This window comes from Bordetella genomosp. 4 (genome assembly GCF_002261185.1).
GTDB lineage: Bacteria > Pseudomonadota > Gammaproteobacteria > Burkholderiales > Burkholderiaceae_B > Bordetella_A.
Window position 1 is genome coordinate 1 of sequence record NZ_NEVQ01000017.1, and the last position, 57,671, is coordinate 57,671.

Here is a 57,671-nt window from a genome sequence, read left to right on the forward strand (position 1 = left end):
AGGTACTTCACTTCAAATGTGTGCGCTTGATTTTGTTTAGCTTCCGAGCACCCCGACGAATCGGAGCCACTCGTGCTGCGCTACCAAGCGCCCACACTTATCGGTTGTTTCGTTGTTAAAGAGCAGGTCCTGCATCGCGTCGCTTTCGCTTCGCGTCTGCCACTGTGTCAGCAGCAGAGAAACGAGATTATGAAGGCTTTTTTTCACGCTGTCAAATCGATTTATTCGCCGATCTGAACTCTTCATCACCTCACAGCTGCCAGGTCGCCCCGGCTGCTGCCTCGGTCACTCGGGATATCAGGGTTTACCCTAACCTCACCAACTGCCGAGCCCGAAATATTAACACACTTTTTAAATTCGGTGCAACTAGATCACAAATAATCATCGTCGCGGGAATTTACTGCGTTACCACTTCGGCCCCACCGCCTGAATCCGTCTCGTCTGAAACTGCGTTTCGTCTGAATTCGTGTTCAAGCAGCGAAGGAGCGAGACTATACACGAATTTTTGAGGCGTTGGCAAATCAGCCGATAAATCTCAGAATAATTTGGGGACACGGCTGATGCAGACAGATTTCGACGCCGTTTGTCCCTGTACAGCCTCGAGCACATTGCCATATCAGCCCATCTATTCACTATGGAGCGATATAAAGATCGGCTGCCCTCTGTCACCGTTTACTATTCAAGTTAAATCCACGATAACGCAACCTGAGCTTATGAGCGAAGACATCCTGATCAATATCACCCCCTTTGAAACACGGGTTGCCCTGGTGGAACAGGGCGCAGTACAGGAATTGCACGTAGAACGCAGTATTCAGCGCGGACAGGTGGGAAATATTTATCTGGGCCGCGTGGTGCGGGTCCTGCCCGGGATGCAGAGCGCTTTTATAGAGATCGGCCTGGAGCGCGCCGCTTTTATTCATATTGCGGATCTGCGGGAAAACCGCAGCGAACGCAGCCAAGGCCTGACTCCGACACCCATCGAAAAGCTGTTATTCGAGGGTCAGACCCTAATGGTGCAGGTGATCAAAGACCCGCTGGGCACCAAAGGCGCTCGCCTTTCGACACAAATCAGTATCGCCGGTCGTATGCTGGTGTACTTGCCGCATGACCCGCATATTGGCATCTCGCAAAAGATTGACTCGGAGGCGGAGCGGATTCAACTGCGCGAACGCCTGCAGGCGCTCATTCCCGCAGACGAAAAAGGCGGTTTTATCGTGCGTACGCAAGCCGAAGGCGCCACGGACGACGAACTGAGTGCGGATCTGGAGTACCTGCGCAAGCTCTGGGCGAGCGTACAGGCCGCGGCTCGCAGCAACCCCGCCCCCGCCCTGCTGCATCATGATCTGACGCTCGAGCAACGAGTGCTGCGCGACATGGTTGGTGTCAATACCGGAGTCATCCAGGTGGATTCGCGCACGACGACCACCGCGCTGATCGAATGGGCGCGTCTCTATACGCCATCGGTGGCAGACCGTATTCAGCATTACAGCGGCGAGCGGCCGCTATTTGATACGGCCAATGTCGATGCGGAGATCGCACGGGCGCTATCTCGCCGGGTGGACCTGAAATCGGGCGGCTACCTGATCATTGACCAGACCGAGGCGCTGACCACCGTAGACGTCAATACAGGTGGTTTTGTCGGCGGCCGCAATTTCGATGACACGATTTTCAAGACCAATCTGGAGGCTGCCCAGGCTATTGCCCGCCAATTGCGGCTGCGTAATCTGGGGGGCATTGTCATCCTCGATTTCATCGATATGGAGGATCTGGAGCACCGGGAAACCGTGTTGGCCGAACTGAAAAAAGCGCTGGCGCGTGATCGCACCCGGATGACGGTCAACGGATTTACCCAATTGGGGCTGGTGGAGATGACGCGCAAACGCACGCGAGACTCGTTGGCGCATCAGTTGTGCGAGCCCTGCCCCATGTGCGAATCGCGGGGGAATGTGCGCACGGCCCGCACGGTCTGCTATGAAATCCTGCGTGAGATCTTGCGGGAAGCGCGTCAGTTCAACCCGCGCGAGTTCCGTATTCTGGCCTCGCAGAATGTCGTGGATCTGTTCCTGGAAGAAGAAAGCCAACATCTGGCGATGCTGGGAGATTTCGTCGGCAAGCCGGTCTCGCTGGAAGTCGAGACCGCTTATTCTCAAGAGCAATACGACATCATCCTGGTATGAGGCGCATCGGTTTTCAGAGAAGCAGGCCCAAGCAATCTCGCAACATCGGGCAAAAATAATATCCGCAAAGGTCAGGTAGCGCGAAGCAATCCCCAAACATGGCTGAGCCCCCAGTCCTTCGGCGCCCCTTTATCCAATATGTATTTGGCGCAAAGGGGCGCGGAACCTGTGACAAAGCGATGGCTATGCCTGGCGTCGGATCTCTTCTGGCGCCGGGGAGATTTCTTCCAACCAGTTTGCCCGATCCAGCAGGGCCTGCTGCAGCGCTTGGACTGGCGCTCCCTGACGCACGATGCGGATACCGGGGATTTTTTGACGCCCGACTGGCGGCTCGAAATTTGCGCGCAGCGATACCGTGGCCGCATTCTGGAACATGGACCGGTTGCCCGTATCCACGTAGGATTCGGCGGGTACGCCTTCTGCCAGAAGGATGTCGAAAGACTCCAGTTCGAGGTGGAAGTACTGGAATTTGGCCATATCGAGCTGCTGAACGATCGTCTTGCCGTTTACCAGGGCAAATGCCGGTACAAGCATGCCGTCGAAGAACAGATGATGCCAAGGCGATACCATTAAATCCCGATGCGGCACGTTGTCGGCCAGTGAGTCCCGCTTGAACAGAATCGGGAACGCTTTGGCAGCGTGCGATGCAGGAATGGACCTGCGATACAACGTGCGATACCCGACCCACTTCACCGTCGCCACGCCTCCGCTGGCGGTCGTGACTTTGTCGCCAGCGCGCAGGGTCTCGATTTTGACCTCGCCGCCCGGGGTGGCAATATGGGTGCCTTTCAGATAGCAGGCGTAGCTGACTGTGCCGCCATCGAAACGCAGCATGGAGGGATCCGAGATGCCTTCCATGTCAAAGTTGGCGATCACATTGCCCTCGGCATCGCGAAACACCAATTGGCTGCCATCCAGGACCGATGACGCCGCGCCTACGACTTGAATAATGTCCTGGGAACCGAAGTTGGTGATTAGCAGGTTGTTATTGAGGACGTCGCTCGGGGTGTAGATGAAACTGGTGCCCGGTGCGGTCATGTCCACGTTCACACTGCCGATCGAGGTACTGTCGCCCGAACTCGGCTCGACGTACTCCAGCGTTGTGTCCGTGCCCATCGTGAAGTCTAGCGATTCAACAATGGGGTAGAACACCACCTCCCCGGTCGACAACAACGTGGAGTCCAGTGCTGTAAACCGGGCATGCGTACCCTCACCTAATGTGAAATCAGGGCTGATCACCAGATTAGCCTGGTTTGCCGCCACGGTGAAATCCATGACGTCAGTAGAGCCCGCTTGGTTTGAAAAGAACACATAGCTGGCTTTTTCATAACTGCCGACGACCAGTCTATCGGAACCCGTGACCGCACCTTGGTCAACGTCTAACAAACGGATGTCATTGGGAAAACGCAAGATATCGGCCATCGAATAGGCTCCTGGATAAGCTGAGACCGGTTTATGGTTTTCTCAGAGCGCACCTGCTTTTCTAGGGAATTGTTATCGCTGTGAATTGGATCGCTTTCCCACCCCGCCCTGGGAGCGCAAAGCATATCGGCAAAATTAAAATTTTGTAATGTTAATTGTTGACTTTGTGTATCACAGAGACACAAATACAGATATAAAACGACTTGCCTCCCCATGAGCGCAAGAGATTTCGAGGCTCACGTTGGCCTCGAACCAGCGTATATCCCAGTTACGTTTCGAGCGAATCGCGCGATTTACGCTCTCGCCGGCGTTGATGAGCGGCCAAGCGCCTGCCCACGGCGACGACGACAAATGCGCCCGCCACCTCTGCGGCAAGCTTGGCAGCGGTGGTGGGCTGCCCCAGACGCTGCACAAAGTAGCTGTCTGTGATCAACATGCCGCCTGCAATCCAGCCTAGCAACCCCGCCCCGAACGCGACCAGCAAGGGGAAACGGTCTATCAGCTTGAGCAACAGGGTGCTGCCCCAGATGATGATGGGCACGCTGACAAGCAGGCCGAAAATCACATAAAAGATCTGATGGTCGGCATGGGTGTTTTCGGCCGCGCCCGCGATGGCGATGACATTGTCCAGGCTCATCGCGAAATCCGCGACGATGATGGTTTTGACCGCCGTGAGCACAGACGCCGTGCTTTGGATGTTGTCGTGGCCGCCGGATTGAGGAACCATCAATTTGATACCGATCCAGAGTAGCAACAGAGCGCCGAAGACTTTCAGAAACGGAACGCTCAGTAGCGCCAAGGCAAAAGTGATCAGGACCACACGCAGCATCACAGCGCCGGCGCTGCCCCAGAGGACACCCTGCATACGCTTGCCCGGCGGCAAGCCGCGGCATGCCAAGGCAATCACGACCGCGTTATCTCCCCCCAACAGGAGGTCGATCAGGATGATTTGAAATACCGCCCCCCAATGAAGGGTCTGCAAAAACTCTAGCATCGGCGTACCCGGATCTATATGAGATGCCAGACGCATCGACGAGCCAGGAGCCCGTCTGCGCTGAAGGCAAAACAAATGGCGCTGTCATGGCAGATTCCCACCGTTACAGCGGAATCAGATCAGTTTACCTTCAGCCAATTGTCAGCACACTTTAAGTTTGTTGTCATGCGTGCGCAGACAGCGGCTGCGGGAGGTGCCCGCAATTCACGCGATATAAAAGTTGAAGTCTTAAGCGGCCTGAGCCAAGACGGCGCGCGGTGAGCCGGAGATTGAGGGCTCACCGCACTAAGACACTAGTCAGTCTTCGCGGAATTGCATGTTGTAGAGCGAGGCATAGAGGCCCTGGGCGGCCAATAGCTCGGCATGCGCGCCCTGCTCGACGATTTTGCCGCTATCCAGAACGATGATGCGGTCGGCGTTTTGCACCGTAGACAGACGGTGTGCAATCACCAGCGTGCTGCGGCCGCGCATGAGGCGCTCGAGCGACGCCTGAACTTGACGCTCGGACTCGTTGTCCAGGGCAGAAGTCGCCTCGTCCAGAATCAGGATAGGGGCATTTTTAATCAGCGCACGGGCAATCGCCAGGCGTTGGCGTTGTCCACCCGACAGGCGCGCGGCGTTTTCGCCCACGGGGCTATGCATGCCCTGCGGCAGGCTGTCGACAAATTCGAGCAGGTTGGCGGCGGCCAAGGCATCGCGTATCTGTTCGTCGCTCGCCTGTCCTAATGCACCATAGCCCACGTTGGCCGCGATGGTGTCGTCAAACAGCACGACGTCCTGGCTGACCAAGGACAAATGGGAACGCAGACTGCGCAAGGTGAGTTCGTTGATCGGGACATCGTCGATCAGGATGTCGCCCGACCCTGGCAGGACGAAGCGCGGCAGCATATTGGCCAATGTGGTCTTGCCGCTACCTGAACGTCCGACCAGGGCTACGGTCTGCCCGGGTTCGATTTGAAAGGAAACGTTGTGCAAGGTGTCGCGCTCGGCATCCGGAAAGCGATGCGTGACCTGACGGAACTCGATACGCCCGCGCACCGGCTCGGGCAAGGTGCGTTTGCCGGTATCGACTTCGGGCTCCTGATCGATCAGGGTAAAGACGCTTTCTGCGGCCACCAGCATTTTCTGCATTTTGCCCGCGAGGTTGGTCAGGCGTTTAATGGGGTCGAAAATCTGGGCCAGCGCAGCCATAAAAGAAGCAAAGCTACCGACGGTCAGATTGCCATGATTGGCCTGGCTGAGCGCTACGGCAATGATGGCAGCGACAGAGATCGAAATGCAGACCTGGGTCAGCGGCGTCATGGCAGCATCGGCTGTGGCAGTCCGCATGGCGAAACGGCGCAGGCGCGCATTCACGAAAGCAAAACGGCCACGCTCGGCCTCATAGCCGTCGAACAGCTTGATGACGCGCTGGCCGTTGATGCCCTCGCTGGCGACGCGGGTCAACTCGGCATTCATATTGACCGTTTCGCGATTGATGCGACGCAGGCGCCGGATGAAGGCGCGCGCAATCAGTACAGACACGGGCAACATGACCAGAATGATCAGCGTCAGCATCCAGGACATGTAGAGCAGCACGCAGATCAGCGCAATCACGACGAGCGTTTCGCGCACCAGGACGGTGATCACATCGGTGGCGTAGCCAGTGACATTGCCGGCATCGATGGTAAAGCGGTTCAGCAACCGGCCGGTATCGCCCCGCTTGAAGTCCGCGTCGGGCAAGCCGAGCAGGCGCTCGAACATGTCGCGGCGCATGCCGAGCAGGACATTATTAGCCACCCAGGCCAATAAATAATCGCTGAAAAAGTTACATACTCCTCGCAAGAAGATCAGACCCACCACGGCGAGGGGAATCGCCCACACGTAATACGGCTTGGTGCCGGCGAAGCCTTCATCGAGCAAGGGCTTCATGATGATGGCCAGCGTTGGCTGTGTAGCGGCGGCTCCAGCCATGAGCAGGATGGCCAGCAGCAGGCCCTTCCAGTAGGAGCCGACGCGGCTATAGACACGTTTCCAGAGTTCAGCCTTGACCGGATGAGATCCGGCGGGTGCGTGACGTGAGTCAGAATTCAAGAGGTGGCTCGCTTTAATACAATTGTGCTCGGGATTGTACCGTTCGACCGCTCCAAGGAACCGAAGTTGCCCACACCAGAGATTTCTTGCCTGTATGTCCGTCTGCCCAACTGGGTTGGCGATGTTTGTATGAGCCTGCCTAGCCTGGCGCTGCTGAGCGCAACGGGCTTGCCGGTTGTCGTCTGCGCACGCCCCTGGGCGCGCGATTTGTTGGACGGCGTGGCCAAACATGATTTCATCCCGATGAAGGGCCGCCTGAAGGAGGACTATCGGGCCGTGCGCGAACATCGGCGTAGTTGCGGCGCAGCGGCGAAGCGAGTGCGGGGCGTCACCTTGCCCGACTCTCTCTCGAGTGCCGCGACGTTTCGGCTGGCCGGAATCCCCAGTGCCGGCTATCGGGACGATGGCCGCAGCCTGCTGTTGCGCTGGCCGATTGCCAAGCCGGACCCGAACCTGCATGCCGTGCAATCCTGGTATTACCTGACACGCAGCGCATTGACGCGTTGGGGACTGCCGGCAGGTACGGAACAGCCCGGCCCGACATTGAATCTACCCATCACCGCGGCACAGCAAGAGGCGGCAGATGCGCTGTTGCGTGAAGCCGGTCTGACGGCACAGCGTTTTGTGTTGATCGCCCCCACGGCCACGGGCCTGCACAAAGGCAAAGTCAAAGTCTGGCCACATTTTGATACGTTAACGCGTGCGTTACAGGCACATGGCCATACCGTGGTAATGTGCCCTCCTCCTGCCGAGGTTGAGCAAGCGCAGCGCAATGCACCGACGGCGCGTCTGCTGCCTGCCACTCCCCTGGGAGCGTTTGCCGCGCTGACGACGCGCGCTTCATTGGTGATATGCAATGATTCCGGGGTGTCGCACATCGCCGCGGCGGCTGACGCATCGCAACTGACGCTATTTGGCGTCACTAGTCCAGGACGTACGGGCCCCTGGTCGCCTCGTGCGGTCTGTCTTGGATCGGACGGGAACTGGCCTGCTGCCGACGACGTCGAACGAGCAGTCGGCGACCTGCTGCAACCTGCTTGACCGGATTTTTTACATGACTTTTACGAATTACCTGGCCAACCTCATCATTCCGCAAAACCTCTGCGTGACTTTTGTCGTTCTGGGTTTGGTATTGGGCCTGTTTCGCTTGCGCAAGACGGGCGCTGCCCTCGCTGCTGCAGGGATCATCTGGCTGACCGCCTGGTCGCTGCCTGCGACGTCGATATGGCTGGGCGGCTCGCTTGAGGCACGTTACCCGCACCTGCCCGCAGCGGAGTTGCCCGTCGCCGACGCCATTGTGGTGTTGGGCGGCAACACGGCGAATGGGCGGGCCAACTGGTTTTTACCCTACGATAAGGACACCGCGATCGTGCGGGTGGATACCGCTACCAATCTGTACAAGGCCGGGCGCGCGCCCAAGGTGGTCTTGTCAGGCGGGGCGCTGGAAGGCGATGTCAGCGAAGCTCGCGGCATGGCCTATACGATGAAGCAACAAGGCGTCCCAGAAAGCGCGCTGGTGCTGGAGAACGCCAGCCGCACGACCTATGAAAATGCCACGCAGACCGAGGAAGAGCTGAAAGAGCATGGATTCAAGCGCATCCTGCTGGTGACTTCCGCGCTGCATATGCCGCGCGCGATGGCCGCCTTTTCCAAGCAAGGCGTATCTGCCATCCCGGCCTCGACGCCGCCACAGATTTTCTTGCCTCCCGATGGGTCGGTGACGCCTTGGTTACCGCATATGCGAACGCTGGATGCCAGCCGCAGCATTATCAAGGAGTATGCCGGCCTGCTCGTGTATTGGTTGCGGGGATGGGTGTAAACGTGGGAGCCTCCATGGAATGCCGTGCTGGATGCGGCGCATGCTGCACGGCGCCGTCGATTTCCAGCCCAATTCCTGGCATGCCGCACGGCAAGCCGGCGGGTGTGCCCTGTATCCAACTGGATGACATGATGCGTTGCCGGATTTTTGGTCAGCCTGAGCGGCCAGCCTGCTGCTCGGGTCTGCAGCCCTCATTGGAAATGTGCGGCCGCGATCGCGATGAGGCGCTTCAATGGTTGGCGCGCCTCGAGCTCGAAACCTCGCCACTGAAGCATCCCTTGTAATGGCTCTCTGATCGGTCGATGACCGGCATGCCGAGCGGGTGGAAACCTGCCACGATGAGGCCCTCTGAGGGATAGATACCATCAACAGGTTTCTGGCGTCAGCTCAAGCCGACACAGTATTTCGATAAACGTCCAAGGTCGCTCGAGCAAAATCGTCGAGACCGAAAAAGTCGACGGCACTACGCCGCGCTGCGGCGCCCATGATGGATACCCGGCTGGGGTCTTGCAACATCGAGGTCAAAGTCCTAGCAATGGCGGGAACATCGCGCACGGGCACGATCCAGCCATCTTCGCCGTCTCGCACATTTTCCGGCAGGCCGCCCGCATTGCTCACCAATGCAGGCAAGCCCAGCGACATCACTTCTCGACAGGCATACGACAAGGCTTCGCGATAGGAAAGCACGAAGCCGACATGGCAACAGGCCAGCGCGTCGCGGACGTCGTCCAGCAAGCCGGGAAAAAAGACCTGGTCCTGCATGCCTGCCGCGCGCACGCGCGCACGCTTGTCGTCATTGGGCAGATCGCCTGCCACGAGAATGAAAATGCGTTCGCGCAGATCCGTGGGCAGGCTGCCTGCGGCGTCGACCAGATCGAGCCAACCCTTTGCATAATCGGTACCGCCGGCGCTGCCAAGCAGCAAACGGCCACGCCAGGAAGGACCGAAATAGTGATCGCGCAGCGCTTCTACCGAAGAAGATTCGGTCTCTGGAGACTGCGTGACATCAATAGGCGCAAAATAATCGGTATCGATGCCATGCCGGATCGTAGTGATCGGCACACGCCGGTATGGCGAGGCCATCACCATGTTTCGCACAAAGTCGCTGACGGCAATGACATGATCGGTCGCCATGGCGGCCCGCATGCGATGCCCCAAGGAATCCAGCGGATGATCGTTATGCTTGGTGAACACAACGCGCGGACGATGGCGCATCCCGATCAATGCGAGCATGACCTGCTTATGGTCTGCCGAACCGTTGACATGGACGATGTCGTAGCGCTCCTGCGCAATCAGACGCCTCAATGCTGCGCGCTCGCCAAACCAGGATGACAGCCGCGTCGTGAAACGCATGCCAACGGTGCGAACACCGGGAATGGCGCCCGCATAGCGAAACAGCCGGCTCGTCTCCGGCGCAGCAACGGTGATCTGATGATCACCCGCCAGCGCCTTTGCCAGACTGGTGATGTAGGTCGTATGGCCGCCCCCGTTACGCGGGTGGAAATTGGTGTAAAGGATCTTCACTTCAGAGGATTATTTACGCTGATCAGACAGAAAGCTGAGCTTGGCGTAGCGAAAAAAACTGCCTGCCGCTGCCGTCACGGCCAGCACCAAGCCGTGGCGTCCGTCCAGAAACCCCCGACGAATCAAATAAATACGCACAAAAGTCCAAAAACCATGCCCCATTGCGCTGAACACCGTCGCCCGTTTGCCACGGGCGTACATCATTGCGGCGGCATCTGAAGAATAGCGGTTGATCTTGTTGATCAGCGCATCGAGATTGGGATAGGGATAATGCTCGAAATGCCCCTTCAGTTGCAACACGGGGCCTTGCGGCACGACACGCTCGTGTACGGCAGCGTCGGTAAAGCGCCCAGTGCCGCGCTTGAATAAGCGCAGCACATAGTCGGGCCACCAGCCGCTGTGGCGAATGAAACGGCCGCAGAATTCCGACAATCGGGGGATCTCATAGGCGTCGGCCTTCGGCACCGCGAGTACCGCCTGGATCTCGCGGGCCAATTCCGGTGTGACACGCTCGTCGGCATCAATGGATAGGACCCAATCACCGGTGGCCAGATCGAGCGCACGGTTTTTCTGTGGCCCGAATCCTGGCCAATCGGACGTGACTTCGACATGTGCGCCAAAATCGCGCGCGAGCTCGACGGTATTGTCCGTGCTGCCGGAATCCACCACGATGAACTCGTCGGCAAAGGCAACCGACTCCAGGCAGCCCACGATGTGCTTGGCCTCGTTTTTGGTGATGATGATGACCGAGAGCTTCATTTGCGATTCCTCAGCCGTCTTTTCCACGCTTTCCATGCATGATAACGAGGCCCGATGATGGGATGACGGGACATCCAGATGCGGCGGTTCAGCCAGGATCCGCCGAGGTTGCGGACCGCAAACCGATAGATGTGTTCGGGATTGGCGCCTGGCAAGTTCTGGCCTAAGGCGTCTGTGGTGTACAGATGTTTGAAGCCTGCCTCGCGGGCCATCTGTACGTAATCGTCGTCAAAGTAGCCCTGCGGCCAGCACAGGTGATCGCTGACGCCGCCCAGCTCGTGAATCAAGGCGGAACGGGAATCCTTTAACTCTTGGGCAACGTGTTTGCGTTTGGCATCAACATCGGGGCCGCATTCTTTGTCCCAACGCGTATGGGTATGCGTATGGGAATGCACCTCGAAGGTCCCTGCCGCCAACATCGCGCGCACCTCGCTCCAGCGCAGCATCACCTCGTCGGTGCGGCCCTCGGCGACCAGGCGCTTGCTTTCATGATGATCGGGCGAATGGGGCACGGGCAGGCCCTGCCCCGCGTATGGCCGCACGTCTCCCTGGCCGAGCCAGCCTGTGATCAGAAACAGGATGGCCTTCATGCTATAGCGTTGCAGAACCGGATGCGCGTATGTCCAGTTGTTCAGATAACCGTCGTCAAAGGTGATGAGAACGGATTTTTCCGGAACGGTACCGCCAGCCAGATAATCGGCGAACTGTTGGGCGCTCAGCGAGGTATAGCCTGCGCGGGCCAAGCCTGCGATCTGCTGTTCGAACACCTCGGGCGTCACGGCAATCATGCCGCCTGCCGGGTGAACGTGGTGATACATCAGGACGGGAATATTGGGCGCGTTAGACATGCGGAGTCACTCTCGAGCACATTACGCCAGAGCGGCGCGACGGTGGGCCTGGGCCGCACGACCGTTGGCGCGGTTCGCGGCCGCGAGATCATTGGCGGCAGAGTTCACGATCGGCGCTCCGCCAACCATTTACGATAGATCGCCTCGGTGTTCTCCGCCAAACGCGCGGGGGAGAATACGCCCTCTTCCCACACCATGCGACGGCCAGCCTCGCCCATCTGGCGGCGCAGTTCGGGGTTGTCGATCAAACGCTCCAACGCGCTTTGCAACGCGGCGTGATCATGCACGGGGACCAAGATGCCTGTCACGCCGTCGCGCATCATTTCGGACACGCCGCCGACGTCCGTGCCGATGACCGGCAGACCGGCGGCTTCGGCCTCGACGTATACCGTGCCGGACGCCTCTTGTTCGGTGGCCAGCGCAAACAAATCAAAGCCCGCCAGCAGGTTGGGCACATCGCGCCGCGTCCCCATCAGGTGGATGCGGTCCTGCAGGCCCAGTTCCTGAATGTAGCGCTGCGTGTTTTCGAACGTCGGCGAACCGGAGCCCACAAATACCATGTGCAGCTTAGGCCGCGTCGCCATCAAGGGGCGCATGGCATCGATCAGGCTTTTATGGCCTTTGGCCGCGCGCATCACGGCGACACAACCCACCACGATATCGTCCTCGGCCAGACCCAACTCGCCACGCAACGTCGAGTGTTCGACAGGCGGCGGCAGAACCACGGGGGAGTACAGCGTAGCGGTATGTTCGGCGGGCACACCCCGGCTGATCAAATAGCGGCGCACATACTCGCTGACCGTGGTGACGCGATGCGGCAGCCACGTGTAGGACAGCATGGATCCGACTTTGCTGGCCAAATGGCGCGTGCGCACGATCAGCGGCGTACCGGCCAGACGCCCCGCCGTGCCGGCGATCAGGGTATCAATACGGCTGTGCGTATTGACCACATCGTAATTTCCCTCCAGGAGAATGCGCCGCACGGCGACTACGCCCTTGAGGTATTTGACCAGGCCGCCCATGGGAACGGTATGCACGGTAAACCCCGCGTCGCGCAGACGCGGCACTAACTGGGCTTGCGGCTGGCAGACGGCCTCGATGTGATGGCCGCGCGCGCGCATGGCATGCATTTCCTTGAAAATGCGATGTTCCTGCCCGCCGAATGCGACGGCCGCCTCGGAGTGGAGTATGCGTAGCGGTTGCATCAGTAGGTCACCTCTACCCCGTCAGGATTCGCCCAGGCAGTCAGGTTGTCAAGCAAGGTATCGGCCATGCGCACACGCCATTCCTCGCCCAGCCGTACCGTGCACAAGAAGTTGTCACGCTCGTAAATAATATCAACGGGCACGCCAGGAACTCCATTCTCGGGCTCGGCCCGGAATGGATTGAGCATCTGGTAGAGGCGTTTGGCATCGGCCTGGCCGTTGAGCTTGACGCGCAGCGATTTCGCGCGCGCCTCGCGGGCCAGCTGCAAATCGTAAAGCTGCTCCGCCACGATGCGCATACCGCCGGAATAGTCGTCATTGCTGACTTTGCCCTGGACGATGATCAACTGGTCTTCGCGCAAGCGGGAACGGTGTTTTTCGTACAGCTCGTTGAAGACTGAAATTTCCAATTGGGCGGTGCCGTCATCCAGAACCGCAAATACCATTTTGCCGCGTCGGGTCATCATCGTGCGCACGCCCGCCAGCACGCCGCACATCCACTGCAAATCTCGCTGTGGTTCGATACGTGCCAGTTGCGTGGGCACGATGCGGCGGACCTCGTCGCGCCAATGATCGAACAAATGGCCGCTGAAGTAATAACCCAGCGCCGATTTTTCCTCGGTCAGCTTGGTGTGCAGGTTCCACGGGGCGACCTTGCTGAGCTCGCCGGCAACCACGTCGCCGCTGTCGTCTCCAAACAAGGAGGCTTGATTCGCGCTGCGAGCGGCCTGTTCGGCGGCTTCCATCGCGGTGCCAACCGAGGCCAGCATCGCCGCCCGGTTAGGCTCGATGGTGTCAAACGCACCGGCACGAATCAGCGCCTCGATCGTACGCCGATTGACGGCATGCTTGTTGACGCGCCGGCAGAAGTCGAACAGATTTGCAAAGGGGCCATCTGCCTCGCGTGCACGCAGGATTTCCTCGACAGCGCCCTGCCCCGTTCCTTTGACTGCTCCCAGGCCATAGCGCATGGTGCGCGGCGGTTTACCCTGTTTGGTGTGCTCGTCTTGTACAGGCTCGAACCGGTATCCCGACGCGTTGACGTCGGGCGGCAGCACCAACACGCCGTTTTCCTGAGCATCGCGGCAGAAGATCTGCACTTTGTCCGTGTCGTCCATATCCGACGACATCGTGGCGGCCAGAAACTCGGTCGGGTGATAGGCCTTGAGCCAGGCGGTCTGATAGGAGATCAGCGCATAGGCCGCCGAGTGCGATTTGTTGAAACCGTAGCCGGCGAATTTTTCCATCAAGTCGAACAGCTTGACGGCCAGATCCGGATCGTGGCCCTTTTCCTTGGCGCCTTTTTCGAACAACTCGCGGTGCTTGGCCATTTCCTCGGGCTTTTTCTTGCCCATGGCGCGGCGCAGCAAATCAGCGCCGCCCAGCGAATAGCCGCCGATGATCTGCGAGATCAGCATCACCTGCTCTTGGTAGACGATGACCCCGTAGGTGCTTTTCAGCGTGTTTTCCAGATCGGGATGGAAATAATCGACTGCCGCACGGCCGTGTTTACGGTTGACGAAGTCATCCACCATGCCGGATTCCAGCGGACCCGGACGGTAGAGCGCCAACATAGCGATGATGTCTTCGAAGTTGCTGGGCCGGAGCTTTTTCAGCAGTTCTTTCATCCCGCGCGATTCCAGCTGGAACACAGCCGTGGTATTGGCATCGCAGAGGATTTTGTAGGCAGCCGGGTCATCGAGCTCGAGCGACATGATGTCGAAGTCGCGCTTGGATTCATTGAACTGGCGCACATAGCGCACGGCCCAGTCCAGAATCGTCAAGTTTCGCAGCCCCAGAAAGTCGAACTTCACCAGGCCCGCAGCCTCGACGTCGTCTTTATCGAACTGCGACACCGCGCTGTTTTCCTGACCCGGCTGGCAATACAGGGGGCAGAAATCGGTAAGTTTGCCCGGCGCGATCAGCACCCCGCCCGCGTGCATGCCGATGTTGCGGGTCAAGCCCTCCAGGGGCTGGGCCAGGTCGACCAGCGCGCGGACTTCTTCTTCTTGTTCGTAGCGTTCCTTGAATGCCGGCTCCTCTTTCAAGGTCCGGTCGAGCGACCATGGATCGGCCGGATTGAACGGAATCAGCTTGGACAGGCCATCGCAGAAGAGATAAGGCATGTCCAGCACCCGCCCCGCATCGCGGACCACGGCTTTTGCGCCCAGCGTACCGAACGTCGCAATCTGGCTCACGGCCTCGCGGCCGTATTTCATCTTGACGTAGTCGATGACGCGTTCGCGATTGTCCTGGCAAAAGTCGATATCGAAGTCGGGCATGGACACCCGCTCGGGATTCAGGAACCGCTCGAACAGCAAGTCGTAGCGGATCGGATCCAGATCGGTAATGCCCAGCGCGTACGCCACCAGTGAACCCGCCCCCGAACCCCGGCCCGGGCCGACCGGCACGCCGTTGTTTTTACCCCAGTTGATAAAGTCCTGAACGATCAGGAAGTAACCTGGAAAGCCCATCTGAATGATGGTTTTGCATTCCCAGCGCAGGCGCTCGTAGTACTGCTCGCGCTTGGCGTCGCGAACAGCCTGGTCGGGGAACAGGAATTCCAGGCGCTTTTCCAAGCCAGCCTCGGAGAGCTGTACCAGATAGTCATCCAGAGACACGCCCTCTGGCGTGGGAAAAATAGGTAGCCGCGGCTTGCCCAGTACCAGCGTCAGATTGCATCGCTTGGCGATTTCGACGGTGTTGGCCAGCGCCGAAGGCACATCGGCAAAGCGCCGCGCCATTTCTTCGGAGCTGAGCAGGTACTGCTCTTTTGTAAAACGGCGCACGCGGCGCGGATCGGCCAGGATCTCGCCCTGAGAGATACATACACGGGCCTCGTGAGCCTGAAATTCGCTTTCGTGCAGAAACTGCACGGGATGCGTGGCCACGACCGGCAGTCCGGCCTCGGCGGCCAGGCGCATGGCAGCCTGGGTATAGGCTTCGTCGCCATCGGCACCGCTGCGCTGCAGCTCGATGTAAAAAGCCCCGGGGAATAATTGCCCCCATTGCCTCGCCAGCGACAGCGCCGTGACGGCATTGCCCGCATCCAAGGCATGCCCGATATCGCCGCCCCGCCCCCCAGAGAGCACGATCAGCCCCTCTCGGCCCGCCAACCATTCACGGCGGATTTCGGCACGGCCTCTACCCTGGTTAGTCAAAAAAGACTGCGTCAGTAGCTCGCACAGGTTCAGATAGCCTTTGTGGTTGCGTACGAGCAACAGCAAGCGGAAAGGCTTGTCGGGATCATCGTCGTTGGTCAGCCAGACATCGCAGCCCGCAATGGGTTTCACGCCCTTTCCACGCGCGCCTTTATAAAATTTGATCAGCCCGAAAATATTCGACAGATCCGTGAGGGCCACTGCGGGCTGGCCCAGTTGAGCGACCCGTTTGATCAGGTCAGGCACGCGCACAATACCATCCACCACCGAGAACTCGGAATGGACGCGCAAATGGACAAAGGCAGGCTTGGAGATAACGGCTTCAGACATGGTCGGAATTGTACCTAGTCGGCCGTCTGGGCGGGCACGCCAGCCCCCACTCCGTCATATTTTGCCAAGCTATGAGAAAATAGGTCGTCTTTTTATCAAATGGCTCTCGACGAGCTATGCGTTATGAAGTGGCTGATTCCTGTTATCTGGCTGGCCGCCATCCTCTTTGCACATTTTCGAGGCCGTGTGCGTCTGCGCCTTTCTCGCCAGCTGTTGGACCAATCCGCGCTGCTGGCGCCAGTCAATGCGTTCATGGTGCTGTGCTCCCGTGTGCCGACCACACCCTATTTGCCGTCGCGCGAGATCCCCGAGTTGCAAGTCCTGGACGACAACTGGGAAGTCATCCGTGACGAAGCGCTGAAAATGGCCGAGCTGCGCCGCATCAAAGCGGCGGAGAAGCACGACGACATCGGCTTTAATTCATTTTTCAAATATGGCTGGAAGCGCTTTTATCTGAAATGGTATGACGCCCGTCATCCGTCAGCCGAGGAACTGTGCCCGCGCACCGTCGCCATTCTGAAAAGCCTGCCCAAGGTCAAGGCAGCCATGTTTGCCGAACTGCCTCCTGGAGGCAAGCTCAACAAGCACCGGGATCCCTTTGCGGGCTCGCTGCGCTATCACCTGGGCCTGGCTACCCCTAATGATGACCGATGCCACATCATCGTCGACGGCGAGCCGTATAGCTGGCGTGATGGTGAGAGCGTGGTGTTTGACGAAACCTACGTCCACGAAGCCCACAACCAGTCTGAGGCCAATCGCATTATTTTGTTTTGCGACATCGAGCGTCCGCTGAAATGGCGATGGGCCGAGGCATTTAACCGGTGGTTCGGGCGCGTCGTGATGTCGGCGGCCAGCTCGCCGAACGATAGCGGCGATCAGACCGGCGCCATCAACAAGCTGACGCACGCGCACTGGGTCATCGATCAAAAGCGCAAGCAGTTCAAGGCGTGGAATCGTACGGTGTACAAGATCACCAAGGTGGTATTGATTGCGCTGGTGATTGTCGGGTTCTTGGCGCTGTAATTGTCATTGCCACTACTCAGCCGATCGAGTTTTATCATCGCGGTGCAATGGTCGATTGTCGTGGCCGACGGGTCAGGGATGCCGCACGCGTACGAAAAAAAGAGTGTTTGATTGTCTAGCACTCGACGATATTCACCGCTAACCCCCCGCGGGCTGTTTCTTTGTATTTTGTTTTCATGTCTGCGCCGGTTTCGCGCATGGTCTTGATAACCGAGTCGAGTGACACGTAATGTTGACCGTTTCCGCGCAAAGCCATACGCGCGGCGTTGACGGCTTTGACAGAGGCCATCGCGTTACGCTCGATACAAGGGATCTGGACGAGACCGCCCACCGGATCACAGGTCAGACCCAGGTTGTGTTCCATGCCGATTTCGGCTGCGTTTTCGACCTGGTTCACGGAACCGCCCAGCACAGCCGCTAGCGCCCCTGCCGCCATGGAACAGGCGACGCCGACCTCGCCCTGGCAACCGACTTCGGCGCCAGAGATCGAGGCGTTATATTTGTATAACAAGCCTATCGCTGCGGCCGTCAACAGAAAATCGCGTGCGCCCTGGGCGTTGGCGCCCGGGACAAAGCGGTCGTAATAGTGCAATACAGCTGGAATAATGCCCGCCGCCCCGTTTGTGGGCGCTGTCACCACGCGCCCGCCCGCGGCGTTCTCCTCGTTGACGGCCATGGCGTACAGATTGACCCAGTCCATGACGGACAAAGGATCGGACAATGTGCGCTCGGCCCGCTGTGTCAGGCTGCGATATAGCTCGGGCGCACGGCGGCGAACCTTCAGCGGACCGGGCAAGTCGCCATCTGCTTCGGGGTAATTGATGCCGCATCCGCGGCTGACACAATCCTGCATGACTTGCCAGATGCGATCCAGCGCGGCATCAACCTCGGCCTGCGTACGCCACACGAGTTCGTTGCGCATCATCAATTGCGCCACCGTACAGGACTCGGCGTGGCACATCTCCATCAACTCGCGACTGGTGCGAAAGGGAAACGGCAACTGATCGTGCGCCGCGATGATCTGGCTGTTCGATGCGCCTGCGGTCACCACAAAACCGCCGCCCACCGAAAGATAACGGGCTTCGCGCAGGGAATTGCCCGCCGCATCGAAGGCATGGAATTTCATACCGTTAGGGTGCTCGGCCATGGCCTCGCGGCGATAAAACAGGATGTGCTCTTTCTCGATGAAGGGCACTGGGAAATGGCCCAGCAATGCGAGGGACTTGCCCGTACGTACCGACTGCAGCAAGCCCGCGATCGCCGACGGGTCAACGGTATCAGGCGCCTGCCCCATCAGCCCCAGGATGACGCCTTTGTCGGTACCATGCCCCTTGCCAGTCGCCCCCAGGGATCCATATAGCTCTACCCGCACCGAGGCAACCTGAGACAGCAGTCGATCCCGCTCCAAGCCCTGGGCAAATAACAGCGCGGCTCGCATTGGTCCCACCGTATGAGAGCTGGACGGCCCGATGCCGATTTTAAAAAGATCAAAAGCGGAGACTGCCACGGTTAACCTCTGTAAAAGGGAGGATGAGGATCATATAGACATGATACGCGGAGCACAGCGACGTAATCGACAATGCTGGTCAAACTGGGGACAGAGAGATAAGGTATGAATACAAGAGCTTGGAATTCCCTGCTTGACGACGATTTCCCTTCGCCCCCGGGCGTGCGATCATTGGATATGACAGGTTTGTTTCAATCCGGATCCAACGGCCCGTGGCGTTGATTTTTGCAGGCTGACTATGTCGGGACTCATACCCCTCCTCGATTTTGCGGGATACGTGGCGCTGCTGTTATGGGGCGTGCACATGGTACAGACGGGCGTGCAGCGTGCGTTCGGCGCCGCCTTGGGAGCAGCGTTAGGGCGCGCCCTGGGAACGCGATTACGGGCGTTTTCGACGGGGTTGGGAATCACTGCGGCGTTGCAGAGCAGCACGGCGACGGGGCTGATGATCACGGGTTTTGCGGCCGGCGGCCTCGTAGGCCTCGCGCCCGCGCTGGCCGCCATGCTGGGCGCCAACGTAGGCACGACCCTGATCGTTCAGTTGCTGTCATTCGACCTGACCGCGTTGGCCCCTATCCTGATTTTGGCCGGGGTATGGATGTTTCGCCGTTACCCGCCGGGGCGTACCCGTGACCTGGGCCGGGTATTCATAGGCCTGGGATTGCTATTGCTGTCGCTGCATCAACTGGTAGAGCTATTCGCTCCGCTGCAAGATGCACCTTTGCTGGAGCAGATACTGGATGCATTGGGCACGCAACCCGTCGCCGCGGTACTGCTGTCCGCGGCATTGACCTGGGCTGCACACTCGAGTGTGGCCATCGTCGTGCTGATCATGTCGTTATCGGAGCATCATCTGGTCTCGCCCGCGCTGGCGTTGGCACTGGTGCTGGGCGCCAATCTGGGCACGGCCGTCAATCCGATGATCGAAGGCGTCACCGGCGACGACCCTGCCGCTCGCCGTCTGCCCCTGGGCAATCTCCTGACGCGTGTCATCGGCGTGGTGCTGGGGTTGTTGCTGCTGCCATGGCTGCCGGGCTGGATGGGCTGGCTCGAGAGCGACAATGCGCGCCTGGTAGCCAACTTTCACACCGTGTTCAACGCCATGATCGCCTTGATTTTCCTGCCGCTGCTGACACCGTATGCGGCGCTGCTGACACGCTGGCTGCCCAAAAAAACGGATCCCAATGACCCGGCCAGGCCCCAGTACCTGGACGAATCAGCGCACGATGTGCCGGCGGTCGCCTTGGGGAACGCTGCGCGCGAGGCGCTGCGTATGGCCGATATGCTGCAGACGCTCTTGCTCTATGCGCGTGCGGGCTTTAAACGCGATAACCGCCACCGTCTCGTGCAGGCACGCCAATTGGATAATGCCGTGGACAAGATCGAGACGGCTATTACCACCTATCTGGCCTTGCTGGACCGCGAGGACATGACCCGCGCCGATACCCAGCGGCTGGACGATATTCTGGCCTTTGCCAGCAATATCGGACACGCCGCGGACATCACACATCACGGCCTGCTCAATCACATTGCCCGTTTGCGCAAACAAGGCTGGGTGTTGCCGCCTGAACAACGTCAGCAATTGGACGAAACGCTGGCTCGCCTGATCGCCAATCAGCGCGAGGCGGCCGCCCTGTTCATTAATGATGATGTGCGCCAGGCACGCGAACTAGCAGGCGAAAAATCGCGTTTCCGGGAACTGGAAATGCAGGAATCGGAAGCGCACCTGCAGAAAATCAAATCCGGGCAAATCGATGCGGCAGAAATCGGGGCGTTGTACTTGGATATTCTGCGGGACATGAAAAGCATCAATTCGCACTTGGTGGGTGCGGCCGCCTATCCATTGCTGGCGCGGCATGGCGAATTGCTGCCGAGCCGGCTGCGCGAAACAGGGAATTGACGAGGCCAGAGCCAAGGTGCCCGTGCGTACTGGGGTGCAGGCCGGCTCGATGCCGGCGTCGCCCCGTCAGCCTCACAGCAATTGCTGCAGATCGTCGAACATGGATTCCCACTCGGCCTCGTCGACATCCATAAAGCCGAAGAATCGCAGCATGAACGCGCCCTCTGTGGCCAGAAATGCCAATCGGGCGCGCTTGCCCTCTGGCGTCGTCGTATCCAGTTTGGCAATACGCTCTCGATACCATTTGCGCGTGCTGACCAGGTGCTCGGGCGTTTGTGCCAGGGCCGCCAGCAAGCTGGCTGATTTGGCGCTGGCCTCATCAGTGCGCCGGGTTGCCGCGACGTGGGCGCGCACGGCGTCCACGGGATCGGTGCTGCCCGCCATGGTCTGAGCAAACAGTCTGTCGTAGGACGCGCCCCAGCGCGTAAACAGCGCATCCACGAGGGCGTCTTTGTTCCCAAAGCAGTATTGGACACCGCCTTTGCTGATGCCGACGGCCTTGGCCACGGCGTCGATGGTCAGGCCTGCCGCGCCCGAGGTTTCGATAATGGCCTCGGCGGCGTCGAGCAGCTGCTCACGATCTACGGTACGGGTTCGACCCATTGTTACTCTTTTTCAATACATACGTATGGAATTAAATTATAATCCCGTTCATCATCCGGTACCAGGCTGGATGCCGTTCAGGGCCACATTCTGGCGCATGTCCTGTCACAGGACGCTATTGCCCCAGTCTGCCATGGGAAGGCCTGCTATTTCAACGGCATCGCCTTAGTCCCGGCGGGGCAACCCATGTCGTCTTTGCATACTTCATCATCACACGCGTTACGCTGGCTCATCCTGGCCATTGTGTCGGTCGATCTGTTCTTGATTGTCATCGACATGACCGTGCTCTATACGGCATTGCCGCATCTCACCCTGGCCCTGCAGGCGACGGCGTCTGAAAAACTGTGGATCGTCAATGCTTATCCGCTGGCCGTCGCCGGGTTGCTGCCGGGGATGGGCACCTTGTCCGACCGCTATGGGCCGAAAAGGCTCTTTGTAGGCGGCATGGCGATATTTGGTATCGCTTCGTTGCTCGCGGCCTATGCGGCCAATCCGGAATGGCTGATGGGCGCCCGCGTTCTGCTGGCGGTAGGCGCGGCCATGATGATGCCCGCCACGCTCGCGATTATTCGCCATACGTTCCAGGATGCGCGTGAACGTGCTATCGCTATCGGCATCTGGGCGGCTGTGGCGTCGGGCGGCGCGGCATTCGGACCGGTCGTGGGTGGCGCACTGCTGGAGCATTACTGGTGGGGATCGGTATTCCTGATCAACGTGCCGACGGTGTTGATCGTGTTGCCGTTGGCAATGTGGTTTATCGACGATCACCGCAGTGGCTCCACCCGCGCCTTTGATCTGATAGGTTCAGGGCAAATCCTGGTCGGCCTGGTCGGCTCGGTGTACGCCGTCAAAGAGCTCAGCCAGCGCGCGCCGTCTTATACCCTGGCGTTGCTGGCCGGACTCACCGGCGCCGTCTTTTTGCTGTTCTTTGTCAAACGGCAATTACGCACGGCTGATCCGCTGATTGATCTGCGGTTATTCCGCAATCGCAAATTCAGCACGGCTGTGATCGTAGCGCTCGCTGCGGCGATCGCCTTTGCGGGCATTGAATTGATCTATAGCCAATGGCTGCAGTTGGTCCGTCAAATGTCGCCGTTGCAGGCAGGGCTATTCATCCTGCCTGCGCCGCTGGCTTCGTTTGTCGCGGGGCCGATCGCGGGCTTGCTGATACCGAGGCTGGGCGAAAACCGCGGCATGTGGCTGTCGATGCTCATTGGCGGGTTCGGTGCATTTGCGTTGGTCGGCACGCATCAGATGGCGCCGGTCTGGCAACTGGTCAGCCTGACGATCATGGGGTTTGGCCTCGGTATGGCGCTGACAGCAGCATCGAGCTCGATCCTGAGCAACGCGCCCGCCGATCAGGTCGGGATGGCGGCCTCGGTCGAAGAAATGTCCTTCGAATTGGGCGCTGTGCTCGGTGTCGCGATCATGGGCAGCCTGGCTACGGCGGTGTATGGCGCTACCTTGATATTGCCGGACAACAGCGCGCTGCCTGCGGTGGTGTATGACAGCCTGGACGAGGCGCTGGCTGTCGCCGCTACGTCGGCACCAGTGGTCGCAGCCATGCTTGCTGAGCGTGCGCGCGCTTCGTTTGACTATGCGCTGCTCGCTGTCATGGCGGCGACGGGAGGCCTGTTGTTGCTCACCGCCTGGCATACATGGCGCAAGAGGAGTGACCACTCCGCGCCACACATAACCCTCGCGGCAGATGGTACGGGCAGGTAAAGCGATAAGAGGCTTTAACATCCGACGAGCGCCGGCCACCCGCACTATGCGGTCATCACAGATACCGTTCGAACCACGTCAGCATGCGTTGCCAGCCGTCACGAGCATCGGCTTCGCGATACATGGGTCGATAGTCTGCGAGAAAACCGTGGTTGGCTTCCGGATAGATCACGATTTCCGAGGCCCTTGCGGCTTCGTTGCCGTTGGCCAATACGGACCGTAGCGCTTGGACCGTATCGAGGGGAATGCTGGCATCCTGGCCGGCATAGAGGCCGAGCACGGGCGCGTGCGTGTTCGCAGCCACATCCACCACCATTTGTTTGATCAGGGGACCATGGCCGGCAGCGACTTTGCCATACCAGGCGACGCCGGCTTTGACAGTGGGATTATGCGCGGCATACATCCAGGTCAGGCGGCCGCCCCAGCAAAATCCTGTGACGCCAACGCGCGAAGTATCGCCGCCATGTTGGCCGGCCCACTCGATGCAGGCATTGAGGTCGGCGTAGACCTGTTCGTCTGGGACTTTGGCAACGATGTCGGAGATCAGTTTAGGAATGTCAGTGTATTGCGATGCGTCGCCCTGGCGTTGGTACAGGTCAGCGGCAATGGCCAGATAGCCGGCTTTAGCCAGGCGGCGGCAGATGTCTTTGATGTGCTCGTGCACACCGAAGATTTCTTGTATGACCAGCACGACGGGTAGGTCCTTTTTCCCTAACGGTGCGGCGTAATAAGCAAAGATGGTGCCGTCGTGCACGGGTAGATCAATACCGCCCTGCTCCAGGCCTTCGCTATCGGTGTGAATAGTGGTGGGCGTGGGCTGGCCGGCTGCGGGGGCAAAACTCATGACGGGACTCCTATGCCAATGACCGGGCCGATTTGGCTGGTCTCAAGAGTGAATGTACTTGGCGGTGGGAGTGGGTGCAAATGTTGGGGCGGTGGGGAGTGCTTTCGTATCGGGGTGGAATGGTTTTGATCAGGGACGGTTTATTTGTCGGTAGATGGCGGTTTTTTTGAGGGAGATTAATTAGATAGTTTGCTGGCGGCGGATTGCGTTCTTGAGGCGTTCCGCAGGCGGGGCAAAGCGCGATGCCGGCCTAATCGCAACGGCTCGGCCCATGAGCAGGGGCCTCGGTCCCCTTCGGGGACTTCCCGTCGCTCAAAAGGCCGGCATCGCGCTTTGCCCCGCCTGCGGAACTCACAGAAATGAAATGCATCGGTCGTTAAACGATTCGTTGGTCAGCGCCAGTGCCCTCGGCAAATCAGCATCCGAGGCCTGCTGTCCTTGCGAGCCGGTGTGCCGCGTGCGTAGGCTGCGCCGGCCCGTTGAGCGGCGGGAAGTCCCCGAAGGGGACCTCGGCGCCTGGTCTTGCGCCGAGCCGCTGCGATAGGGCCGGCGCAGCCTACGCACGCGGCATACCGGCGCCTTAAGAACTCTAACCGCTGATTATCGTGACACCCCAAAGCGCCAAACAGAACATCCACATCGCATAAGCAAGCTCAACGCGAGTCACAGACGCATTAAAGCCCAAGGCAAGGAACAAGAGCATCTAAAAAGGCCTTTCACCTGCATCAATGCGAGTGCCCAGCCTCATGATGCTCTTCGTGCACGACAGTATGGTTGTGCCCACCATGCTCATGCCCATGGTGCATGAACGAAGTCACACCGTAGATAACCGCAACGCCGATACCGACGAGCACCAACTGGGGAATCGCATCAGACAACGCTCCCCGTTCATGCATTTGCGGAATCAGATCCGACACGGAGATATAGAGGAAACTGCTCGCAGCGATGACCAGCACGTAGGGAACCAGATCCTGCGCCTGCTGCAAAAGGAAATAGCCGATCACCCCGCCCAGCGCAGTACATAAGCTGGTAAACAAGATCAACACAAACGCCTTGCGCCGCGCCAAGCCCGCATTGAGCAGCACCACGAAATCGCCCAATTTGTGCGGCACCTCGTGCACGATGATCGACGAGGCTGTGAGTACGCCCAGGATAGGATCGGTGAGAAAAGCCGCCGCCACCAATACGCCATCGCACAAATTGTGCAGCGAACTGCCGATCAAAATCAGCACGCCTCCGCGCCCGGCCTCGTGCCGGTCGTGTCCCTTGTGATGATGATGGCCATCCCCCTCATGGTGATGGCTGTGCCGCAGCAAGGCGATTTTTTCCAGGACGAAAAATCCCAGCAGCCCCGCCAAGAGCAATGCAAATAAAGTGTGAGCATCAGCGTCTGCCCCCTCAAACGCCTCGGGCAGCAAATGCAGCAGCGCAACAGACAGCAATACCCCAACCGAGAGGCTGACCATGTGATGCAGGTACTTGCTGAAAACGCGGTACGCCAGCCAACTGGCGATAGACACAGCGATCAGGCCGCCGGCGACTGTGGCCAGCAAGATCCAGAGGAGCAGCATGGGGAGTGAGGCAGAAAGGATGCTTAAAGTAATATTATATCGTTACAGGCTCCCTTGCGCCGGTGGCCCCCGATATAGGCCAGCGGGGCTTGCAATAGCCTATCCACGGCATCTGGCCCGCATGTCGTAGATAGGCTAGCAAATCGGCGCCTCAGTGCGCCTGCTCCCAATTGGGACCGACGCCGACCTCGGCGACCAGCGGCACGCGCAGCGTCGCGACGCTGCACATGAGCTCAGGTATGCGCGCGCGCACGACCTCGATTTCGCTGTCGGGCACTTCGAGCACCAATTCGTCATGGACCTGCATGATCATGCGAGTCGCCAATTGGTCAGCGTCCAGCCAGTCTTGCACTGCCACCATGGCCATTTTGATCAGATCGGCTGCAGTGCCCTGCATAGGCGCATTGATGGCGGCGCGCTCTGCGCCCTGGCGGCGAGGCCCCGATGCCGCGCGGATATCGGGCATCTGCAGGCGACGGCCAAAGACGGTTTCGACATAGCCTTGTTGACGAGCTAATTGCCGCGTCTGTTCCATGTACTGCGCCACCCCGGGATAACGGGCGAAATAGCGGTCGATGTATGCCTGGGCGGCATCGCGCGTGATACCCAGGTTGGACGCCAAGCCGAACACGCCCATGCCGTATATCAGGCCAAAATTGATGGCTTTGGCAGCCCGGCGCTGCTCGGACGTGACATCGGGGAGCGCAACGCCGAAGATCTCGGACGCGGTGGCACGGTGAATGTCCTCGCCGGCGGCAAAGGCCCGCTGCAAATTCTCGTCGTCGGAGACGTGCGCCATGATGCGCAACTCGATCTGGGAATAATCGGCCGACAACAACACGCCGTTTTCCGCAATGAAGGCCTCACGCACACGGCGGCCGGCTTCGGTGCGTACCGGAATGTTCTGCAAATTGGGATCGGACGACGCCAAGCGGCCCGTGATCACAGCCGCCTGCGAATAGTGCGTATGCACCCGGCCCGTGCGCGCATTGATCATGCGAGGCAGTTTGTCCGTGTAGGTCGATTTCAGTTTCGACAGGCCACGATATTCCAACAGGACCTGCGGCAAGGGATAATCTTGCGCCAGCTTGGTCAGGACCTCTTCGTCGGTCGATGGCGCGCCGCTGGCGGTCTTGCGCACAACGGGCAGCTGCATGCGGCCAAACAGGATTTCACCTAATTGCTTGGGTGAATTCAGATTGAACGGCTGCCCTGCCAGGTCGTAGGCCCGCTGCTCCAAGGTCAGCATTTCCTGGCCCAGGCGATGGCTTTGCTGGCCCAACTCAGCCGCGTCGACCTTGACGCCATTGCGTTCAATTACGGTCAATACGCGAGAGACCTGGATTTCCAGTTGATAAATGCGTTCGAGCCCAGCGTCAGCAGCGACGCGCGGGCGCAAAGCCTGATGCAATTGCAGTGTGAAATCGGCGTCTTCGCAAGCATAGTGGCCCGCCTTGTCAACGGCGACTTCGTCAAAGCCAATTTGCTTGGCGCCCTTGCCGCACAGATCCTCGTAACTGATACCGCTGCGGCCGAGATAACGTTGCGAGAGATCTGCCAGACCCACACCGCGGTGTGATTCCAGCACATACGCCTGCAACATGGTGTCGTCCTGGATGCCTGCCAGCGCGATGCCTTCGTTAGCAAACACATGGGCGTCGTATTTGGCGTGATGCAGCAGCTTGGGCCGTGCGGGATCTTGCAGCCAAGCACGCATGCGCTCGAGGACTTCGGCTTTGGGCAGTTGCTCGGGATGATCCGGACCACGATGCGCCAGCGGGATATAGCAGGCCACGCCCGGCTCAACCGACATGGAAATCCCGACGAGGCTGGCTTGCATTTCATCCAGCGAGGTGGTTTCGGTGTCCAGCGCCACGAGCGGCGCCTCGGCCACCAACGCCATCCATTCGTCAAACGCTGGCCAGCCCGCAATGACTTGATAACGGAGTTCAGCAGGCGCAGCCGGCGCCTCGGCGATAACACGCGCATCCCCTTGCGGCACACGTTCCGCGTCGCCGGTTAGCTCGCGCAGCCAGGTACGAAAACCGTATTTCTCGTAAAGTGCTTGCAGCGTCCCGGTGTCGGGTTGGCGAGGTTCCAGATCAGACATCGCATTGACGTGCCCGGTCAGATCGCAGTCGCACTTCACCGTCAGCAACTCACGCGTCAACGGGAATTGGGGGATCGCTTCGCGCAGGTTGTTGCCTGCTACCCCTTTGATGGCATCTGCCTGTTCGATTAAGCCCTCAATGGAACCAAACTCGCTCAGCCATTTGACGGCGGTTTTGGGGCCAACCTTGGTCACGCCCGGCACATTGTCCACGGCATCACCGATCAGCATGAGATAGTCGACAATACGCTCAGGCGAGACGCCGAATTTGTTTTGCACACCCGGCTCGTCCAGAACCTCACCGCTCATGGTGTTGACCAGCGTCACATGCGAATCCACCAGTTGTGCCAAGTCTTTGTCGCCGGTCGACACAATGGTGTGAATATCCTGCTTGGTCGCCTGGCAGGCCAATGTACCGATCACGTCGTCCGCCTCGACGCCCTCGATGGCCAGCACCGGCCAGCCCAAGGCCTTGACGGCCTGATGGATCGGCTCGATCTGTGCAGCCAGATCCTCGGGCATCGGCGGCCGATGCGATTTATAGTCAGGGTAGAGATCGTCACGAAAGGTCTTGCCGCGTGCATCAAAAATACAAGCTGCGTAGTCTGCCTTATGATCAGATACGAGCTTACGCAACATATTCACGACACCATAGAGTGCGCCCGTAGGTTCGCCTTGCGCATTGCGCAAATCGGGCATAGCGTGAAAGGCGCGGTACAAATAACTCGAACCGTCTACCAGCAATAAGGTTTTCTTCATGGTTACAAAGGCAGAATTAGAAACGCCCGCCGGCAAGCAAATACCGGTGATTATCTCAGAGATACGTACGGCGGCAGAACAGCTGGCCCATATAGGCCCCGCCGTCAGCTTATTTGGCAGTGCACGCACCAGTCGTGGCTCGCCGCACTATGAAACCAGCGAAGCCATTGCTCGCGAATTGGCCAACGCGGGCTTTGCCGTCATCGCAGGCGGTGGCCCCGGCATCATGGAAGCCGCCAACAAAGGCGCATTCGAAGCAGGAGGAACCAGCGTAGGGTTGAACATCAGCCTGCCGCACGAGACCCACAATAACAAATACCAGACAATCAGTTTGTCGTTTGAGTATTTTTATTCCCGCAAAGCGACATTTTTCATGCATAGCTTTGCTTACATCTCGCTGCCCGGTGGTTTTGGCACCATGGACGAGCTATTCGAGGCCCTGACACTGATCCAGACCGGCAAAGTGCCCCCGGCCCCCATCATCCTGGTCGGCAAGGAATACTGGGAAGGCCTGGTCGGCTGGCTACGCGACCAAATGCTGGCCAACGGAATGATCAGTGCCCACGACCTGGAGCTATTCATCATCGAAGACGACCCACAAAAAGTCGTGCAGCACATACGCGAATTTCACGATCTGCATCAAACCGACGCTCAATACGCACCATCGCTGCCAGGCTAACGTGCGTGCACAGTTGCAGACCCGCAATTCGAGCGCACGACGCAGATTTCCCCGGATGGCATAACCTCCGCGAGCGACAACCTCTTCGACGCCCCGAGACACTGTGAGTCTGCGCCGGGAGCCGAATGCCGCGCCGGCCCGTAGAGCCGCGATTTAGCCTCGCGCAGCGAGGCCGAGGCCCCTGCTGACGGGCCGAGTCGCGGCGATAGGGCCGGTGCGGCATTCGGCTCCCGGCGCAGACGTCTCAACAGAGAAATCCGTCACCGAAGAGAACAAGCCTCACGCCCAAATCATCCGCACCAGAACAAACACAACCACTGCATCAAAACAAAACGGACGCCTACTTCAGGCGCCCGTCCTTCACACTAATCAGCTAGCTATCAAGCATTTTCACGCGCCGCACGACGACGCTCATGCTCTTGCAGATAGCGCTTACGCAGACGGATCGACTTCGGCGTGATTTCGACCAGTTCATCATCATCGATGAACTCAACCGCATACTCGAGCGACATCTGAATCGGCGGCACAAGCCGCACCGCCTCATCCGTACCCGAAGCACGTACGTTGGTGAGTTGCTTACCCTTGATCGGGTTGACCACCAGGTCGTTATCGCGGCTATGGATACCGATGATCATGCCTTCGTACAAGGCCTCGCCCGGATTGACGAACATGCGGCCACGATCCTGCAGTTTCCACAGCGCATAAGCCACTGCATCGCCGTTGTCCTGGCTGATCAGCACGCCATTGCGGCGCTCGCCGATGCTGCCTTCGCGCACGGGTGCGTATTCGTGGAAAATGTGGCTCATCAGACCCGTACCGCGCGTCAAGGTCAGGAACTCGTTCTGGAAACCAATCAGGCCACGGGCCGGGATCAGGTATTCCAGACGAGTGCGACCGCGCCCATCGGGCTGCATGTCTTGCAGATCGCCCTTGCGGCGGCCGAGTTCTTCCATGACGCCGCCTTGGTGAGCGTCTTCGACGTCGATGGTCAGCGACTCGAACGGCTCGCATTTGACGCCGTCGATTTCCTTGAACACGACCCGCGGACGCGACACGGCCAGCTCGTAGCCTTCGCGACGCATGGTTTCCAGCAAGATGGTCAAGTGCAATTCGCCGCGGCCAGACACCTCGAACACGGTATCGTCGCCGGTATCGCGTACACGCAGCGCTACGTTGGACTTCAGCTCGCGATCCAGGCGATCACGCAGCTGGCGGCTGGTGACAAATTTGCCTTCGCGGCCGGCCAGGGGCGACGTGTTCACCATGAAGTTCATGGTCAGCGTCGGCTCGTCGATGCGCAGCATGGGGAATGCTTCCGGATTCGCCGGATCCATGACCGTGCAGCCAATGCCGATATCCTCGATACCGTTGATCAGCACGATGTCGCCGGCTTCGGCCTCCTCGACCACCTCACGTTCCAGGCCCTTGAATTTCAGCACCTGGTTGATGCGGCCTTTCGAGATCGAGCCTTCGGGACCGAATTGGAAAGCCACATCCATGCCGGGACGGATACGTCCGCGGTTGATGCGGCCCACGCCGATCTTGCCGACGTAGTTGTTGTAGTCCAGCGAGATGATCTGCATTTGCAGCGGACCATTGGGATCGTCGTCACGCTGCGGCACGTGTTGCAGAATGGCTTCGAACAACGGACGCATGTCGCCTTCGCGTACGTCCGGCGTCAAGCCGGCGTAGCCCGACAGACCCGAGGCGTACACCACGGGGAAATCCAACTGCTCTTCGGTCGCGCCAAGCTTGTCGAACAGATCGAACGTCGCGTTGATCACGAAATCCGGACGGGCGCCTGGGCGGTCGATCTTGTTGACCACAACGATGGGCTTCAATCCCAGGGCCAGGGCCTTGCGGGTCACGAAAATGGTCTGCGGCATGGGGCCTTCGACCGCGTCGACCAGCAGCAATACACCGTCCACCATGGACAGTACGCGCTCGACTTCGCCACCGAAGTCCGCGTGTCCCGGGGTGTCGACGATATTGATGTGCGTGCCTTCGTATTCAACGGCACAGTTTTTCGCCAGAATCGTGATGCCGCGCTCTTTTTCGAGATCGTTCGAGTCCATGACCCGTTCCGTAACCGCCTGGTTTTCGCGGAAGGTGCCGGATTGGCGCAGCAACTGGTCGACCAGGGTAGTTTTACCGTGGTCAACGTGGGCAATGATGGCGACGTTGCGCAAGGCGCGAGTCATAGCGGGTCCTTTAAGGTCGGTGTGGCGGGCAGCAAGCCCGCCGGCAATTCATTCAATGCAAGCAAAGCCTGCTTGGGGTCAGTCATGGCCTGTAGGGCCTCGAGCGTGACGGCGCGATCCAGCGAAAACGGCCCGACGTGCGTGCGCCGCAGCGCCGCCAGGTGGGCATAACACCCCAGTGCCCGGCCGATATCCTGCGCCAGGGTACGTATGTACGTCCCCTTGCTGCACGCCACATCGATCTCGGCCTGGCTGCCATTGAGCGATAACAGGTCGATGCGGTAAATCTTGACTTGGCGCGCGGGGCGGTCCAGCTCGATACCCTGACGCGCGTATTCATACAACGGCTTGCCGTCCCGCTTCAGCGCTGAATACATCGGCGGGATTTGCTCGATGATGCCCTGAAAGCGTGACAACACGTCGAGCAAGGCAGCCTCGGTCACATTGACCGCGTCGGTCGCGCGTGCCGTCACGATGCCGGTCAAATCGCCGGAATCGGTTTCCTCGCCGAACTGCAGCGTCGCCCGGTACGATTTGTCGGCGTTGAGCATCGCGCCGGAGATCTTGGTGGCACGTCCCATACAGCACACCAGCAAACCGGTGGCGAAAGGATCCAGTGTACCCGTATGCCCAGCCTTGGCGGCATCCATGGTGCGTTTGGCGCGCTGCAAGGCGTGATTACTGGACAAACCCACAGGTTTGTCTAGCAACAGGACACCGTCGAGCGCAAGCCCGCGTCGTTTAGCCATCGTCGAATCCGGGAAAAAAGCAGCAGTAGACGACAGCCGATCAGCGCTGGTCTTCAGGTTCGTCGGGCTCTTCCGCGACCGGGCCGGGCCGGTTTGCGCGGTCGATCAATGCCGACATTTCGATGCCACGCGCGATCTGCTCGTCATGGACGAAGCGCAATCGGGGCACGGTGTGGATGTGCAAGAGCTTGTACAGCAGGGAGTGCAGCCAGCCGGCTTTTTCGTTGAGCAGCGCCGCCGCGGTGTCGGGCTCGGCGCCCATCACCGTGAAATAGACCTTGGCGTGCGCGTAATCAGCCGACAGCTCCACACCGGACAGCGTGATCAATCCAGCGCGAGATACGTCGATCTCGCGCTGAATGAGGCCAGCCAGATCCTTTTGGATCTGGTCGGCCAGCCGCAAATTGCGGCCGGGGATGGATTTAGACTTATGACGGCTCATGTAACACGTATGAAATTCACGATCGCTTTTTACAGCGTACGCGCAATTTCCTTGATTTCGAAGACTTCCAGTTGGTCGCCCACCTGGATGTCGTTGGTGCCTCGCAGCGTCAGACCGCAATCAAAGCCGGATTTGACCTCTTTGACGTCGTCCTTGAAGCGGCGCAACGAATCCAGCTGACCGGTCCAGTGGACCACGTTGTTGCGCAAGAGTCGGACCTGCGAATCGCGGCGGACCACACCATCGAGCACCATACAACCCGCGATGTTGCCGATACGCGAAATCGAGTAAACCTCGCGGATCTCGACCAGGCCGATGATCTCTTCTTTTTTCTCGGGCGCCAACATGCCCGACATGGCTGCTTTTACGTCATCCACGGCGTCGTAGATGATGTTGTAGTAGCGCAGGTCGATGCCGTTGTTTTCGGCCAGTTTCTTGGCGCTTTGCTCGGCACGGACGTTAAAGCCGATCACCACGGCGTTCGAAGCGATGGCCAGGTTGATGTCGCTTTCGGAGATACCACCCACGGCCGCATGCACAACCTGGACACGAACCTCGTCGGTCGAGAGCTTGGTCAGCGACGACACCAGGGCCTCTTGAGAGCCTTGGACATCGGTCTTGACGATCAAGGCCAAGGTTTGCGTACCCTCGCCCAGGTTGTCGAACATGGACTCGAGCTTGGCGGCCTGCTGGCGCGCGAGTTTGACGTCGCGGAACTTGCCTTGGCGGAACAACGCGATTTCGCGGGCCTTGCGTTCGTCGGCCAGCGCCATCAGCTCGTCACCAGCAGCGGGCACGTCCGTCAGGCCCTGGATTTCGACCGGAATGGACGGGCCAGCCTCTTGGATTTGCTTGCCGTTCTCGTCCAGCATGGCGCGCACGCGGCCGAAGCTGGCACCAGCCAGAACCACATCGCCGCGCTTGAGCGTACCGCTCTGCACCAGGATGGTAGCAACCGGACCGCGTCCCTTGTCGAGACGGGCTTCGATGACCAGTCCCTTGGCAGGCGCTTCTACGGGGGCGGTCAGCTCCAGGATTTCGGCTTGCAGCAAGACGTTTTCGAGCAGATCGTCGATACCAGCGCCGGTTTTGGCCGACACAGGCACGAACGGCACATCGCCACCGTATTCTTCGGGCACGACTTCCTCGGCGACGAGCTCTTGCTTGACGCGTTCGGGGTTGGCTTCGGGTTTGTCGATCTTGTTGACAGCCACGACCAGCGGCACACCTGCGGCCTTGGCGTGGTGAATGGCCTCGCGAGTCTGCGGCATGACGCCGTCGTCGGCGGCAACCACCAGAATCACGATGTCCGTGGCCTTGGCGCCGCGGGCACGCATGGCGGTAAACGCCTCGTGGCCCGGAGTGTCCAGGAACGTCACCATACCGCGATCGGTCTGCACGTGATAGGCACCGATATGCTGGGTGATACCGCCGGCTTCGCCAGAGGCGACCTTGGCGCGACGGATGTAATCCAGCAAAGAGGTCTTGCCGTGGTCGACGTGACCCATCACGGTGACCACCGGCGCACGAGGCAACGCCTCGGCTTCGGCGGCGCCCGGGGTTTCGTCGAGGAAGGCTTCCGGATCGTCGAGCTTGGCAGCGATCGCCACGTGGCCGAGCTCCTCGACCACGATCATGGCGGTTTCCTGGTCCAGCACCTGGTTGATGGTGACCATCTGGCCGAGTTTCATCAATTGCTTGATGACCTCTGCAGCCTTGACGGACATCTTGTGTGCCAGATCGGCCACGCTGATCGTCTCAGGTACATGCACTTCGCGAGCGATGAACTCCTGCTGCACGGGCTCTTGGCGGCGCTGATCGTTCTGTTGATTGCGGCCGCCCTTGCCGCCTTTGCCACCCTTGCCACCGGCGCGCCAGCCATCACGGCTGGGAGCAGCGGATTTGGTGTCGGCAGGCTTTTTGCGCGACGCATCATCATTCCACGACGAGGATACCTCTGCCGTCTTGATGGTTTTCTTCGAGCCTGCGCCAGCGCCCGGCTTGGCGTCTTTTTTCGCGCCAGCCGCGGTCTTGCCGCTGGGCTTGTGCAGCGTACCCGACAACGGCGCTGCGGCCTCCGGTTCGGGAGCACGCAGGACTTTACGGGGACGATTCAACATCTCGCGCAAGGCGGCGGCCTCGGCCTCGGCGGCACGACGGGCGTCTTCGCGAGACGCGTTGTCGCCCGCGGTCTGAGCCAGCGGAGGCGGCGCACGGCGCTCGGCGCGCGTCAAACGAGGCGGAGCAGCGTTGGATTTGGACGAAGAAGCAGGCGGAGTCGGTTTGGAAGACTCGGCAGGAGATTTGGCAACGGTATCGATTTCAGCTTGCACAACAGGTTCCGGCGGGGCCGAGGGGGCCTCGCGCTCGGGAGCGGCTTGCCCGGCAGCAGGCGCAGTCGGGGCAGCCGGCTGCTCTGCCGGCACGGGTGCCGGTTCGGGTTGGGGCTCAGGCTCGGCCTGGGCCACGGGGGTAGCAGGTTGAGGTTCAACGCGCGGCGCAGCCTCGGGCTCGGAGACGCGCTCGGCACCAGAATCGGCAACCACGTCGGGCGTTTCGGCTGCAGGCTTGGCGGCCGGGGCTTCGACCTGGGTATCGTCGGCGGCCGGGGCAGGGGTCGGCTCAACCACGGGTGCGGCGGTCTTGCTCGCCTGATCTTCGGCAGAGACAGTAGGCTCGGCGGCAGGCGCAGCAACAGCAGGCTCGGCCGCCTGCACGGCAGATGCCGCCACGGTTTCGTTCGATTCCTGGGTAGAGGCGGGCTTGGGCGCCGGCGCTGCAGGCGCAAGTGCCGATACAGACGACTCGGCCTCAACCTGTTGGGCGGCGGCCTGTTCCTGGGCGATCTCGGACGGATCTCGCTTGACGAACACGCGTTTTTTGCGGACTTCGACCTGGATGGTACGAGAGCGGCCGGTGGCGTCTGCCTGGCGGATCTCGGAGGTCTGGCGACGCGTCAAGGTGATCTTCTTGCCCTCGGTCGCGCCATGAGCGCGGCGCAGAGAGTCGAGCAGCTTCGCCTTGTCGCTGTCGGTTACCGCGTCGTCCACCGAGTTGAGGTCAACACCGGCCGAACGCAGCTGCTCGAGCAGCACGTTGGCTGGCATTTTCAGCTCGGTAGCGAACTGGGCGACAGTATTACTCGACATTAGGCTATCTTCCCTCTATATGCAGCGATTACAACAACGATGAATGGGTTTTGAATCAAACGCTCGGCTGGATGCCGCCGGTTATTCCTCGTTGAACCAATGGGCCCGGGCACGCATGATCAAGTCGCTGGCCTGTTGTTCGTCGATACCGGCAATTTCCGCCAGCTCGTCAGTAGCCAGCTCAGCCAGATCGTCACGGGTCAACACTTGACGTTCGGCCAGCTTGGCAGCCAGCTCGGGCGTCACGCCTTCGAGCTCGAGCAGGTCCTGAGCCGTTTCAAGGCGTTCTTCCTGAGCGATGGCCTCGGTCAAGAGCGCATTGCGGGCACGGGCGCGCAACTCGTTGATGGTGTCTTCGTCAAACGCTTCGATTTCCAGCAACTCGGGCAGGGGCACGTAAGCGATTTCCTCGATACCGGTAAACCCTTCATCAATCAGGATGTCGGCGACTTCTTCGTCGACGTCCAGCTTGTTCATGAATGTGGTACGCAGGCCAGCACGCTCGGATTCCTGGCGGCTGAGGCTTTCTTCTGGCGTCATGATGTTGATCTGCCAGCCGGTCAGCTCGGAAGCCAGGCGCACGTTTTGGCCTTTGGCGCCGATGGCCTTGGGCAGGTTTTCCTCGTCGACCACCACGTCCATGGCGTGTTTGTCTTCGTCGACCACGATCGACTCGACATTGGCCGGCGCCAGGGCACCGATGACGAACTGCGCAGGATCCTCGGACCAGAGCACGATATCGACCTGTTCGCCGCCCAATTCGTTACGCACGGCGGTCACGCGCGAGCCGCGCATCCCGACACACGTCCCGATAGGATCGATGCGCTTGTCGTAGGCCACTACGGCGATCTTGGCGCGTACGCCGGGGTCACGTGCAGCAGCCTTGATCTCGAGCAGACCCTGCTCGATTTCGGGGACTTCGTTTTCGAACAACTGACGGATGAAATCAGGCGATGTACGCGACAGGATGACCTGTTGGCCGCGGGCAGCGTGATCGACCTTGAGCACATAGGCACGCAGACGGTCGCCGACGCGGAAATTTTCCTTCGGAATCATCTCGGAGCGCGGCAAGCGGGCTTCGATCTTGCCGGTTTCGACAATGATGTCGCCCTTGTCCATGCGCTTGATCGTGCCGGAGATGATGGTCTCGCCACGATCCAGAAAGTCGTTGAGGACCTGCTCGCGCTCGGCGTCACGGATTTTTTGCAGGATGGCCTGCTTGGCAGCCTGCGCCCCGATACGACCGAATTCGATCGGCTCGAGCGGTTCTTCGATGTATTCGCCCACCTGAATATTGGGCTGAATTTCGATGGCGTCAGATAGCATTTCCTGCTTGTCCGGCTCTTGCAGGCCGGCCTCGTCAGGCACCACCAGCCACCGGCGGAAACCCTCGTGGCTGCCAGTCTCGCGATCGATGGAGACGCGGATTTCGGCGTCGTCCTTGAAACGCTTTTTCATGGCCGAAGCCAGCGCGCTCTCGAGCGCTCCGAATACGACTTCACGCGTGACGTTTTTCTCACGCGCCAAGGCATCGACCAACAGAAGAATTTCGCGACTCATCGCTTTTTGCCCTTGAAATCCAGAACGGGATCCAGTTTGGCACGCTCGATATCACCGAACGTGAAACTCAATACCTGGATGTCGTTCTTTTTTGCCTCAAATTCGAGACCGAATACGGTCTGCTGCGCATTGGCCGCCGTGTCACTCTCTGCGCCCTGCGCTGCCTCAGGCAGCGACAGAATGCCGGAAAACACTTTACGTCCATCCAGCGGCTCGCGCAGTTTGATCTCGATACGTTCGCCCACGAAACGGCGCAGCTCGGCCTCGGTGCGCAACGGGCGATCCGTGCCCGGCGAGCCGACTTCGAGCCGCTTGTAGTCGATGTTTTCGACTTCGTAGACGCGCGACAACTGGCGCGAGACCTGCTCGCAGTCCTCGATGCGCACGCCCCCGACCTTATCGATGGTGACGCGCAATAGGCCCAGCGCAGCACGTTCCACGTCGACTAATTCGACGTCCATGCCGGCCAATGCCTGTTGGGTCAATGCGTAAATATCTGCCATACACTCAAAAAAAATGGGCTGCAAACCCAGCCCACTGTATTGCCTGGCCCTCGGATTACCGGCTAACGGGACACCCCACCAGCGCTCGACACCGAACCCAAGCCCAAAAGAAGCACACCCGAACACTTATCCAGGCGACAGCATATGCTGCGGCACATGACAAGGACGCACCCGTGGGTGCATGCGCGCCATGAAAACCAATGATTTTACCAGATAATTGCGAAAATTGCCTGCTATGTCGCGGGTTTACGTCAAGGGCACCAGGATAGTGCCTTTGACGTCGCGGCGTTACCACTCAGCGGTCGCCACGCCCACGGCCACCGCCCAGAAAGCCCAGGCGCGACTCGTGCGCCGAGGCGCTCTTGGGCTGCCAATCGTCGCCTTTGGGGCCGCGCTGCGGACGGCCTTTACCGCCGCCGTTGCCTTGCGGCTTGCCATTGCGCGCCGCTTGGTTGCCACGCGGGCCGCCTTGACCGCCACCGGGTTTTCCATTGGGCCGGTTCGGACCTTTGCGCTGATTGCCGGACGCGCCGGGAACGCCCGGCGCCGATACAGCCATCTCGCCACCCGGCCCCTTGGGGCGGCGCGGTTTGCCATGCTTTGAAAACTTGCCATCACCGCGCTTGTTGCCGCCCTGATAGCCGCCTTCGCTGTTACCCCCCTGCCCGGCATTGCCATAGCCGCCGCTACCGCCCTGCCCGCCTGCCGGATTGCCAGAACCACCGCCGAACTGAGCACCGGGGCCCTTGCCGCCGCGCCGTCCACCCGCCTTGTGGCCGCCCTGCATACCCCCAGGCTTGCCACCCGGCTTGCCGCCCTTGCCACCACGCCCGCCGTCCTTACCTAGCGGATGCCCATTGGCGTATCCGCCCGTGAACATCAAGCCAGTACCGAAGGGATCAGACGGTGAAGACGCCACCTGGCCAGCACTGCCCGGGCGCCCGCCCTGCAATTTGCCACGACGGCCGAAGCGCGCACCATTCATGCCATTGCGATCCAAGGTGCCAAACCCGGGGGGCAGAGCACTGTCGTGCGAACGCGGTTGACGCGCATGGCGACCGCCGTCGGCATCGTCATCATCGCGCAACAGGCCCAACTGGACCATCAGCGCCGTCACCAGGGAGGAATCCAGTTCATCCCAACGGCCGCGGCGCAGGTTGCGCGGCAACACCAGATCACCAAAGCGAGTACGGATCAAACGGCTGACCGTCACACCTACCGCCTCGAACATCCGGCGGACTTCGCGGTTGCGCCCTTCTTGGAGCGTAACGCGATACCACCGGTTGCTGCCGTCGCCGCCCAGATAGTCCAGCGAGCCAAAGGCCGCCATACCGTCTTCGAGTTGAATGCCCTCGACCAGGGATTTGCGCGTGGCGTCGTCCATTTCGCCCAGCACACGCACCGCGTACTCACGCTCGGTACCGTAACGGGGGTGCATGATGCGGTTGGCCATGTCACCCGACGTGGTGAAAATCAACAGCCCTTCGGTGTTCAAATCCAGACGCCCGACCGACAGCCATTTGCCGGTACGCAGCTTGGGCAAACGCGCGAACACGTTGGCGCGGCCACCAGGATCGTCGTGGCTAACGATTTCGCCTGCAGGCTTGTGATACAGGATGACACGAGGTGGTTTTCGCGTATTGGTACGAGCAACCGGCTTGCCGTTGACCCGGACCAGGTCCGTGGGCGAAACGCGCTGACCGATGTGCGCCGGCTCACCATTGACCGACACGCGGCCGGCCGTGATCAATTCTTCCATTTCGCGGCGCGAGCCAATGCCCGCGTCCGCCAGGACTTTGTGCAGCTTGGGCATCGCGGCATCGCTATTCAGATATTTGCCCAGGCGCTGCTCGCTACGATCGGCATGCTCTAAATAAGAGAGCATCTGTTCGGCCTCGCGTTCGGCGCCGCGGCCGCCAGCCACCTCGCCCGAGGGCACGTCCGGCGAGCCATCTACCGATCCCGGCGCCCCCGCGACACCCGTCGCATCGCCACGACGGCGGCGGAACGGGGTACGCAGCTTACGACCACGGCTGCCACGTGCCGCATTGGGATCCCCTTCGTTGGTCTGACCTGCCGCTGCCTGGGCAAACTCGGCAGTAGCGGGCGATGCCTCACCAGACTCGGAAGCCGGTCGTTGATTTTCCATGGCATTTCCCCCGCGCCGGCGATTCGGACGACCTTCGGTCACCGCGGGCTCTGCCGAAGCAGCACTTTCAGACCCGATCGACGCAAAAGGAGCGGCTACTGGTTTCGCGACAGGCTCGGCGGACTCGAACAGGTCAGCCTGGCCTGACGCGCGCGTTTCAGCAACAACCGGCCGGCCAGGCACGGAAGGCGCCGCAGAGGGGGCAGAACCTGCAGAAAACGATCCAGCCGTTCCTTCATGCGAAGCAGGCTGCGAGGCAGCAGCGCGTTCCGTTGCGACAACAGGCACGTTACGCTCGATTGCTGCGGCAGCCACACCCCGCACTGCCGTGACGACGGGCGCCGCAACGACAGACGAGGTGGCGTTTTCTGCCACGGTGGGCGTCACCGTATCGGCCGATGCCGCGCCTGCGGCGGCTTTGCGGGTACGCGTACGCTTGACGGCGGGCTCTGCTGCAACAGCCTCGACCGAGCCGCCCGATACCGCCTTGGATTTGGTCGACTTGCTTGCTGTCGATTTGGTCGCAGCGACCTTGGACTGCGTGACGGATTCGGACGCTGAGCCCACCGTGGAGCTGTCTGCCGCCGCTTTATCGGCTGCCGACTTCGTGGCTACCGTTTTTCTGGCTGCAGTCTTTGTCGCCGGTTTAGCCGCCGACTTGACCGCTGCAGGCTTGTCGTCTGCCGACTTGGCCTTCGCCTTGGACGATGCAGGTTTCTCCCCCGCCGACTTGGCGGCGGACTTGGTTGCAGCCGTCTTCGTTGCGGTTTTGGTCGCTGCAGACTTACCCGCGGCCTTTGTTGTCGCGGCCTTCGTCGCGGGCACTTTCACTGTCGACTTGGCCGCCGCAGATTTGCTGGCAGCGCTCTTGGTCGTTCGGACTTTCGTCACCACAGGCGACTCGCCGGCCAGCGAATCAGGAACAGGAGAATCGTCTTGCATTTTTTTACGCGTCATTTCGGTTGTCACGGAGACAGCTCCAGAATTCTTTAAGCTTTCGCCAACCCGCCTTGCGCGGATTGGTCTTCATCATCAGCGGAGGGAGAATCCTCAGCCTCGGAGGCTTCAGCCTCGGGCGCAGACTCTTGCGATTCCGCTTCGGCAATTGTTGATTCGACGTCGATGCGAGGCGTCTCCAGCCCAGCTTCGTCCGCCACGGCGGGATCTGCATCCAACACCGCCACATCTTCGCCAGATGCCTCAGCATCCGCCTCTACCGCAGCAGGCTCAAGCGTCATATCGGCATCAACCTCTACCGGCGCAGACTCGAGCGTCGCATCGGCATCCACCCCTACCGGCGCAGATTCAAGCGTCGTATCAGCATCTGCCTGTACCGGTACAGGCTCGGATGTCGCGTCGGCACCGACTGCCGTGGCATCGATGGACACCGCATCCTCTGTATCGGATACGGCTGGCGTGTCCGGCGCGGCATTGGCGTCTTCGCTGGAGACCGACTCAGAACCAGAAGACTCATCGGCAGCCGCATTTTCGACCGGCTCCGCGGCCTCAGCGGAAACAACAGCATCGCCCTCGGCAGCCTCTGTCCCGGCACCGGCCGCCTCAGCACCCTGCGATTCGGAAGCGTCTGCACCGGGCTCCGCCGCCTGAGGATCACTGACTTCGAGGGTGACTTCGGAGCCCCCCAGATCCAGCCCCTGCAACGCAGCGGCCGCCTGTGCGCTATCCAATGGCGGCAGCTCGTCCAGCGCGCGCAGCCCCAGATCATCAAGAAATTGCCGCGTCGTGCCAAACAAGGCCGGCCGCCCCGGCGCATCGCGATGGCCGATGACCTCGATCCAGCCGCGGTCCTCGAGGGTCTTGACGATTTGAGACGAGACCGTCACCCCGCGAATGTCTTCGATGTCACCGCGCGTCACCGGCTGGCGCCAGGCTACGATCGCCAGCGTTTCCATCACGGCTCGAGAATATTTGGGCGGCCGCTCGGGATTCAGGCGTTCCAGATAGCGCTGCATTTGCGGGCGGCTCTGAAAACGCCACCCTGTCGCCAACTGCGCCAAGTCCATTCCGCGGTTCGCCCAATGTTCCTGCAGCTCCTGCAGCATCGCCCGCAGCCTGTCGTTATCGAAATCGGGATCTTCGCCGAACAGCTTGCGCATTTCGGTCAATGGCATGGGCTGGCTGGCGCATAGCAGCGCAGCTTCCAGCACATAAGTTGCCTCGCTATTGTCCATTGAGCTTCTGTCTACCTACATAAAAAGGGCAAATTTGCGTCGACTCTGAAAAGACGCTATGATTTCGTTCTCTCAGACGCGGGGTGGAGCAGTCTGGCAGCTCGTCGGGCTCATAACCCGAAGGTCGTAGGTTCAAATCCTGCCCCCGCAACCAAATTTCTTAAAGGCCTGGCTTACCGCCGGGCCTTTTTGTTTGTTGTGATGATCGTCGCAAGCTTGCTGGGCAAAGCCGGCTTCGGCTACAGCGCCGAGATCGGCGCCCACCCGCCCACAGAAGCCATGAAGCTCCGATAGCGGAAAAACCGATGTAGCGTGGACTTGCGTAATGTTCACGACGTTCCTGTTAGACGTAGCATCGTGCCGCCCCGCACCGAAAAGCGCCTTGGGCTTGCACCATGCCGCGCGTATCAGTGCGCAGCGCCGCACCAGCGGCATTTGCTGAAAAAAATGAACCTGAATCGCCTGGCCCCAAAGCGCAGGACGGAGACACAGGACACCCCTTCCCCGGAGCGACACACATGTCAGACCGATGGTGCCCCGTGACCATGCACAGGACGAACTCGTCTGACAGCGACACTAAGCCGACGATTTTTAGACATATGGGACGACCATCTGTCTGCATGACCGGCCAGCACGGGCGGCCTGCCAACTCATCCGGCAACCCCCACGACCAGCGCTGGATCCGTTGTAACGGCACCGGCTGTCGGACGGCCCGCCGCGGAAATACCCGCCGCGGCTTTGCCTGCACCCTAGCCAAGCAACACGGTTATACCGGAGCACATTGCCCGCCCATGGAGGCTGGCGGCTGGAGTGACGTTGGTCTACATGAAGACAGTTCCTCAATTATACCCACAATGCCCTCACAGACAAAGCATGGCGAGACAATCTGCCGCTACGATTGTGCGGCGAATCCCTCGGACTCCGATAGCCGCAGCGAGCGGCGTAACGCTTGGACCAGGATTTCGGGATCCAAGTCGCGGACGATCAGCACCAGCCAGGAACGATGGTCGCCGTCAGGCCACGCTGCCAACGGCTCAATGGGATAAAGATCGCGATGGACGCCATGAACGGCGCAAGGCAAAGACTCACCCTCGAACCGGATCAGACCCTTGATGCGCAACAACCCGCGATGATGCGCTTCTTGGAGTTGCGCCATCCCTGTCAAAAACAGGGCCCGGCTGACTGGCGCTGACCATTGCAGTACGGCATGCCTGACTTGAGGATGGCGGATACTGCGCAACGACAAAAAGCCCGACAGCCAGCGATTCGACTCATTCGGATCCGCCTGTGAACGCTCAATGCCGGAGGCCGTCAGCCGCTCATCCAATGGCGAATCAGGCCGCTGCACCAAGACTGGCACGCCGGGATTGATCTGCCTGACTGACCGAATGGCCTCATCCAGGGCCGCGGGCTCGACGAGATCGGCTTTCGTGCACACGATCCTATCCGCCGCGGCCACTTGCTGCGCAGCCTCGGGCTGCTCCTGCAACTGAACCTGAATGTGTTTCGCGTCCACTACTGTGATGGTGCCGCGGTAAACATAACGCTCAGCCACAAAGTGCTCATGACGCAGCGTGAACAAAATCGCAGCAGGCGTGGCCAGCCCTGTGGTCTCAATCACTACCCGGCGAAAGCGCGGAATCTGCCGGCGCAATGCCGACATAAAAAGTTCGCGCAAGGTATTCACCAAGTCTCCATTGACGGAACAACAAATGCAGCCGCCTTCGATAAGAATGATGCGGCCCTCTGCATGGCGCAACAAATGATGATCGACACCGATATCGCCCACCTCATTGACGATGACGGCCGCGTCCGCATATGCGGGCTCGCGGACCAGGCGATTGAGCAGCGTGGTTTTGCCGCTGCCCAGAAAGCCGGTCAGCACAGTCACGCCGATGCGATGATCGCCGGCGTCATGAGGGGGGTGTGCAGAACTAGACATGAGCGAAATTTTGACGGCAGTGCTCGATAAAGGAAAGGGAGAAGCAACGCTACCATTCGACATACTGTCATCTCTCAGACATCCATTGGTCACAAGCCCGTCAGCAATACCCCCAATACTCTGCGACTCCATTTATAACTACATCAGGAGTTTCCGATGTCTGTGCGCGTGCCGTTCCTGAACCGTCGACTAGCCTTCGCGCGAGTGATGCTTGCGCTGGCTTTGGCCGGTTCCCTTTCCGCTTGCAGCAACAGTGACGACTCTGACGACGATAATGCGTCGCCACCAGAGGTCCAGGAAAAAGCCTCGGCAAATCTGGCCCTGCTGGCGACGACGGATCTGCATTTCAACGTCCGCAGCTACGACTATTTCAAACTCGCGGAAGACCCGACCTATGGCTTTGAACGCACGGCCACGCTGATCCGCGCTGCCCGCCAGGAATTCCCGAATACGTTGCTCGTAGACAACGGCGACACGATTCAAGGAACCGCGCTGGCCGATTACGAGGCCCAGGTGTCACCCATTACCTGCAGCCAACAATCGTCCATGTACAAGGCAATGGCAGTATTGCAGTACGACGCCGGCACCCTGGGCAATCATGAATTCAACTACGGACTGCCCTATTTGAACCAAGTGCTGGGCGGCGGGCTGAATGTGGAAGGCGTAGACGCCAGCCTGTCATGCATGGGCCCAGGATTCCCGATGACGCTCGCCAACGTGCAAAGCGTCGCCAGCGGCAAGGAATTACTGCCGCCCCACGTCATCCTGGAACGCGAAATCAATGCCACGCAAGAGGACGGCGACCTCGTCAAGCTGCCCATCAAGATCGGCGTGATCGGCCTGACCACCCCCGGCATCATGAACTGGGACAAGCGCTACCTCGAAAACAAAGTCACGATCAGCGACGGCCGCGCCGCCGTTCAAGCCCAAGTCGCCCAAGCGCGCGCCGAAGGCGCCGATCTGGTTTTCGTATTGCTGCACGGCGGGATGAGCGATGCGAACTATTCCGCGGACATGGAAAACCCCGGGCTGTACATTGCACAGGTCGCCGGTATCGACGGCCTGATCATGGGGCACCAGCACAGCACATTCCCCGATCGCGGCAAGAATCCCGCCTATACCTATCCCGGTGTGGATAATGCCGCCGGCACGGTATACGGTGTGCCGGCCGTCATGGCCAGTTCATGGGGCAAGGGCCTGGGCGTGATTGACTACACCCTGCGATGGGACGGCAAAGCGTGGAGCATCGACACCTCGAAAACCACGGCGGAAATACGCACCATTCAAAGCACCGACGCCAACGGCGGCACGCAATATGTCGCGGCCGACTCGGCTGTCGCAGCCTCTGTGCAGACACAGCACGAAGCCGCAGTGGAGTATGTCAAGACCCCCATCGGTAACTCGAACTTCCGCATGAGCACACTGTTTGCTGATGTCGGGGATCCGGGCGCGATTCAATTGGTCAATCAGGCGCAGCAAGCCTATGTCAGCGACTATGTAACCGCCAATCTGCCGCCGTATGCCGACCTGCCGATCCTGTCGATCAGCGCGCCGTTCAAAGCGGGATTCCAAGGCGGCGGAGACTACACCGATGTCGCGCCAGGCGCGCTGGCCATTTATCACGCTGCGGACCTGTATCTGTACCCCAACACGGTGTATGCCGTGAAGGTCACGGGCGCAGAGCTCAAGCTCTGGCTGGAAAATGCCGCCTTGCGCTTTAACCGGATTGACCCTTCATCGACACAAGATCAGTGGCTGATCAAAGACACCAAAACCGGTCAAGTGCCCTCGGGGCAATCCGCTTTCGCCGGCTATAACTTTGACATGTTCACCACGCCAGACCTGCAATATGAGATCGACGTCACTCAACCGCAGGGCAGCCGCATCAAAAATCTGACGTATCTCAACGCACCGGTAGATGGCAAGGAGTTCATCGTCGCCACCAACAACTATCGTGCCGAAAGCAGCGCTCGCTATATCCTGGGTGAAGGCAAGGCGTTTGACATTGTCTACGCATCACCCGATGCGAATCGCGATGTAGTGATCAACTACATCAAGAGCAATCCGCAAATCACCCGCAGCGCAAACGGCTCGGCTCGCAGCTGGCGCTTTACTCCTGTGAATACCGCAGGCGCCGTGCTGTTCAAATCAGGCAAAGACTCATTGAGTGTTGCGCAAGCAGCCGGCCTGACGGGAATCGCGCTGGTCAATGCCGATGATGGCTCGGGGGAGGGGCGCGCGGTCTACAGCATCGATTTGTCGCAGACCAACTGACCCAGTGAGTACCCGCGACGGGGCTACGCCCCGTCGCACCGACACAGAAACACGAAAACGCCAGCAGGTGTGCAAACCTGCTGGCGTTGGCCTACAATTCGCTTCCATGTATAGCCGCCAGACCTCTTCACGCATCCTGCTGCGTGCGACAGCCACCGCCCGGTGGCCGATCCGGCGTGCTCGACGTCCACTGTCCACAAGCGCCGGCCCAGCCGCGGCTTTCGCCGCACTTGACTAGCCCGGCGACCTCCCACTCATCTCTTTTGCGCAATTCCTAGGTCGTCGGGCATCAGCCGCGCGAATAGGTGTTGCTCGTTCTGTACGACACTGATCTGGAAACCGCCACCATACGAACGCGGATAGCCTTGCCGCAGTGTCGCGGCAAGCACCAGGCATACATGCCGCACGAGCACACCCTATGGCCTGCCATCACACGGCACCGGCCAGCCCAGGGACTCGCATGGACATCACCAAGGACTTCATCAAACTCAAACAACCGTGTGCCGACGGCTTTCGCTGGTACTTGCGCCATGCGCCACCGCAAGGCACCTATCAACAATTGCTGGACGCGCTCGTTGCCGATGGCCGCACAAAGGATGCGTGCTGGCTGCTGGATCAATTTGGCCCAACGGACGCTGTATTGCAACTCGATCATCTGGATGCAGAAGACGTCGTCTTTGCAGGCGCCATAGAAGTCCGCGGCACGCTGGACCTCACCGGCACGTTGCGTACTGGACGAGGTATTCGCGTAGGCGGTGAAATGCGGGTGCAAGGCCGGTTGCAGGCGGGCGATGATATTCATTGCGCCGGCGCGATATTTTGCGGCGACACGCTGCACGTGAACGGCCGTGTTCACGCTGCGTGGAATATCCTCATTCAGGGTGAACTGGACTGCGAAAGCATACGCGCAGGCTGGGACCTGACATGCGTCGGCCCTGCACGGGCGCGCGGCTCAGTCCACGCCGGCCAGGATCTGCAGGTCAGCACACTGCACTGCGAAAAGAACATTCGCGTAGCCGGGAACATCACCAGCGATGCAGATTTAGTCACACGCCAAGGGGTCGAATGCGGCGGATCATTGCAATGCGGCGGACACCTCTATGCAGGCTGGGGCATCAAGGCGTTGACGGAAATCTCGGCGGCCAACGCCATCAGCGCAGGAGAAAGCCTGTATACCGAAGGAGAGATTTGCGCGGGCGAAGGCTACGGCATCTACGCCGGTCTGCATGTACCGGAACATGCCTGGGAAAGCAGCGCGAGCGTGCACGCATGCCGCCGGCCCGAGAGCCTGCGCAGCGGCCATTGGGCCTCGATTGACGAGAAGCGACGGTAGGGGCGCCATGAGAATCGACGTAGCTCGCGGAGGCACCCGGCTGGAGGCTGAACTGGACGCCCTGTATCCTCATTGCCTGCGTAACGCCGCCGTAGACGGAACAATATTCTTACCCAACCTGCGCGACAAACCCCTGCCCCGCTATCGCCGCACCGCATCTGGCGAGACTTTCTTATATATAGAAGATCCGGCAAAACGCTGGCTGGCCGGCAGCACCACATTCAATCGCGTGACAGGACTGGATCGCAGACTGGATCAATACATACGGTCTCCACACTCTCGCTATCGAGAACCATATCAACGCCGAGGACTCGCCAAGCGCGTCTATCTGGAAGCACTGAACGCCGGTCTATGCCTGCTGAGCGGCGCCCGTCAATCACCTGGCGCATTGGAGCTGTGGCGATCGCTGAGCGCACATTATCCATTGCATCACGTGCGGTTGCAGGGCAAGCACCTGATCGACCTGGGCAGATCTATCGAATGGAAAACATTCGAAGATCTGCACACCCGGCTACTGCTGTGCGGTGCGGGTTGGAGCGCGCAACGGCTGCTCGCGCTGGCAGCCGGCAATCCGCCGCGCTAGCCACGTGCCTCAAAGCGCGAGCTCGCCGCTGGCTTCAGGCTGAAACAACAGAGCCTCGATGTGCAGGCTCGACGCGGCGCCGCTGGGGTCGGTCCAGGATACCGTTGTCCCTACACGATGTCCCAGCAACTGGCCACCCACAGCGGACAGCACGGATAAAAATCCCTTGGCAGCATCAGCCTCGCCTGGATAGCAAATCGTGATTTCGCGAACATTGCCATCCTGATCACGTACGCGCACGCGTGAATTCACAGTCACGACATCGTCGGGAATATCGCTGGGCATCATGAAGTCGCCTTCGTCAAAGCCTTCCAACACAGTGTGAGTCAGGCCGTCCGGCGTAGGAAATCGTGCGGCGAGGCGCTCGACGCGGACCCGGTCGAGCTCAGAGAAAATGCGTTCGGTATTAGAAACAGCGGTCATCATGGACTCCTGACAGACAGAAAGAAAAAGGAAATGTCTGGCTTGGCCCGGCAGCAAACTCCTGAAGATGGAGTTCTGATCTGCTGCCGGGCTTAGGAGTCTGCGTCGGTGCTGTAAGCCCTGTTGAACGAGCGCGCGCCAACGGCGCACTGGCGTCCAGTGCGCGCAAAAGCAACGATAGCGAAGGCAAATCGAGCAGCCGCGTTCATGTAGGGAATGGTACCTCATATGTGCTGCTCACTGAAGACAGTGGACAGCCATCAGAGTTAGATGACTATGCGTTGGATTCAACGCACAAAAACGAAGCCGGAAAAGCAAAACGCCACCTGAAAGGCGGCGTTGAATTTGCTGTGTCGGTACTTCTCTTTAGCGTTTTTGGCTCCCCGAGCTGGGCTCGAACCAGCGACCTGCGGATTAACAGTCCGTCGCTCTACCGACTGAGCTATCGGGGAACTGCTAAAGAAACGAGATTATGAACGAATTTTTGGAAGTGTGCAAGTCGTAGGCAAGAAAATTTATATTTTTTTTGCTCTGCGCTTTTGTCGCTGACATCATCGATCCCTCAATGGGCCGTCCGCGGGCTTTATCCACAATGAACAATCAAGGCAGCGGCCCGCGACAGACAGCCGATCAGACGCTGTTGCACAAGACTGAAGCGTGTTGTCTGCAACCCGCGCAAAGCTATTGCCGACGTTGGCCTTCCACTTGGATTTTTAACTCTACCTCTGGCTTGAATCCCATGTTCAACGCGAAATCGATTCCGTAATCCGCACGATTGAACTCGGCCGACACATCGGCACCGCAAGCCTCGCGCTTGGTCATGGGGTGCATGATGCACTTGAAGTCATCAATATCCAGAGTAATGGGCCGTGTCACGCCATGCAGGGTCAATTCACCGCGGGCCTTTTCTGGCACGTCGCCGTCAAACTCAGTGAACTTCCCCTTGAAGACGGCAGTGGGATAACGTTCGACATCGAGGATATCGGCCGCCATCGCGTGCCTGTTCATTTCGTCATGCCCGAAATCAACGGACTTCATATCTACGGTGACGTCGATACTGCCGGTACGCGCAGCGCGATCCAGAACGACGGTGCCGCTGGAGCGGTTGAACTTGCCGCGCCAGGTCGATAACCCACCCATATGATCGGCCTCAAAGCTGGGATACGTATGGTCCGGATCCAGGTCGTAGGTGACCGGCTCGGCGGCGGCCGCAGCGCTCAGCGCAATGGTGCAAGCGAACGTCAGGGCTTTGACTACTGTGTGCATATGGACTCCTGATTAATGAACCGGCGAATGCAGCGTTCATAGACTGACTGACAAATACTGCAACCGTTCGTGCGACGCAAGCACAAATTCGTCATTCATCTCGACAGGAGCCAAAAATTTCTGATATGATTTCGGTCTTTGGTGCTGCGCCACGGGCGTAGACACTACTGGCAAAGGCGCATGAGCGCTAATGCACGCCGGCATAGCTCAGTTGGTAGAGCAGCGCATTCGTAATGCGAAGGTCGGGGGTTCGACTCCTCTTGCCGGCACCAGGTTTTAAAAAGGCTGACCTTGCGTCAGCCTTTTTTCTTTTCCGGACCTGATTTATTTCGCGTGCTTGGGTGGCGTGTCTGGAGTGCAGTCGGCGCGCCGAGGCAGATCGGCGCTTGCCGCCAAGCGCAAGGTACCGCCCTTGCCGGCCGCAGCATAGACCAGCGTCTGTGCCCGCCACGCAGAGAGATCCTCATATTTCACCAGTGCATCCGATGGCCCATCGCCGGGATTGAACTCGAGCTCGGGCAAATCGGTGCAACTGTCCAGGTCGAGCCTGGCCAACTCGCGCCCTTCTGGCCAGCTCACCGCACGAAATGTCGGTCCTACCTGGTAGCTTTGTTCTCGGCCGCGGCTGAAAACTCTGCCGATATTGGGCAAGTCGACCCATTTATCGGGCTCGATCTGGATGTACTGCGTACGGCGCGCACGTGCCAAGTAAGCCACCTCCTCGGACATATCGAGCAGGCGACCCTCGCCCAGATAAATCACCCGGAACGGTGCGTGCTGGATCATCACAGTGTCGTCCCAGGCCGTCTGAATACGAGTCCAGCCCGCGATGCCCGCATTCAAAAAACGGGTCTGATGCAAGCCGTCGCGCTTGGCGTCACTCGACATGGAAATACGTTGCACCTGCAATCGGCCTTGTGTCACACGCACGCGCGCCAAGGCCGTCTCTCCCCCGGTAAAGAACACCAACATACCGTCAGGCAAAGGCTGAATCGGGCCCGCACAGTAAAAGCGCTTGAAATCGCGGCCGGGAAACAGCAGGAGACTCACGTCGTCACCGCAAAGTTTGGCGCCGTTGAACGTGACCAGGTAGGTGTAGCCGCTTTGGCGTTGACCCGTGGCAGGATTAGTTTGACCGTAAGGAATGCGCTCACCGCGCAAACCATCCCGATCGTATAGCACCTCGGCGGAGCCCGGCGCGGCCAGACCGAGCGCAATCGCACAGGCCGTCAACCATTGCCACGCTTGCTTCATCATGCTGCGCCTCCGGTGGGGTAATGAGCGGTGACTATATAGCATCACGAGACGCGGCCGATGAGACGGGGTACCGCAGACACGGCGTGATTGCCGCGATGACTTTGCTTCAGCAAAGGGTTTTCCCCAACTATCCCTTCAAACAATGTATACATTAACGTATTAGTTAACGCATGCGTAACCGTGATTTACTCTCTCCAATGAACGTCAAACCTCAGCCAACCGCCTCGCTGGCCGACGCCGCGTACGAACAGATCCGCCAACGTATTCTCGATAACGTCTGGCCGCCCGGGCATCGGGCGCTCGAACAGGAAGTCGCACTGGCCCTCGGCATGAGCCGCACGCCTGTGCATGAGGCACTGGTTCGCCTGCATGCAGAACGCCTGATCGACCTGGTGCCGCGTCACGGCATGCTGGTGTTGCCGGTATCCCCGAACGACATGCGCGAAATTTATGAGGTGCTGACCGCGCTGGAATGCATGGCGGCGGAATTGCTGGCACGCAAAAAGCCGACGGACGACATGCTCGCGCCGTTGAGCAAGGCAACCGATGACATGGAGATCGCGCTGGAACGCAATGATCTCGATGCATGGGCGCACGCCGACGAAACCTTTCACATGGCGCTGGTGGAGTTGGCCGGCAATCAATTGCTGGCCGATGGCGTCATGAAGCATTGGGATCGCGCCCATCGCGCGCGCATGTTTTCTCTGCGCCTGCGTCCCAAGCCCATCAACTCGACGCGCGAGCATCGCGCACTGGTAGCCCGCTTGCGCGCGGGCGACGCCGAAGGCGCGTCCCGGGAAAACCGCGCACATCGCGAACGCGCCAGCCGTGAGCTGTTAGCTATTTTCGATCAATTCAAACTCGCACAGATGTGAGGCATAAGTGACTAGTTACGATATTGCAGTATTGCCGGGTGATGGAATTGGCGTGGAAGTCATGAACGCCGCGCTGGAGATCCTGCGAGCGCTCGAGCCCCGCATCGGCCGCAAATTTACCTTGACCACGCATCCGGCTGGCGCGCAACTGTATGCCGACACGGGCAATGCCCTGCCGGATTCCACGCTGAAAGCATGCCGCGATGCACATGCCATTTTGTTTGGCGCGATGGGGCTACCTCATGTGCGCGGGAAGGATGGCACTGAAGTCATTCCGCAACTCGATCTGCGCTTTGCGCTGGACCTGTATGCGGGCGTGCGCCCCATCAAGACGTGGCCCGGCCTGCCCGTCCCGCTGCGCGATCCGCGCGCTGCGCAAATCGATCTGGTGTTGGTGCGCGAAAGCACCGAAGGCTTGTTTTATGCGCGTGGCCGCGGAACCATCGAAGGCACAGGAGAGCAGGCCCACGCCCTGGATACGATGAAAATCACACATCAGGGCACGGCGCGCGTGTGCGATTTTTCGCTACGGCTCGCCGAGCAAAGAAAAGCGGCAGGAAAGCGAGGGCACGTCACTAATGTGGATAAGGCCAATGTCTTTACCTCCATGGCGTACTGGCGGCAGATTTTCGAGCAGCGCGCCCAGGCGTTCCCGGGCATCACGACAGAGAATGCCTACGTCGATGCGATGGCGCTGAACTTGATCATGAAGCCCTGGCAGTACGACGTGCTGGTAACCGAAAACATGTTCGGCGACATTCTGTCCGATCTGATCGCCGCGCTGGTCGGCGGCATGGGCATGGCGCCCTCGGCGGATATCGGCGATCACCACGCCGTCTTTCAACCCGCTCATGGCACGGCGCCGGATATTGCGGGCCGAGGCATTGCCAACCCGAGCGCGATGCTGCTCTCGGCAGCCATGATGCTGGAATGGCTGGCAGACCGCCACGCGGATGCGGCCCTGGCCGAGGGGGCACTCGCCATAGAAAAAGCCCTGCGGACATCGTTCGCCAATAAAGAAGTCCTGCCGTTTGATTTCGGCGGCAAAAGTACGACGGCGGATATCGCCAATGCCGTGTTGCGCCATCTATAAGGCCGCATTACTACGCGGCAACTTTTTCAAAGAATAAATGGGAGGCCACTCCCATTCTGGAGACAACGCACCCTCGAGGTGCCCCAAGGAGGAACACCCATGACCGACCCTCGCATGTCGCGCCGACAGTTTGTGGCGCTGCCGGCCGCCGCTGCGTGCCTGATGCTGCCTTCTGTCAGCGCTTTTGCGCAGAATTACCCATCGCGTCCGATCAAAATCGTTGTCCCCTCGCCGCCTGGCGGCACCACGGATTTGATTGGGCGCCTCATTGCCAACCAGCTACAAGCCGCGTGGACGCAGCCGGTCTTGGTCGAGAACAAACCTGGAGCAGGCTTGCGACTGGGCGCAGACTATGTCGCCAAGTCCGCCCCGGATGGCTATACGCTGCTGATGGCGGCGGTGCATCACTCGATCGCGCAGGCGGTATATAAAAAGAACAGCTACGATCTGCAAAAAGATCTCGTCCCGATCAGCATCATCGCCAACGTTCCGAATGTGCTGATCGTGTCCGCCTCGCTGCCTGTCAAAAATGTGCAGGAGTTCATCGCGCTGGCCAAATCCCAGCCAGGCAAGATCTCGTACGGCAGCACCGGCTACGGCACTGCACACCATCTGATCGGTGAACAATTCAATGACATGGCGGGCACGCAATTGCTGCACGTTCCATATAAAGGCAGCGCGCCGGCCATCACGGACTTGATGGGCGGGCAGATTCATGCGATGTTTGACACGGCGTCGTCGTGCTTGCCCTACATCACATCAGGAAAAGTCCGCGCGCTGGCCGTCACTTCGGGAAAGCGCTCGATGGCTTTGCCGGATGTGCCTACGCTGTCGGAGTCGGGCCTGACCGGATTTGACATCGCCACCTGGTTCGGCCTGATGGCGCCGGCAGGCACGCCTAAAGAAATCGTCGCACAATTGCAGGCGGAGATTGCCCGCATACTCGCCGTACCGGAAATACGGCAGCAACTCAGCAACGCTGGAGCGGAACCCGTGGGCAGCACATCCGAACAGATGGGACGTCAAATTGACGCGGAAATTCAGCGCTTTTCCGCACTCGCCAAGAAAATCAACCTGGAACTGGATTGAAGCCAACCACTATGCCAAACACCCCCTACGTCGTCTCGGTCGAGCTCGTGATCAAGCCTGAACGGGTGGCGCAATTTTTGCCTCTCATACTGGAAAATGCCGCGGCCTCGCTGAAGCACGAATCCGGTTGCCTGGTATTCGATGTATGCCAGGGAACCGATGATAAAGCGCAAATTTTTCTGTATGAGGTCTACCACGATGAGGCTGCATTTCAGCAGCATCTGAAGACCGAGCACTTTCTCAAGTTCGACCGTGAGACAGCGCCGGACATCTTGTCCAAAACGGTGCGGATCTTTGCCCGTCTGCAGTAGGCGGGCAAAGTCTGACGATACGGCAGGCTATTCGGAATCTGGCTGTTTGTCCGGCGCAGCCAGATCGAAGGCCTGCAATTCGCGGCAGGCGGCATCGATGCGCACGACGTTCGGCATCGCAGAAAGATCGCATTCCAAACGGCGCGCGTTGTAAACCTGAGGCACCAGGCACAAATCGGCCAAGCCCGGCGTATCACCATGGCAGAACTTGCCTGTCGCGGGCGAGTTGGCCAACAAGGATTCCACCGCGCCCAAGCCCAGGTCCACCCAGTGCCGATACCAGGCGTCCTTGGCCGCGTCGTCGATTTTCAATTCGCGCTTCAGATATTTGAGCACGCGCAGATTGTTCAGCGGATGCGTGTCGCACGCGATGGTCTGGGCGATGGCGCGTACGCGAGCACGGCCTACGGGATCAGCGGGCAATAGCGCGGGATCCGGATGGGTCTCGTCCAGGTATTCGATGATGGCCATCGACTGGCCCAGTGCCACGTCCCCATCGACCAGCGTAGGCACCAAGGCGGCAGGGTTCAACTCGCGATACGAATCGGAGAGCTGTTCTCCGCCGTTTTTCAACAAATGCACACCGAGGTATTCGTAAGACAGACCTTTTAGATTCAGTGCGATCCGCACACGGTACGCTGCCGAACTGCGAAAATAGCTATACAACTGCATGTTGTCTCCTCGTACACGCAAACTCAGGTAGCGGATGACGCGTCCGCCGCAGGCGCGGCCTTGCGCGACAAGCCTTTGGGCAGCGGGAACGCAATGTTTTCCTCCAGGCCGGACATGGTGCGGACCGACAGCGCGCCCAGCTCTTTCAAGCGTTGCACGACTTGTTGCACCAGGATTTCGGGCGCGGACGCCCCCGCCGAGATACCGATACGCCGGCGCCCCACCAGCCATGCGGGATCGATGGAGTCAGCACCATCGACGAGATAGGCGTCGATGCCAATACGCTCGGCCACCTCGCGCAAGCGATTGGAGTTTGAACTATTGGGACTGCCCACCACCAACATCAAGTCGCACTCGGGCGCCAGGATCTTGACGGCGTCCTGGCGATTTTGCGTGGCGTAGCAAATGTCGCTTTTCTTGGGCTCGACAATATCCGGAAAGCGGGCGCGCAAGGCAGCCGATACCGTCGCGGCATCGTCCACTGACAAGGTGGTCTGCGTCACGAACGCCAGATTGGACGGATCGGTGACTTGCAGGTTTGCCACGTCTTCGGCGGTTTCTACCAGATACATGCCGCCCTGAGCCTGGCCCAGGGTGCCCTCGACCTCGGGGTGGCCCTTGTGGCCGATCATGATGATTTCCCGGCCGGCAGCGCGCATGCGCGAGACTTCGATATGCACCTTGGTCACCAGGGGGCAGGTCGCATCGAACACCTGCAGCCCTCGTGCTTCGGCCTCTCGGCGCACGGCCTGGGACACGCCATGCGCAGAAAACACCACGATAGATCCTGTGGGCGCCTCATCAAGCTCGTCGATGAAGATCGCCCCCTTGTTGCGCAAGTCTTCGACGACGTAGCGGTTGTGCACGATTTCGTGGCGCACATAGATAGGCGCGCCGTGCAATTCGATGGCGCGTTCGACGATCTCGATGGCCCGATCAACCCCCGCACAGAAGCCACGCGGCTGAGCCAGCACAACTTCGGCGTTGGCATCAGTGACCGGATGAGTCATTACAGCACTCCTAAAATATCGACATCGACACGCAGCGATGTCCCCGCCAGGGGGTGATTGAAGTCGAACAGCGCGTAGTCGGGTTCCAGCTGCTTTAGCACGCCAGAATAACGCCCGCCGTTGGGAGCGGTGAATTCGACCAGGTCGCCCGGCTCGAAGGTGGCGTCGGCGCCCGCGTGCTCGGCCAGCATGGTACGTGTGACCTTTTGGATCAAATCGGGATTGCGATCACCATAGGCCTCGGCGGGCGTCAGCGTGATGCTGAATTTTTCGCCCTCGGCATGGCCCAGCAAGGCCGTCTCGAGACCCGGCGCCCACTGGCCGCTGCCCATCTGCAACGTGGCCGGACGCCCATCGAAGGTATCTGCAAATATGGAGCCCTCTGCGGGGCCGGATGCCAACACAATGCGATAGTGCAGCGTCAAGTACGAATCAGGGCGAACGACGGGGGTCGTCTGGTCGGCAGTCGTGGCGGTCAAAATGGATCACCAAAAATAGTAACGGTAAGCCCCGATTTTAGAACGAGTTAGCCTGATCGGGCTGGCACTGTCCCCCACATGGCCCAGGCGTACTTATACGAGTGGGCAAAAACGTTCACTCGCGCCCCTGGGCGGGGGCTTGTCTGGCATGCTGATCGCTCGACGATTTTTGCCGCCCTGCCATGAGTCTGCCTCACGATCTGCCAGAACACGAACGCCCTCGAGAACGCTTGTTACGCCATGGCGCCAGCGTATTGCGTGACGCGGAACTGCTGGCACTCGCGCTGCGCACCGGAACCCGAGGCCACACGGCCATCGAAATGGGGAATCGATTGATCCGCCACTATGGCGGGCTGCGGGGCCTGTTTGCCGCCTCGCCGCAGGAACTGATGTCGCTGCCCGGACTCGGCTCGGCCAAGGCGGGCGCGCTGGCCGCCGTGCTGGAGCTGGCGCAGCGCGTTGCGGGTGAGCAATTAACGCGCAAACACGCGCTGTCGCGGCCGTCAAACGTCAAACAATATTTCCAGATGGCGCTGACGCATCGGACCGTAGAACACTGCCTGGCTCTCTACCTGGATAATCAACTCAACCTCATCGCTACCGGAGAGTTGGCGCGCGGCACACTTAACCAAGCCTCGGTCTACCCGCGCGAAGTCGTGCGCGAGGCACTGCGCCATCACGCCGCCGCGCTCATCCTGGCCCACAATCACCCGTCGGGATCATCCCAGCCCAGCGAGGCCGATTGCGCATTCAACCAGCGGCTGAAACAGGCGCTTGCCCTGGTCGATATCCGATTGATTGATCACCTGATCGTCGCCGGCAGCAGCGTCGTTTCCATGGCAGAGCTGGGCCTGTTGTGATGGCCCCGCAGATAAATACCGGGCACGGTTGCGGTATGCTCTCTCCTATTATTTGACACCTTTTCCATATCCACGCCCTCATGAAGCGCCTTTGGGATATTTCGCCGCCGGTCTCGGCCAGTTCACCGGTTTTCCCCGGTGATACGCCGTATCGCCAGCAATGGAAATGGACGCTGACGCCTGACTGCCCGGTCAATGTCAGCGAAATTACCTTGTCGCCGCACAT

The 57,671-nt window shown here is 59.8% G+C and carries 46 protein-coding genes and 3 tRNA genes (1 of these 49 running past the window's edge); 19 read left to right on the forward strand and 30 right to left on the reverse strand.

Going from position 1 to position 57,671, the window contains the following annotated elements:
- Positions 1–713 precede the first annotated feature (713 nt).
- Positions 714–2,177, forward strand: a complete 1,464-nt coding sequence (gene rng, locus CAL20_RS17295) for a ribonuclease G (RefSeq protein WP_094822147.1) — start codon at positions 714–716, stop codon at positions 2,175–2,177.
- Positions 2,178–2,360: 183 nt separating this feature from the next.
- On the opposite strand, the gene CAL20_RS17300 is transcribed toward rng, so the two are convergent.
- From CAL20_RS17300 to msbA, 3 genes are all read right to left on the reverse strand, one after another.
- Complete coding sequence (locus tag CAL20_RS17300; protein WP_094838492.1) at positions 2,361–3,599, reverse strand: Hint domain-containing protein; 1,239 nt, start codon at positions 3,597–3,599, stop codon at positions 2,361–2,363.
- 268 nt (positions 3,600–3,867) lie between these two features.
- Positions 3,868–4,593 carry a TerC family protein gene (locus CAL20_RS17305; protein ID WP_094838603.1) on the reverse strand — a complete coding sequence of 242 codons (726 nt, stop codon included), beginning with the start codon at positions 4,591–4,593 and terminating at the stop codon, positions 3,868–3,870.
- A 297-nt stretch (positions 4,594–4,890) separates the two neighbouring features.
- A complete protein-coding gene (gene msbA, locus CAL20_RS17315) occupies positions 4,891–6,666 on the reverse strand; it encodes a lipid A export permease/ATP-binding protein MsbA (protein ID WP_094822149.1) in 1,776 nt (591 codons plus the stop codon).
- A 129-nt stretch (positions 6,667–6,795) separates the two neighbouring features.
- Here msbA and CAL20_RS17320 point away from each other — a divergent pair, with 129 nt between their 5' ends.
- Genes CAL20_RS17320 through CAL20_RS17330 form a run of 3 tightly spaced genes read left to right on the forward strand, consistent with a single transcriptional unit; the run spans position 6,796 to position 8,769 of the window.
- Positions 6,796–7,707, forward strand: a complete 912-nt coding sequence (locus tag CAL20_RS17320; RefSeq protein WP_094822150.1) for a glycosyltransferase family 9 protein — start codon at positions 6,796–6,798, stop codon at positions 7,705–7,707.
- A 13-nt stretch (positions 7,708–7,720) separates the two neighbouring features.
- Positions 7,721–8,485, forward strand: a complete 765-nt coding sequence (locus CAL20_RS17325) for a YdcF family protein (RefSeq protein WP_094822151.1) — start codon at positions 7,721–7,723, stop codon at positions 8,483–8,485.
- 14 nt (positions 8,486–8,499) lie between these two features.
- Complete coding sequence (locus CAL20_RS17330) at positions 8,500–8,769, forward strand: YkgJ family cysteine cluster protein (RefSeq protein ID WP_094822254.1); 270 nt, start codon at positions 8,500–8,502, stop codon at positions 8,767–8,769.
- Between the two features lie 103 nt (positions 8,770–8,872).
- On the opposite strand, the gene CAL20_RS17335 is transcribed toward CAL20_RS17330, so the two are convergent.
- The 5 genes from CAL20_RS17335 to dnaE form a co-directional block, all read right to left on the reverse strand.
- Entirely contained in the window at positions 8,873–10,009 is a 1,137-nt protein-coding gene (locus CAL20_RS17335) for a glycosyltransferase (RefSeq protein ID WP_094838494.1), read from the reverse strand.
- 9 nt (positions 10,010–10,018) lie between these two features.
- Complete coding sequence (locus CAL20_RS17340; protein ID WP_094822153.1) at positions 10,019–10,768, reverse strand: glycosyltransferase family 2 protein; 750 nt, start codon at positions 10,766–10,768, stop codon at positions 10,019–10,021.
- Complete coding sequence (locus CAL20_RS17345) at positions 10,765–11,616, reverse strand: polysaccharide deacetylase family protein (RefSeq protein ID WP_094822154.1); 852 nt, start codon at positions 11,614–11,616, stop codon at positions 10,765–10,767. Before CAL20_RS17345 ends, CAL20_RS17340 begins: the two co-directional genes overlap by 4 nt.
- 104 nt (positions 11,617–11,720) lie before the next feature.
- Entirely contained in the window at positions 11,721–12,821 is a 1,101-nt protein-coding gene (locus CAL20_RS17350) for a glycosyltransferase family 4 protein (protein ID WP_094822155.1), read from the reverse strand.
- Positions 12,821–16,312 carry a DNA polymerase III subunit alpha gene (dnaE, locus tag CAL20_RS17355; RefSeq protein WP_094838495.1) on the reverse strand — a complete coding sequence of 1,164 codons (3,492 nt, stop codon included), beginning with the start codon at positions 16,310–16,312 and terminating at the stop codon, positions 12,821–12,823. Before dnaE ends, CAL20_RS17350 begins: the two co-directional genes overlap by 1 nt.
- 123 nt (positions 16,313–16,435) lie before the next feature.
- Between dnaE and lpxO the strand changes: the two genes are divergently transcribed.
- The gene (gene lpxO / locus CAL20_RS17360; RefSeq protein WP_094822157.1) at positions 16,436–17,335 is read left to right on the forward strand and encodes a lipid A hydroxylase LpxO; all 900 of its coding nucleotides are present in this window, start codon (positions 16,436–16,438) and stop codon (positions 17,333–17,335) included.
- 115 nt (positions 17,336–17,450) lie between these two features.
- Here the strand turns inward: lpxO and CAL20_RS17365 are convergent, their stop codons facing one another.
- Positions 17,451–18,842, reverse strand: coding sequence for an L-serine ammonia-lyase (locus CAL20_RS17365; RefSeq protein ID WP_094822158.1), 1,392 nt, complete (start codon positions 18,840–18,842; stop codon positions 17,451–17,453).
- A 238-nt stretch (positions 18,843–19,080) separates the two neighbouring features.
- Here CAL20_RS17365 and CAL20_RS17370 point away from each other — a divergent pair, with 238 nt between their 5' ends.
- Complete coding sequence (locus tag CAL20_RS17370; protein ID WP_094838496.1) at positions 19,081–20,742, forward strand: Na/Pi cotransporter family protein; 1,662 nt, start codon at positions 19,081–19,083, stop codon at positions 20,740–20,742.
- 72 nt (positions 20,743–20,814) lie between these two features.
- Here the strand turns inward: CAL20_RS17370 and CAL20_RS17375 are convergent, their stop codons facing one another.
- Positions 20,815–21,345 carry a TetR/AcrR family transcriptional regulator gene (locus CAL20_RS17375; protein ID WP_094822160.1) on the reverse strand — a complete coding sequence of 177 codons (531 nt, stop codon included), beginning with the start codon at positions 21,343–21,345 and terminating at the stop codon, positions 20,815–20,817.
- A 186-nt stretch (positions 21,346–21,531) separates the two neighbouring features.
- Between CAL20_RS17375 and CAL20_RS17380 the strand changes: the two genes are divergently transcribed.
- Positions 21,532–23,070 carry an MFS transporter gene (locus tag CAL20_RS17380; RefSeq protein ID WP_094822161.1) on the forward strand — a complete coding sequence of 513 codons (1,539 nt, stop codon included), beginning with the start codon at positions 21,532–21,534 and terminating at the stop codon, positions 23,068–23,070.
- A 55-nt stretch (positions 23,071–23,125) separates the two neighbouring features.
- Here the strand turns inward: CAL20_RS17380 and CAL20_RS17385 are convergent, their stop codons facing one another.
- The 3 genes from CAL20_RS17385 to polA all read right to left on the reverse strand — a co-directional run bounded on the left by CAL20_RS17385 (position 23,126) and on the right by polA (position 28,354).
- Positions 23,126–23,914, reverse strand: coding sequence for a dienelactone hydrolase family protein (locus CAL20_RS17385; protein ID WP_094838497.1), 789 nt, complete (start codon positions 23,912–23,914; stop codon positions 23,126–23,128).
- A gap of 725 nt (positions 23,915–24,639) precedes the next feature.
- The gene (locus CAL20_RS17390) at positions 24,640–25,485 is read right to left on the reverse strand and encodes a ZIP family metal transporter (RefSeq protein WP_094838498.1); all 846 of its coding nucleotides are present in this window, start codon (positions 25,483–25,485) and stop codon (positions 24,640–24,642) included.
- A gap of 151 nt (positions 25,486–25,636) precedes the next feature.
- Positions 25,637–28,354, reverse strand: coding sequence for a DNA polymerase I (polA, locus tag CAL20_RS17395; RefSeq protein ID WP_094838499.1), 2,718 nt, complete (start codon positions 28,352–28,354; stop codon positions 25,637–25,639).
- A gap of 52 nt (positions 28,355–28,406) precedes the next feature.
- Between polA and CAL20_RS17400 the strand changes: the two genes are divergently transcribed.
- A complete protein-coding gene (locus tag CAL20_RS17400) occupies positions 28,407–29,033 on the forward strand; it encodes a TIGR00730 family Rossman fold protein (protein ID WP_254924169.1) in 627 nt (208 codons plus the stop codon).
- A 380-nt stretch (positions 29,034–29,413) separates the two neighbouring features.
- On the opposite strand, the gene typA is transcribed toward CAL20_RS17400, so the two are convergent.
- The 8 genes from typA to scpB form a co-directional block, all read right to left on the reverse strand.
- Entirely contained in the window at positions 29,414–31,234 is a 1,821-nt protein-coding gene (typA, locus tag CAL20_RS17405) for a translational GTPase TypA (RefSeq protein ID WP_094838500.1), read from the reverse strand.
- The gene (gene truB, locus CAL20_RS17410; RefSeq protein ID WP_094838501.1) at positions 31,231–31,983 is read right to left on the reverse strand and encodes a tRNA pseudouridine(55) synthase TruB; all 753 of its coding nucleotides are present in this window, start codon (positions 31,981–31,983) and stop codon (positions 31,231–31,233) included. The genes typA and truB overlap by 4 nt, the downstream gene beginning before the upstream one ends.
- 40 nt (positions 31,984–32,023) lie before the next feature.
- A complete protein-coding gene (rbfA, locus tag CAL20_RS17415) occupies positions 32,024–32,425 on the reverse strand; it encodes a 30S ribosome-binding factor RbfA (protein ID WP_094822168.1) in 402 nt (133 codons plus the stop codon).
- Positions 32,426–32,454: 29 nt separating this feature from the next.
- The gene (gene infB / locus CAL20_RS17420; protein WP_094838502.1) at positions 32,455–35,574 is read right to left on the reverse strand and encodes a translation initiation factor IF-2; all 3,120 of its coding nucleotides are present in this window, start codon (positions 35,572–35,574) and stop codon (positions 32,455–32,457) included.
- Positions 35,575–35,655: 81 nt separating this feature from the next.
- Positions 35,656–37,134 (reverse strand): transcription termination factor NusA, encoded by a 1,479-nt coding sequence (nusA, locus tag CAL20_RS17425; RefSeq protein WP_094838503.1) that lies wholly within the window; start codon positions 37,132–37,134, stop codon positions 35,656–35,658.
- Complete coding sequence (gene rimP / locus CAL20_RS17430; protein WP_094838504.1) at positions 37,131–37,637, reverse strand: ribosome maturation factor RimP; 507 nt, start codon at positions 37,635–37,637, stop codon at positions 37,131–37,133. Before rimP ends, nusA begins: the two co-directional genes overlap by 4 nt.
- Before the next feature lie 295 nt (positions 37,638–37,932).
- Positions 37,933–39,786 carry a 23S rRNA pseudouridine(2605) synthase RluB gene (rluB, locus tag CAL20_RS17435; RefSeq protein WP_094838604.1) on the reverse strand — a complete coding sequence of 618 codons (1,854 nt, stop codon included), beginning with the start codon at positions 39,784–39,786 and terminating at the stop codon, positions 37,933–37,935.
- A 989-nt stretch (positions 39,787–40,775) separates the two neighbouring features.
- A complete protein-coding gene (gene scpB / locus CAL20_RS17440; protein ID WP_094822172.1) occupies positions 40,776–41,978 on the reverse strand; it encodes an SMC-Scp complex subunit ScpB in 1,203 nt (400 codons plus the stop codon).
- 77 nt (positions 41,979–42,055) lie between these two features.
- Here scpB and CAL20_RS17445 point away from each other — a divergent pair.
- Positions 42,056–42,132 (forward strand) — tRNA-Met (locus CAL20_RS17445).
- On the opposite strand, the gene CAL20_RS17450 is transcribed toward CAL20_RS17445, so the two are convergent.
- Both CAL20_RS17450 and CAL20_RS17455 read right to left on the reverse strand, forming a co-directional pair.
- On the reverse strand, positions 42,111–42,311 hold the full coding sequence (locus CAL20_RS17450; protein ID WP_141217695.1) for a hypothetical protein: 201 nt from the start codon (positions 42,309–42,311) through the stop codon (positions 42,111–42,113). The two genes, CAL20_RS17445 and CAL20_RS17450, sit on opposite strands and share 22 nt — an antisense overlap.
- Before the next feature lie 559 nt (positions 42,312–42,870).
- Positions 42,871–43,920: a CobW family GTP-binding protein gene (locus CAL20_RS17455; RefSeq protein WP_094838605.1), complete on the reverse strand. Its 1,050-nt coding sequence runs from the start codon at positions 43,918–43,920 to the stop codon at positions 42,871–42,873.
- A 156-nt stretch (positions 43,921–44,076) separates the two neighbouring features.
- On the opposite strand from CAL20_RS17455, the gene CAL20_RS17460 reads away from it, so the two are divergent.
- The 3 genes from CAL20_RS17460 to CAL20_RS17470 all read left to right on the forward strand — a co-directional run bounded on the left by CAL20_RS17460 (position 44,077) and on the right by CAL20_RS17470 (position 48,110).
- The gene (locus tag CAL20_RS17460) at positions 44,077–46,194 is read left to right on the forward strand and encodes a bifunctional 2',3'-cyclic-nucleotide 2'-phosphodiesterase/3'-nucleotidase (protein WP_094838505.1); all 2,118 of its coding nucleotides are present in this window, start codon (positions 44,077–44,079) and stop codon (positions 46,192–46,194) included.
- A gap of 460 nt (positions 46,195–46,654) precedes the next feature.
- A complete protein-coding gene (locus CAL20_RS17465; protein WP_094838506.1) occupies positions 46,655–47,527 on the forward strand; it encodes a hypothetical protein in 873 nt (290 codons plus the stop codon).
- Between the two features lie 7 nt (positions 47,528–47,534).
- The gene (locus tag CAL20_RS17470; RefSeq protein ID WP_094838507.1) at positions 47,535–48,110 is read left to right on the forward strand and encodes a hypothetical protein; all 576 of its coding nucleotides are present in this window, start codon (positions 47,535–47,537) and stop codon (positions 48,108–48,110) included.
- Between the two features lie 9 nt (positions 48,111–48,119).
- Here CAL20_RS17470 and CAL20_RS25660 read toward each other — a convergent pair whose 3' ends face one another.
- From CAL20_RS25660 to CAL20_RS17485, 3 genes are all read right to left on the reverse strand, one after another.
- Positions 48,120–48,536 carry a GreA/GreB family elongation factor gene (locus CAL20_RS25660; RefSeq protein ID WP_179266695.1) on the reverse strand — a complete coding sequence of 139 codons (417 nt, stop codon included), beginning with the start codon at positions 48,534–48,536 and terminating at the stop codon, positions 48,120–48,122.
- Between the two features lie 373 nt (positions 48,537–48,909).
- Positions 48,910–48,985, reverse strand: a tRNA-Asn gene (locus CAL20_RS17480).
- 229 nt (positions 48,986–49,214) lie between these two features.
- Positions 49,215–49,799, reverse strand: a complete 585-nt coding sequence (locus CAL20_RS17485) for a YceI family protein (RefSeq protein ID WP_094822178.1) — start codon at positions 49,797–49,799, stop codon at positions 49,215–49,217.
- A gap of 196 nt (positions 49,800–49,995) precedes the next feature.
- On the opposite strand from CAL20_RS17485, the gene CAL20_RS17490 reads away from it, so the two are divergent.
- Positions 49,996–50,071: transfer RNA gene (locus CAL20_RS17490), tRNA-Thr, on the forward strand.
- 52 nt (positions 50,072–50,123) lie between these two features.
- Here CAL20_RS17490 and CAL20_RS17495 read toward each other — a convergent pair.
- The gene (locus CAL20_RS17495) at positions 50,124–51,056 is read right to left on the reverse strand and encodes a hypothetical protein (protein ID WP_094838509.1); all 933 of its coding nucleotides are present in this window, start codon (positions 51,054–51,056) and stop codon (positions 50,124–50,126) included.
- Positions 51,057–51,253: 197 nt separating this feature from the next.
- Here CAL20_RS17495 and CAL20_RS17500 point away from each other — a divergent pair, with 197 nt between their 5' ends.
- From CAL20_RS17500 to CAL20_RS17515, 4 genes are all read left to right on the forward strand, one after another.
- A complete protein-coding gene (locus tag CAL20_RS17500) occupies positions 51,254–51,931 on the forward strand; it encodes a GntR family transcriptional regulator (RefSeq protein WP_218830717.1) in 678 nt (225 codons plus the stop codon).
- A gap of 7 nt (positions 51,932–51,938) precedes the next feature.
- Positions 51,939–53,024, forward strand: coding sequence for an isocitrate/isopropylmalate dehydrogenase family protein (locus CAL20_RS17505; RefSeq protein WP_094822181.1), 1,086 nt, complete (start codon positions 51,939–51,941; stop codon positions 53,022–53,024).
- Between the two features lie 99 nt (positions 53,025–53,123).
- On the forward strand, positions 53,124–54,113 hold the full coding sequence (locus CAL20_RS17510) for a Bug family tripartite tricarboxylate transporter substrate binding protein (protein ID WP_094838511.1): 990 nt from the start codon (positions 53,124–53,126) through the stop codon (positions 54,111–54,113).
- A gap of 11 nt (positions 54,114–54,124) precedes the next feature.
- A complete protein-coding gene (locus CAL20_RS17515; protein WP_094838512.1) occupies positions 54,125–54,424 on the forward strand; it encodes a putative quinol monooxygenase in 300 nt (99 codons plus the stop codon).
- A gap of 27 nt (positions 54,425–54,451) precedes the next feature.
- Here CAL20_RS17515 and maiA read toward each other — a convergent pair whose 3' ends face one another.
- The 3 genes from maiA to CAL20_RS17530 are packed head-to-tail and all read right to left on the reverse strand — an operon-like array spanning position 54,452 to position 56,585.
- The gene (gene maiA / locus CAL20_RS17520) at positions 54,452–55,096 is read right to left on the reverse strand and encodes a maleylacetoacetate isomerase (protein ID WP_094822184.1); all 645 of its coding nucleotides are present in this window, start codon (positions 55,094–55,096) and stop codon (positions 54,452–54,454) included.
- Between the two features lie 23 nt (positions 55,097–55,119).
- Positions 55,120–56,106 carry a 4-hydroxy-3-methylbut-2-enyl diphosphate reductase gene (ispH, locus tag CAL20_RS17525; protein WP_094822185.1) on the reverse strand — a complete coding sequence of 329 codons (987 nt, stop codon included), beginning with the start codon at positions 56,104–56,106 and terminating at the stop codon, positions 55,120–55,122.
- A complete protein-coding gene (locus tag CAL20_RS17530; protein WP_094822186.1) occupies positions 56,106–56,585 on the reverse strand; it encodes an FKBP-type peptidyl-prolyl cis-trans isomerase in 480 nt (159 codons plus the stop codon). Before CAL20_RS17530 ends, ispH begins: the two co-directional genes overlap by 1 nt.
- Before the next feature lie 182 nt (positions 56,586–56,767).
- On the opposite strand from CAL20_RS17530, the gene radC reads away from it, so the two are divergent.
- Together radC and kynB are read left to right on the forward strand one after the other, a co-directional pair.
- A complete protein-coding gene (radC, locus tag CAL20_RS17535; protein WP_094838513.1) occupies positions 56,768–57,445 on the forward strand; it encodes a RadC family protein in 678 nt (225 codons plus the stop codon).
- 80 nt (positions 57,446–57,525) lie between these two features.
- On the forward strand, positions 57,526–57,671 hold the 5' portion of the coding sequence (gene kynB / locus CAL20_RS17540) for an arylformamidase (RefSeq protein WP_094838514.1). The gene runs 484 nt beyond the window's last position; only the first 146 of its 630 coding nucleotides appear in the window; it begins with the start codon at positions 57,526–57,528; the stop codon falls past the right edge of the window.

Bases quoted from the DNA above. Each gene is read 5' to 3' on its own strand.
- rng (WP_094822147.1), top strand. From the start codon at position 714: ATGAGCGAAGACATCCTGATCAATATCACCCCCTTTGAAACACGGGTT.
- CAL20_RS17300 (WP_094838492.1), bottom strand. From the start codon at position 3,599: ATGGCCGATATCTTGCGTTTTCCCAATGACATCCGTTTGTTAGACGTT.
- CAL20_RS17305 (WP_094838603.1), bottom strand. From the start codon at position 4,593: ATGCTAGAGTTTTTGCAGACCCTTCATTGGGGGGCGGTATTTCAAATC.
- CAL20_RS17320 (WP_094822150.1), top strand. From the start codon at position 6,796: ATGAGCCTGCCTAGCCTGGCGCTGCTGAGCGCAACGGGCTTGCCGGTT.
- CAL20_RS17325 (WP_094822151.1), top strand. From the start codon at position 7,721: ATGACTTTTACGAATTACCTGGCCAACCTCATCATTCCGCAAAACCTC.
- CAL20_RS17330 (WP_094822254.1), top strand. From the start codon at position 8,500: ATGGAATGCCGTGCTGGATGCGGCGCATGCTGCACGGCGCCGTCGATT.
- CAL20_RS17340 (WP_094822153.1), bottom strand. From the start codon at position 10,768: ATGAAGCTCTCGGTCATCATCATCACCAAAAACGAGGCCAAGCACATC.
- CAL20_RS17345 (WP_094822154.1), bottom strand. From the start codon at position 11,616: ATGTCTAACGCGCCCAATATTCCCGTCCTGATGTATCACCACGTTCAC.
- CAL20_RS17350 (WP_094822155.1), bottom strand. From the start codon at position 12,821: ATGCAACCGCTACGCATACTCCACTCCGAGGCGGCCGTCGCATTCGGC.
- dnaE (WP_094838495.1), bottom strand. From the start codon at position 16,312: ATGTCTGAAGCCGTTATCTCCAAGCCTGCCTTTGTCCATTTGCGCGTC.
- lpxO (WP_094822157.1), top strand. From the start codon at position 16,436: ATGAAGTGGCTGATTCCTGTTATCTGGCTGGCCGCCATCCTCTTTGCA.
- CAL20_RS17370 (WP_094838496.1), top strand. From the start codon at position 19,081: ATGTCGGGACTCATACCCCTCCTCGATTTTGCGGGATACGTGGCGCTG.
- CAL20_RS17375 (WP_094822160.1), bottom strand. From the start codon at position 21,345: ATGGGTCGAACCCGTACCGTAGATCGTGAGCAGCTGCTCGACGCCGCC.
- CAL20_RS17380 (WP_094822161.1), top strand. From the start codon at position 21,532: ATGTCGTCTTTGCATACTTCATCATCACACGCGTTACGCTGGCTCATC.
- CAL20_RS17385 (WP_094838497.1), bottom strand. From the start codon at position 23,914: ATGAGTTTTGCCCCCGCAGCCGGCCAGCCCACGCCCACCACTATTCAC.
- CAL20_RS17390 (WP_094838498.1), bottom strand. From the start codon at position 25,485: ATGCTGCTCCTCTGGATCTTGCTGGCCACAGTCGCCGGCGGCCTGATC.
- polA (WP_094838499.1), bottom strand. From the start codon at position 28,354: ATGAAGAAAACCTTATTGCTGGTAGACGGTTCGAGTTATTTGTACCGC.
- typA (WP_094838500.1), bottom strand. From the start codon at position 31,234: ATGACTCGCGCCTTGCGCAACGTCGCCATCATTGCCCACGTTGACCAC.
- truB (WP_094838501.1), bottom strand. From the start codon at position 31,983: ATGGCTAAACGACGCGGGCTTGCGCTCGACGGTGTCCTGTTGCTAGAC.
- rbfA (WP_094822168.1), bottom strand. From the start codon at position 32,425: ATGAGCCGTCATAAGTCTAAATCCATCCCCGGCCGCAATTTGCGGCTG.
- infB (WP_094838502.1), bottom strand. From the start codon at position 35,574: ATGTCGAGTAATACTGTCGCCCAGTTCGCTACCGAGCTGAAAATGCCA.
- nusA (WP_094838503.1), bottom strand. From the start codon at position 37,134: ATGAGTCGCGAAATTCTTCTGTTGGTCGATGCCTTGGCGCGTGAGAAA.
- rimP (WP_094838504.1), bottom strand. From the start codon at position 37,637: ATGGCAGATATTTACGCATTGACCCAACAGGCATTGGCCGGCATGGAC.
- rluB (WP_094838604.1), bottom strand. From the start codon at position 39,786: ATGGAAAATCAACGACCGGCTTCCGAGTCTGGTGAGGCATCGCCCGCT.
- scpB (WP_094822172.1), bottom strand. From the start codon at position 41,978: ATGGACAATAGCGAGGCAACTTATGTGCTGGAAGCTGCGCTGCTATGC.
- CAL20_RS17455 (WP_094838605.1), bottom strand. From the start codon at position 43,920: ATGTCTAGTTCTGCACACCCCCCTCATGACGCCGGCGATCATCGCATC.
- CAL20_RS17460 (WP_094838505.1), top strand. From the start codon at position 44,077: ATGTCTGTGCGCGTGCCGTTCCTGAACCGTCGACTAGCCTTCGCGCGA.
- CAL20_RS17465 (WP_094838506.1), top strand. From the start codon at position 46,655: ATGGACATCACCAAGGACTTCATCAAACTCAAACAACCGTGTGCCGAC.
- CAL20_RS17470 (WP_094838507.1), top strand. From the start codon at position 47,535: ATGAGAATCGACGTAGCTCGCGGAGGCACCCGGCTGGAGGCTGAACTG.
- CAL20_RS25660 (WP_179266695.1), bottom strand. From the start codon at position 48,536: ATGATGACCGCTGTTTCTAATACCGAACGCATTTTCTCTGAGCTCGAC.
- CAL20_RS17485 (WP_094822178.1), bottom strand. From the start codon at position 49,799: ATGCACACAGTAGTCAAAGCCCTGACGTTCGCTTGCACCATTGCGCTG.
- CAL20_RS17495 (WP_094838509.1), bottom strand. From the start codon at position 51,056: ATGATGAAGCAAGCGTGGCAATGGTTGACGGCCTGTGCGATTGCGCTC.
- CAL20_RS17500 (WP_218830717.1), top strand. From the start codon at position 51,254: ATGAACGTCAAACCTCAGCCAACCGCCTCGCTGGCCGACGCCGCGTAC.
- CAL20_RS17510 (WP_094838511.1), top strand. From the start codon at position 53,124: ATGACCGACCCTCGCATGTCGCGCCGACAGTTTGTGGCGCTGCCGGCC.
- CAL20_RS17515 (WP_094838512.1), top strand. From the start codon at position 54,125: ATGCCAAACACCCCCTACGTCGTCTCGGTCGAGCTCGTGATCAAGCCT.
- maiA (WP_094822184.1), bottom strand. From the start codon at position 55,096: ATGCAGTTGTATAGCTATTTTCGCAGTTCGGCAGCGTACCGTGTGCGG.
- ispH (WP_094822185.1), bottom strand. From the start codon at position 56,106: ATGACTCATCCGGTCACTGATGCCAACGCCGAAGTTGTGCTGGCTCAG.
- radC (WP_094838513.1), top strand. From the start codon at position 56,768: ATGAGTCTGCCTCACGATCTGCCAGAACACGAACGCCCTCGAGAACGC.